The sequence below is a fragment of the Massilia polaris genome (assembly GCF_012927275.1).
GTDB classification, from domain to species: domain Bacteria; phylum Pseudomonadota; class Gammaproteobacteria; order Burkholderiales; family Burkholderiaceae_D; genus Telluria_A; species Telluria_A polaris.
Genome location: NZ_JABBGG010000002.1, coordinates 394820 through 452490, shown reverse-complemented (window position 1 = coordinate 452490; position 57671 = coordinate 394820). Strand labels below are relative to the sequence as shown.

50 protein-coding genes and 2 tRNA genes (2 of these 52 running past the window's edge) are annotated in these 57671 nt (G+C 63.5%); 6 read left to right on the top strand and 46 right to left on the bottom strand.

Annotated elements, in window-relative coordinates; translation table 11 throughout:
- Positions 1–379: the 5' portion of a DNA polymerase IV gene (gene dinB / locus HHL21_RS05900; RefSeq protein ID WP_206085598.1), read on the bottom strand. It extends 716 nt beyond the left edge of the window; 379 of the gene's 1095 nt are visible here — the first part of the coding sequence; its start codon is at positions 377–379; the stop codon falls past the left edge of the window.
- Positions 380–546: 167 nt separating this feature from the next.
- On the opposite strand from dinB, the gene HHL21_RS05895 reads away from it, so the two are divergent.
- Positions 547–1416, top strand: coding sequence for a transposase (locus HHL21_RS05895; protein WP_169464308.1), 870 nt, complete (start codon positions 547–549; stop codon positions 1414–1416).
- Between the two features lie 236 nt (positions 1417–1652).
- Here the strand turns inward: HHL21_RS05895 and HHL21_RS05890 are convergent, their stop codons facing one another.
- From HHL21_RS05890 to HHL21_RS05820, 15 genes are all read right to left on the bottom strand, one after another.
- Positions 1653–3464: a S8 family peptidase gene (locus HHL21_RS05890; RefSeq protein WP_169464307.1), complete on the bottom strand. Its 1812-nt coding sequence runs from the start codon at positions 3462–3464 to the stop codon at positions 1653–1655.
- Positions 3465–3924: 460 nt separating this feature from the next.
- Positions 3925–4001: transfer RNA gene (locus HHL21_RS05885), tRNA-Asp, on the bottom strand.
- Positions 4002–4050: 49 nt separating this feature from the next.
- A tRNA-Val gene (locus tag HHL21_RS05880) sits at positions 4051–4126 on the bottom strand.
- Positions 4127–4254: 128 nt separating this feature from the next.
- Positions 4255–5406: a GGDEF domain-containing protein gene (locus tag HHL21_RS05875; RefSeq protein ID WP_169464306.1), complete on the bottom strand. Its 1152-nt coding sequence runs from the start codon at positions 5404–5406 to the stop codon at positions 4255–4257.
- A gap of 192 nt (positions 5407–5598) precedes the next feature.
- A complete protein-coding gene (locus HHL21_RS05870; RefSeq protein ID WP_229496071.1) occupies positions 5599–8406 on the bottom strand; it encodes an EAL domain-containing protein in 2808 nt (935 codons plus the stop codon).
- A gap of 134 nt (positions 8407–8540) precedes the next feature.
- Positions 8541–10817, bottom strand: a complete 2277-nt coding sequence (locus HHL21_RS05865; RefSeq protein ID WP_169464305.1) for a YgiQ family radical SAM protein — start codon at positions 10815–10817, stop codon at positions 8541–8543.
- Between the two features lie 203 nt (positions 10818–11020).
- Positions 11021–11311 carry a DUF4404 family protein gene (locus tag HHL21_RS05860; RefSeq protein WP_169464304.1) on the bottom strand — a complete coding sequence of 97 codons (291 nt, stop codon included), beginning with the start codon at positions 11309–11311 and terminating at the stop codon, positions 11021–11023.
- Positions 11312–11323: 12 nt separating this feature from the next.
- Positions 11324–11536 carry a VF530 family protein gene (locus tag HHL21_RS05855; protein ID WP_169464303.1) on the bottom strand — a complete coding sequence of 71 codons (213 nt, stop codon included), beginning with the start codon at positions 11534–11536 and terminating at the stop codon, positions 11324–11326.
- 61 nt (positions 11537–11597) lie between these two features.
- On the bottom strand, positions 11598–11996 hold the full coding sequence (locus tag HHL21_RS05850; RefSeq protein ID WP_169464302.1) for a hypothetical protein: 399 nt from the start codon (positions 11994–11996) through the stop codon (positions 11598–11600).
- Positions 11997–12068: 72 nt separating this feature from the next.
- Entirely contained in the window at positions 12069–14180 is a 2112-nt protein-coding gene (locus HHL21_RS05845) for a M3 family metallopeptidase (RefSeq protein WP_169464419.1), read from the bottom strand.
- 39 nt (positions 14181–14219) lie between these two features.
- Complete coding sequence (locus HHL21_RS05840; RefSeq protein ID WP_229496066.1) at positions 14220–16358, bottom strand: M3 family metallopeptidase; 2139 nt, start codon at positions 16356–16358, stop codon at positions 14220–14222.
- Between the two features lie 145 nt (positions 16359–16503).
- Positions 16504–16707 carry a SlyX family protein gene (locus tag HHL21_RS05835; protein ID WP_169464301.1) on the bottom strand — a complete coding sequence of 68 codons (204 nt, stop codon included), beginning with the start codon at positions 16705–16707 and terminating at the stop codon, positions 16504–16506.
- A 63-nt stretch (positions 16708–16770) separates the two neighbouring features.
- Positions 16771–18903, bottom strand: a complete 2133-nt coding sequence (locus HHL21_RS05830) for a DUF4214 domain-containing protein (protein WP_169464300.1) — start codon at positions 18901–18903, stop codon at positions 16771–16773.
- A 105-nt stretch (positions 18904–19008) separates the two neighbouring features.
- Positions 19009–21069, bottom strand: a complete 2061-nt coding sequence (locus HHL21_RS05825; RefSeq protein WP_169464299.1) for a UvrD-helicase domain-containing protein — start codon at positions 21067–21069, stop codon at positions 19009–19011.
- A 149-nt stretch (positions 21070–21218) separates the two neighbouring features.
- On the bottom strand, positions 21219–21740 hold the full coding sequence (locus HHL21_RS05820) for a DUF1003 domain-containing protein (protein ID WP_169464298.1): 522 nt from the start codon (positions 21738–21740) through the stop codon (positions 21219–21221).
- Positions 21741–21886: 146 nt separating this feature from the next.
- On the opposite strand from HHL21_RS05820, the gene HHL21_RS05815 reads away from it, so the two are divergent.
- A complete protein-coding gene (locus tag HHL21_RS05815; RefSeq protein ID WP_169464297.1) occupies positions 21887–22372 on the top strand; it encodes an SRPBCC family protein in 486 nt (161 codons plus the stop codon).
- A gap of 6 nt (positions 22373–22378) precedes the next feature.
- On the opposite strand, the gene HHL21_RS05810 is transcribed toward HHL21_RS05815, so the two are convergent.
- From HHL21_RS05810 to hemE, 3 genes are all read right to left on the bottom strand, one after another.
- Positions 22379–23821, bottom strand: a complete 1443-nt coding sequence (locus HHL21_RS05810; RefSeq protein WP_169464296.1) for a dihydrolipoyl dehydrogenase — start codon at positions 23819–23821, stop codon at positions 22379–22381.
- A 73-nt stretch (positions 23822–23894) separates the two neighbouring features.
- Positions 23895–25916 carry a primosomal protein N' gene (locus HHL21_RS05805; protein ID WP_169464295.1) on the bottom strand — a complete coding sequence of 674 codons (2022 nt, stop codon included), beginning with the start codon at positions 25914–25916 and terminating at the stop codon, positions 23895–23897.
- A gap of 753 nt (positions 25917–26669) precedes the next feature.
- Positions 26670–27752, bottom strand: coding sequence for a uroporphyrinogen decarboxylase (gene hemE / locus HHL21_RS05800; protein ID WP_169464294.1), 1083 nt, complete (start codon positions 27750–27752; stop codon positions 26670–26672).
- A 136-nt stretch (positions 27753–27888) separates the two neighbouring features.
- Here hemE and HHL21_RS05795 point away from each other — a divergent pair, with 136 nt between their 5' ends.
- The 3 genes from HHL21_RS05795 to HHL21_RS05785 all read left to right on the top strand — a co-directional run bounded on the left by HHL21_RS05795 (position 27889) and on the right by HHL21_RS05785 (position 35908).
- On the top strand, positions 27889–29826 hold the full coding sequence (locus HHL21_RS05795) for a dipeptidyl-peptidase 5 (RefSeq protein ID WP_169464293.1): 1938 nt from the start codon (positions 27889–27891) through the stop codon (positions 29824–29826).
- Positions 29823–33926, top strand: coding sequence for a DEAD/DEAH box helicase (locus tag HHL21_RS05790; RefSeq protein ID WP_169464292.1), 4104 nt, complete (start codon positions 29823–29825; stop codon positions 33924–33926). Before HHL21_RS05795 ends, HHL21_RS05790 begins: the two co-directional genes overlap by 4 nt.
- Before the next feature lie 113 nt (positions 33927–34039).
- Positions 34040–35908 (top strand): DUF885 domain-containing protein, encoded by a 1869-nt coding sequence (locus tag HHL21_RS05785; RefSeq protein WP_169464291.1) that lies wholly within the window; start codon positions 34040–34042, stop codon positions 35906–35908.
- A gap of 6 nt (positions 35909–35914) precedes the next feature.
- On the opposite strand, the gene HHL21_RS05780 is transcribed toward HHL21_RS05785, so the two are convergent.
- Positions 35915–36445: a DinB family protein gene (locus HHL21_RS05780; protein ID WP_169464290.1), complete on the bottom strand. Its 531-nt coding sequence runs from the start codon at positions 36443–36445 to the stop codon at positions 35915–35917.
- 59 nt (positions 36446–36504) lie between these two features.
- On the opposite strand from HHL21_RS05780, the gene HHL21_RS05775 reads away from it, so the two are divergent.
- On the top strand, positions 36505–36726 hold the full coding sequence (locus HHL21_RS05775; RefSeq protein WP_169464289.1) for a hypothetical protein: 222 nt from the start codon (positions 36505–36507) through the stop codon (positions 36724–36726).
- Positions 36727–36785: 59 nt separating this feature from the next.
- On the opposite strand, the gene tatC is transcribed toward HHL21_RS05775, so the two are convergent.
- From tatC to HHL21_RS05645, 26 genes are all read right to left on the bottom strand, one after another.
- Positions 36786–37541, bottom strand: a complete 756-nt coding sequence (gene tatC, locus HHL21_RS05770) for a twin-arginine translocase subunit TatC (protein ID WP_169464288.1) — start codon at positions 37539–37541, stop codon at positions 36786–36788.
- The gene (gene tatB / locus HHL21_RS05765) at positions 37542–38027 is read right to left on the bottom strand and encodes a Sec-independent protein translocase protein TatB (protein ID WP_169464287.1); all 486 of its coding nucleotides are present in this window, start codon (positions 38025–38027) and stop codon (positions 37542–37544) included. It abuts the gene before it with no gap.
- Positions 38028–38077: 50 nt separating this feature from the next.
- Positions 38078–38305, bottom strand: coding sequence for a Sec-independent protein translocase subunit TatA (tatA, locus tag HHL21_RS05760; RefSeq protein ID WP_169464286.1), 228 nt, complete (start codon positions 38303–38305; stop codon positions 38078–38080).
- A gap of 80 nt (positions 38306–38385) precedes the next feature.
- Positions 38386–38757, bottom strand: a complete 372-nt coding sequence (locus HHL21_RS05755) for a histidine triad nucleotide-binding protein (RefSeq protein WP_169464285.1) — start codon at positions 38755–38757, stop codon at positions 38386–38388.
- Between the two features lie 18 nt (positions 38758–38775).
- Positions 38776–39114, bottom strand: coding sequence for a phosphoribosyl-ATP diphosphatase (locus HHL21_RS05750; RefSeq protein ID WP_169464284.1), 339 nt, complete (start codon positions 39112–39114; stop codon positions 38776–38778).
- Positions 39111–39551 carry a phosphoribosyl-AMP cyclohydrolase gene (gene hisI, locus HHL21_RS05745; RefSeq protein WP_169464283.1) on the bottom strand — a complete coding sequence of 147 codons (441 nt, stop codon included), beginning with the start codon at positions 39549–39551 and terminating at the stop codon, positions 39111–39113. The genes HHL21_RS05750 and hisI overlap by 4 nt, the downstream gene beginning before the upstream one ends.
- A 29-nt stretch (positions 39552–39580) precedes the next feature.
- A complete protein-coding gene (gene hisF / locus HHL21_RS05740; RefSeq protein ID WP_169464282.1) occupies positions 39581–40342 on the bottom strand; it encodes an imidazole glycerol phosphate synthase subunit HisF in 762 nt (253 codons plus the stop codon).
- Between the two features lie 2 nt (positions 40343–40344).
- A complete protein-coding gene (hisA, locus tag HHL21_RS05735) occupies positions 40345–41136 on the bottom strand; it encodes a 1-(5-phosphoribosyl)-5-[(5-phosphoribosylamino)methylideneamino]imidazole-4-carboxamide isomerase (RefSeq protein ID WP_169464281.1) in 792 nt (263 codons plus the stop codon).
- 30 nt (positions 41137–41166) lie between these two features.
- The gene (hisH, locus tag HHL21_RS05730; RefSeq protein WP_169464280.1) at positions 41167–41805 is read right to left on the bottom strand and encodes an imidazole glycerol phosphate synthase subunit HisH; all 639 of its coding nucleotides are present in this window, start codon (positions 41803–41805) and stop codon (positions 41167–41169) included.
- 20 nt (positions 41806–41825) lie between these two features.
- Positions 41826–42416 carry an imidazoleglycerol-phosphate dehydratase HisB gene (gene hisB, locus HHL21_RS05725; protein WP_169464279.1) on the bottom strand — a complete coding sequence of 197 codons (591 nt, stop codon included), beginning with the start codon at positions 42414–42416 and terminating at the stop codon, positions 41826–41828.
- A gap of 48 nt (positions 42417–42464) precedes the next feature.
- Positions 42465–43556 carry a histidinol-phosphate transaminase gene (gene hisC / locus HHL21_RS05720; RefSeq protein ID WP_169464278.1) on the bottom strand — a complete coding sequence of 364 codons (1092 nt, stop codon included), beginning with the start codon at positions 43554–43556 and terminating at the stop codon, positions 42465–42467.
- 3 nt (positions 43557–43559) lie between these two features.
- Positions 43560–44381 (bottom strand): DNA-methyltransferase, encoded by an 822-nt coding sequence (locus HHL21_RS05715; RefSeq protein WP_169464277.1) that lies wholly within the window; start codon positions 44379–44381, stop codon positions 43560–43562.
- A complete protein-coding gene (gene hisD / locus HHL21_RS05710) occupies positions 44378–45694 on the bottom strand; it encodes a histidinol dehydrogenase (protein WP_169464276.1) in 1317 nt (438 codons plus the stop codon). The genes HHL21_RS05715 and hisD overlap by 4 nt, the downstream gene beginning before the upstream one ends.
- Before the next feature lie 6 nt (positions 45695–45700).
- The gene (gene hisG, locus HHL21_RS05705; protein WP_169464275.1) at positions 45701–46375 is read right to left on the bottom strand and encodes an ATP phosphoribosyltransferase; all 675 of its coding nucleotides are present in this window, start codon (positions 46373–46375) and stop codon (positions 45701–45703) included.
- Entirely contained in the window at positions 46375–47625 is a 1251-nt protein-coding gene (gene murA, locus HHL21_RS05700; protein WP_169464274.1) for a UDP-N-acetylglucosamine 1-carboxyvinyltransferase, read from the bottom strand. Before murA ends, hisG begins: the two co-directional genes overlap by 1 nt.
- Positions 47626–47629: 4 nt before the next feature.
- Complete coding sequence (locus tag HHL21_RS05695; RefSeq protein ID WP_169464273.1) at positions 47630–47866, bottom strand: BolA family protein; 237 nt, start codon at positions 47864–47866, stop codon at positions 47630–47632.
- Positions 47867–47883: 17 nt separating this feature from the next.
- Entirely contained in the window at positions 47884–48651 is a 768-nt protein-coding gene (locus HHL21_RS05690) for an ABC transporter permease (protein ID WP_169464272.1), read from the bottom strand.
- Entirely contained in the window at positions 48648–49559 is a 912-nt protein-coding gene (locus HHL21_RS05685) for an ABC transporter ATP-binding protein (protein ID WP_169464271.1), read from the bottom strand. Before HHL21_RS05685 ends, HHL21_RS05690 begins: the two co-directional genes overlap by 4 nt.
- 171 nt (positions 49560–49730) lie before the next feature.
- On the bottom strand, positions 49731–50009 hold the full coding sequence (locus tag HHL21_RS05680; protein WP_169464270.1) for an STAS domain-containing protein: 279 nt from the start codon (positions 50007–50009) through the stop codon (positions 49731–49733).
- A gap of 17 nt (positions 50010–50026) precedes the next feature.
- On the bottom strand, positions 50027–50656 hold the full coding sequence (locus HHL21_RS05675) for an MlaC/ttg2D family ABC transporter substrate-binding protein (RefSeq protein WP_169464269.1): 630 nt from the start codon (positions 50654–50656) through the stop codon (positions 50027–50029).
- Between the two features lie 81 nt (positions 50657–50737).
- Complete coding sequence (locus tag HHL21_RS05670; protein ID WP_169464268.1) at positions 50738–51568, bottom strand: MlaA family lipoprotein; 831 nt, start codon at positions 51566–51568, stop codon at positions 50738–50740.
- Positions 51565–52041, bottom strand: a complete 477-nt coding sequence (gene mlaD / locus HHL21_RS05665; RefSeq protein WP_169464267.1) for an outer membrane lipid asymmetry maintenance protein MlaD — start codon at positions 52039–52041, stop codon at positions 51565–51567. Before mlaD ends, HHL21_RS05670 begins: the two co-directional genes overlap by 4 nt.
- A gap of 52 nt (positions 52042–52093) precedes the next feature.
- On the bottom strand, positions 52094–52894 hold the full coding sequence (gene mlaE, locus HHL21_RS05660) for a lipid asymmetry maintenance ABC transporter permease subunit MlaE (protein ID WP_169464266.1): 801 nt from the start codon (positions 52892–52894) through the stop codon (positions 52094–52096).
- Entirely contained in the window at positions 52891–53694 is an 804-nt protein-coding gene (locus HHL21_RS05655) for an ABC transporter ATP-binding protein (protein WP_169464265.1), read from the bottom strand. The genes mlaE and HHL21_RS05655 overlap by 4 nt, the downstream gene beginning before the upstream one ends.
- 331 nt (positions 53695–54025) lie before the next feature.
- Positions 54026–55489, bottom strand: a complete 1464-nt coding sequence (locus HHL21_RS05650; RefSeq protein ID WP_169464264.1) for a glutamate synthase subunit beta — start codon at positions 55487–55489, stop codon at positions 54026–54028.
- Positions 55490–55513: 24 nt separating this feature from the next.
- Positions 55514–57671, bottom strand: partial view of a glutamate synthase-related protein gene (locus tag HHL21_RS05645; protein WP_169464263.1) — the 3' end only. Its footprint extends 2558 nt past the window's final position; 2158 of the gene's 4716 nt are visible here — the last part of the coding sequence; its start codon lies off the right edge, out of view; its stop codon occupies positions 55514–55516.

Here is a 57671-nt window from a genome sequence, read left to right as displayed (position 1 = left end):
AGTGAGGCGATTCGGACACGTCGAGGTAAGCCTCGTCCAGCGACAGCGGCTCGACCAGCTCGGTGTAGTTGTTATAGATGGCAAGGATCTGCCGCGACGCCACGCGGTATTTTTCCATGTTGGGCGGAATCACGACGAGGTCCGGGCAAAGCTTGAGCGCCTGGGCGGTCGCCATCGCCGAATGGATGCCATAGCGGCGCGCCTCGTAATTGCAGGTGGCGACGACGCCGCGCTGGTCCGGGCGGCCGCCGACGGCCAGCGGCACGTCGCGCAGCGCCGGATTGTCGCGCATCTCTACCGATGCATAGAAACAATCGCAATCGCAGTGGATGATTTTTCGGACCGGGGCGTTCACTCGTTGGCGTGCCCCATCGGGCAACTACTGCAATTCCATACAGTATTATGGGAAATCGCTTTCCTTGCAAGCTTTGGGTGGGGGTCAGGTCTGTCATTTGGACACAATCTCATCCATGAATTCGTTGCGCCCCTGCGGGCACACATGAGTTTAGTCATGTTCGGCGTGGCGGCGACGCTTACAGTCCTCTCATGAGCAGACCACTTCGACTCGAATTTCCAGGCGCGCTGTATCACGTGACGGCGCGCGGCAACCGGAAAAACCGCATCTATCATGATGACGTCGACCGTCGCGTATGGCTGAGGATCCTGCGACAGGTCTGTATGAGGTTCAATTTCTCCGTTCATGCATATTGTCAGATGACCAACCATTACCACCTCATGGTGGAAACAATAGACGGCGGCCTGGCGCGCGGGATGCGTCACCTGAACGGCGTTTATTCGCAGTATGTGAACCGGCGACATGAACTTGTGGGACATATGTTTCAAGGCCGCTACCATGCGGTCGTGGTCCAGAAGGAACGTCACCTTCTGGAACTAAGTCGTTACGTCGTCCTCAATCCGGTGCGCGCAGGCATCGTCGCCCGGCCGGAGGATTGGCAGTGGAGCAGTTACCGCTACATGGCCGGGGCGGCGCCGTCACCCCGATGGCTGGACAAAACGTGGACGCTTGAACAGTTTGGATCAGCGCGCACCAGTCCCGTTGAGGCGTACTGCACTTTTGTTGACGAGGGGCTGGGCGCGGCAAGCCCGCTCAAGCTAACAAGACATCAACTGATCTTAGGTGATGAAATGTTTTTGGGGCCACATTCGAAGCTCCATGATCCCGCGTGTGTCGCGGAAGTTCCGCGCATCCAACGCCGTAGCAGGGCTTTATCGCTGTCGGAATACGAGCGCTTGCACCCGTCGCGAGACGAGGCGATGGGAGATGCATATCGGTCGACGGCTTTTTCGATGGGCGACATTGCCCGGCACTTTGGCGTGTCGGTGAAAACAGTTAGCCGTGCAGTGGCGAGGTTGGTGGATGTGGAGGTCGCGCTACGCCGCGCGGCTGAAAACTAACGATTGCGCTTCAGCATCCTCCGAAGACTGACTCCGCGTCGTCTTCGCGGCGGTCGGACTCTCTCAAAACCGCTTGCACCTTGCGATCATTCGCGCAGCTGTTAGAGCGCGCAGAAGACCGTTTCTGGTCGAGCCCGTGTCCGAATGCCAGACCTGACCCCAAACGGGAAAGGGACGGGCAGCAAAAGCCACCCGTCCCTTCCTTACATTACGTCCAGCCTGTTACTGTCCAGGTATTACCAGGTCAGTTTCAGGGTGTATGTGCCGTTGGTTGCGCCAGTGCCGCCGCTGTAGTACGTAACGCGCACGTAACGGGCCAGCGTGCCGGTGCCGGTGTTGGTGACCGCGACCGTGTCGACGGCGCCGGCGCCGTTCTCGCTCGAACCGATCAGCGCGCCAGTGCTGTTGTACACGAACAGGTCATAGTCCTTGCCGGCGCCTGGGGTCAGGACCGACGTCAGCGTTTTTCCTGCTGGCAGCTGGACGAGGAAGTAGTCCGTGTCAGTCGTCGTACCCATGTTGGCGTTGACCGTCGTGCCGCTGACCGTGACCGCATCAGCCGTGGCGGTCGTGTTGTTCGCCTCGCTTTCGGCCAGCGTGGTTCCGCCGCCGCCGCCAATTGCCGCATCAACCGCAGCGTTAGCGTCGACGATGCCGCTGCCACAGCTGGTGCAGGTTGCCGGGAAAGCGCGCGCGCTCGACTTCAGCATGCTTTCGATCTGGTCAGGGGTCAACGCTGCGTTCTTCGACAGCATCAGCGCAGCGACGCCCGCAACGTGCGGGGTCGCCATCGAGGTGCCCTGGTAGAACGCGTAGTTGTCCGCACCAGGCGCGCCGGTGCCGGCGTTCAGGGTCGACAGGATGCCGTTGGCCGAAACGCTGGTGTCGCCGCCAGGGGCTGCAACATCAACCACGGTGCCGTAGTTCGAGTACCAGGCGCGGCCACCGGAACGGTTGGTCGCGGCGACAGTCACCACGCCGGCGCAGTTGGCCGGGTTGGAATTGCTGGCATTGGTGTTTTCGTTACCGGCCGCCACGATCACGACGGTGCCGCGCGAGCGGGCGCTGTTGATCGCGTTCTGGCTGGTGGTGTCGCATGCGCCGCCGCCGCCCAGCGACATATTGATGACCTTGGCCACGTTGGCGTTGGCCGGAACACCGCTGACAGTGCCGCCCGATGCCCAGATGATCGCGTCGGCAATGTCGGAAGTGTAGCCGCCGCACTTGCCCAGTACGCGTACCGGAACCACCTTGGCGTTGTAGGCCACGCCGGCGACGCCGGAACCGTTGTTGGTCGCCGCCGCGATGGTGCCGGCAACGTGGGTGCCGTGCCAGCTGGAGTTCTGGTTCTGGGTCGGCTGGCCGCCGCCGCATTCGCCGACGACGATATTGTCGCCCGGATCGCTGGCGTCGGAATCGCGGCCGTTGCCGTCGTTCGAGATGAAGGTGTCGGCGATGAAGTCGTAGCCGCCGACAATCTTGCCGCTCAGGTCAGCGTGCGGACGGTAGCCGGTATCGATGACGGCAACGTTGACGCCGGTGCCGGTGGCCTTGTCCCAGGCGGTGTTGACGCGCAGGCCGCCGGTTGCTTCGAAGTAGTGCCACTGTTCGTTGTAGCGCGTGTCGTTCGGGGTGAACAACTTTTGCATGATGCGGTCTGGTTCAGCGTATTCGACGTTCGGATCGCGTTCCATCAGGTCGCGCGCCAGCTTCTGCACTTCGGCCAGGTCCATGCGCTTGTTAAGCTTCATGACGTGCGCACCAGTGGCGATGCCGTGCGACAGCTTCATGGTCATGCCGAACTGCTGGCCGGCGCGGGTCAGGATCGCTTCGCGGTCCTTGCCGACAACCGCGAGCCTGGCGGCGGCCTTGCCGGCAGGCTTGGAGTCCTTGTACTTGACGATCATGCGGTCCGTTTGCATGGTTGGGGCAACCACCTGTGCCTGGAACTCCGGCACGGCGGCGTTGGCGGTCAGAGGCCCGCCGATGACTACTGCAGCTGCAAAAACTCCCAATACTGCTGGGTACGTCGAGTGCTTCAGCTTCATGTCAAATCCTTTTTTTCCGTAAGAACTTTATGGTGGCAGTCACGCGCCGGGGATCGGCCCGCGCTACCGTTTCTATTTTTTGCGCAATTGTCACGCAAACCCACTTTTGGGCGGGTTTTGCAGAGTACGACGAAACGGAAGTAAAGATTCGCAAATTCAAGCGAATTCAGCGTATTCACAACACTCGAACGGAATGTTTGATCAAAATCAAATGTTGTTCGGCATTGGCGGGTTATCGCCGTTTTATTGATTGTTTTTATTTGGACACTTCTGATGCTGATTGTTAAAAAATCGATGCCAAAATGATGTCACCGCAGTCGAAATTCGCGCGGATATTCATCGGCGCAAGGACGCCAGAAGAGAGCGAAGGTGGAAGATGGGGATGCGGCAGTGCCGGTCGAATGTTAGCGGAACGAAAATGGAAAAAGGGCCCGACAAGTCGGACCCTTTTTCTTTATGCTGGCGGAGCGGACGGGGCTCGAACCCGCGACCCCCGGCGTGACAGGCCGGTATTCTAACCAACTGAACTACCACTCCGTTTTTACTCTGATCGGTATTGCTGATCATGATGCAGGTCCCTGAGTCTTGGTGGGTGCTGAGAGGGTCGAACTCCCGACCTACGCCTTGTAAGGGCGCCGCTCTACCAACTGAGCTAAGCACCCATCTACGCTTAACTCAGAGACTTCCTGCATCCGACGCTTGTCATCGCGTCTGAAGAGGCCGAATCATAGCAAATACCGTTCGACCTGCGCAAGGGTTTTTCGAAAAATAGCGTAAAACCCTCGACAATTTATCCAAACTTCAGGATCGGCTCGCCGCTCTCGACCCGGTTGCGCCCGCCGCTCTTGGCCTGGTACAGCGCCTGGTCGGCGCGCGCCAGCGCACTGTTGATGTCCTCGTTCGGATCGATCAGCACCACGCCGATGCTGACCGTCATCGCGTAGCCGTGCTTGGGCAGGATCACCCGCTCGACCGCTTCGCGCAGGCGTTCGGCGGCCTGGAGGGCGCCGGCCAGGTCGGTGCCCGGCAGCGCCAGCGCGAATTCCTCGCCGCCGAGGCGGCCCATGATGTCGTGCTCGCGCAGCACGCCGCGCGAGGTGTCGGCGAACACGCACAGCGCCTCGTCGCCGCAGGCGTGGCCGAAGCGGTCGTTGAGCGCCTTGAAGTGGTCGATGTCGAGCATCATCAGCGAGATCGGCTTGCGCAGGCGCGCCGACAGCATGCGCGCGGCATCGGTGCGCTCGAAGAAGGCGCGCCGGTTCACCAGCCCCGTCAGGCTGTCGGTGGTGGCCAGCAGCGCCATTTCGCGGTCGTCCTTTTCCTTGCACAGCAGCAGGAAGCCGAAGCCGTTGACGATCACCAGCAGGTAGCCGGTGATGAAGGTAAACGCATGCGCCGCGTGTGGCGTCAGCAGGGTGAAGCTGTCCGGCATCAGGTCGCTCAGCGCGCGCGCGCTCATCGCCAGGAAAAATACGGCATCGTTGACGCCGATGATGCGGCGCAGGAGCGAACTCTCGCCGCCGGGACGCAGCAGCACGAACGCCATGGTGCCGATCATCACCGCGATCACGCTCGACATGAAAGCTGTCGCGTGCGGCAGCGGCGCGCCGGAGAGGCGGACCCCGACGTAGACCAGGATCGACAGTCCGCCGAGCGGGTACAGCACCCGCTTCCAATGGATGAATCCGAAGAAGGTGCAATACGCCGCCACCTCCAGCGTGATGCCGAGCATAACCAGGGTGTTGGCGGAAATGCTGTGCCAAGGCGACGGCGCCGGCCCCTGGAGCCAGCCCAGCAGGTAGGCGAAGCCGACCACCAGCTTGGACCAGCTCCAGATGCGCATGGCCGGGTGGCGCTGCGACCGTGCATAGCCCGCCATCAGCATTGCAAGGCCGATGTTGCCGATGGCTAGCACCAGCATGAATGTTTTAATATCGATCACTGCAGTTCCTCGTCAGGGCCACTACCGGCGGCGCCGCAGGGGTGGCCTGCGGCCCGTTCAATTTCGTTCAGCTACATGCCGTCTGTTGACAGGCAGAGTGTAATAAAATTGTAACATGTGTTTCCCAAATGAACTATATTACACGCAATTCGTCATAGAAAGGTGTCCGCACGCGTTGTTAGTGTGCGCCGTCTAGCGGCGTGCGCCGTCGAGCAGCACCAGCGGCGAGCGCAGCATCGCGTCGAAGTCCTCGGCCGGCAGCGGCGGCGAGAATAAATAGCCCTGGCCGTAGTCGCAGCCAGCCCTCAGCAGCAGGGCGCACTGCTCGGCCGTTTCGACCCCTTCGGCCACCACCCGCAGCCCCAGCTTGTGGGCCATCACGATGATCGCTTCCGACAAGGCCATGTCGCTCGACTGCGGCGCCAGGTTGCGGATGAACGAGCGGTCGATCTTCAGGTAGTCGATATCGAACTTGTTCAGATAGGACAAGGACGAATAGCCGGTGCCGAAATCGTCCAGCGCGACCTGCACGCCGGCGTCGCGCAATTGCAACAGCTTGTCGGTTACTCCGCTGCTGGCGTCGAGCAGCAGGCCTTCGGTTATTTCGACCACCATCGCCGATCCCTCCAGCCCGATATCGCGCAGGTGCGCGAACCAGTGCTCGTAGCCCTGCCCTTCGCGCTGGAACTCGAGCGGCGACTGGTTGACGCTGACCTGGAACTCCGGATGGTGCTCGCCGCGCCATTGCCGCGCCCAGCGCGCCGATTCCTTGAACACCCATTCGCCGATCTCGACGATCAGGCCGCTCGACTCGGCCAGCGGGATGAATTCGAGCGGACTGACCAGGCCGCGCTGCGGATGCTGCCAGCGCACCAGCGCCTCGGCCTTGTGGATGCGGCCGGTGCCCAGGTGGACGATCGGCTGGAAGTACACGCGCAGCTGCTGGCCCTTGATCGCGCCGCGCAGGTCGTTGGTCAGGCGCATGCGGTTCAGCGCGGCCACCTGCAGCGCCGGCGTGAAGTAGCTGAAGCGGTTGCGGCCCGCGCCCTTGGCCGCGTACATGGCCTGGTCGGCATGCTTGAGCAGGCTGTCGACGTCGTCGGCGTCGTCGGGAAACAAGGTGATACCGATGCTGGCCGACACGAACGCCTGCTCCTGGCCGAGCGCGAACGGCGCCTGCATCGCGTCGAGGATCTTCTGCGCGATCACGTCGCTGCGCGCGGTCTCGTCGAGCCCCGACAGGATCACCGTGAATTCATCGCCGCCCAGCCGCGCTACCGTGTCGGTGGCGCGCACGCAGGCGCGGATGCGCTCGGACGCCTCGACCAGCAGCAGGTCGCCCTGGTGGTGGCCCAGCGTGTCGTTGATTTCCTTGAAATGATCGAGGTCGATGAACAGGATGGCGATGCGCAGCCCGTCGCGGCGGCTCTTGGCGATTTCGAATTCGACGCGGTCGTGGAACATGCGCCGGTTCGGCAGCTGGGTCAGCGTATCGAAATTGGCCTGCTGCCAGATCAGCGCCTCTGATTTCTTTTTCTCGGTGACGTCCTCGATCATGCACAGGTGGTGCGGGTGCACCTGCGACTCGGTTTCGATGGCCGCCAGCGACATGTCGATCCACACCACCGAGCCGTCCGGGCGCACCAGGCGCGCCGTGGTCTTCAGGCCGTACGCCCCGCCGGCGGTCAGCGCGCGCAGCGCGGGGGCATCGTCGGGATGGACGAAGTCGGCCCAGCCGGCGCGCATGACTTCCTCGAACGAGCGCCCGGTGATCTGCGCGTAGCGCGCGTTGATGTCCTTGAATTCGCCGGTGGCCGAATCGACCAGCGCGATGCCCATCGGGGCTTCTTCGAACATCGTGCGGAAGCGGCGTTCGCCCTTGCGGATCGTCTCGCGCACGCGTTTGCGCTCGCGCGCCAGCAGCGAAAAGTGGATCGCCGTGGCGCCGAGCAGCAGCACGCCTGCGGCCAGCGCAACGCGGAACAGCCAGGTCTGGTGCAGCGGTCTCCCGGCCCGGTACAGGAAGCCGTCGAAGTTGGCATTGCGGGGCAGCATTCCGAGCTCCGCATAAATATTTGCGATATGGCGCCAGCGGTCCGGATTGGTGTAGCCCAGCTCGACCAGCACCGGCTGCACCAGCGGCATCATTTGGCGCGCTTCGTACAGCAGGTGCTCGCGCGTGTGGCGGCGGGTGTATTTGGCGCGGATCAGGTCGGCAAGCTCCTCCGGATTGTTCATCGCGTACGCCCAGCCCTTCATACTGGCCTCGCGGAACGCTCGCACCCGCTCCGGATGCAGCGCGATCTCGTTCTCGCTGGTAAACAGGTTGTCGCCGTAGAAATCGATGCCGGCCGCGCGCGGGCTGTACAGGTCGTAGGCAAAGCCGGCGCGTTCCAGGAAAAACGGCTCGTTGGTGACGTATGCCGAGAAGGCCTCGACCTCGCCGCGCACCAGGTCGCCCGGATTGAAACTGTGCTCGACACGCACCAGGCTGGACATCGCGATGCCCTCTTTCGTCAGGTACGCGACCAGCTCGTCGGCCTGGGTCAGTTCATCGGTCAGCGAACCGATCATCACACGCTTGCCGACGATCGAACGCAGGTCGCGCACGCCTTCCCCGCGCGCCACCAGCAAGACGTTAGGCGAATGCTGGAAGATCGTGCCGAGCACGACGACAGGCTTGCCGGCCAGGCGCGCCAGCAGCAGGCTGCTGCTGCCTACGCCGAACTGGGCCTTGCCGGAAATGACGCTGCGCTCGGGCTCGTTGCCGTCTTTGCCTTCGAGAATGCGAACGTCCAGGCCGGCGTCGTGGTAATAGCCTTTTTCGAGCGCGGCGTAATAGCCGGCGAACTGGAACTGGTGGAGGTGCTTGAGCTGCAGCGTGACCTGCTCGCGCGCATAGGCCGGAAGCGCGGCTGCGAATGCGAGTGCCAGCACGGCAACCTTGCGCAGGTTGGCGCGGATGCTCATCGTCCGGTGGGCCAGGTGTATGAAAGTCATCTCAGGATTAGCGACCGAGGGAACGGTGCGCTAGAGCAATACATCTGAGAGAGATTGTACGTAAATTCGGTCCGGCTCGACGCAAGAATTGTAACAAGCTGGCCGCCCGCCACATTCCTGTGGCGCGGGCAGGCTTACTTGCGGCCCGGACGGGCCTTGGCGGCCGCGGCCGGCTTGGCCTTGGTCTTGATGGTCGACAGGATCGACGGCCGGACCTTGCTCTCCGGCGCCATGAACGGCGTCGATGTCGCCGCACGCGGCACCGCGCGCTTGCCCGGCGGGACAAACTTCTCCGGGCCGAAGCCCGGCGCCCTGCGCTTGCCGCGCTCGCCGCCGGCCGGGGCGCCGTCGCTGCCTTGCGCCGGGATCAGGTGCTTGTCGCTGTTGCCGATCAGGTCGCCACGTCCCATCTTGACCAAAGCCTCGCGCAGGATCGGCCAGTTTTCCGGATCCTGGTAGCGCAGGAAGGCCTTGTGGATCTTGCGGATCTTGCCGCTGCGCGCCGTTTCGACGATCTCGGAATCCTCGGTCACCTTGTGCAGCGGATTCTTGCGCGTGTGGTACATGGTCGTCGCCATCGCCATCGGCGTCGGCGTGAAGGTCTGCACCTGGTCGAGCTGGAAATTGTTCTTCTTCAGCCACAGGGCCAGGTTCAGCATGTCCTCGTCGGTCGTGCCCGGGTGGGCCGCGATGAAGTAGGGAATCAGGTACTGCTTCTTGCCCGCTTCCAGCGAGAACTTGTCGAACATGCGCTTGAATTCATCGTAAGCGCCGATGCCCGGCTTCATCATCTTGGTCAGCGTGTTCTCTTCGGTGTGCTCCGGCGCGATCTTCAGCAGGCCGCCCACGTGGTGGGTCACCAGTTCCTTGACGTACTCGGGCGAACGCACGGCCAGGTCATAGCGCAGGCCGGACGAGATCAGCACCTTCTTCACGCCGGGGATCGCGCGCGCCTTGCGGTACACCGAGATCAGCTTGCTGTGGTCGGTGCCGAGGTTGACGCAGATGCTCGGATACACGCACGACAGGCGGCGGCAGCTTTCCTCGATCTTCTTGTCCTTGCACTGCAGGCGGTACATGTTCGCGGTCGGGCCGCCGAGGTCGGAAATGGTGCCGGTGAAGCCCTTGGTCTTGTCGCGGATGTGCTCGATTTCGCGCAGGATCGACGGCTCCGAGCGGCTCTGGATGATGCGCCCTTCGTGCTCGGTAATCGAGCAGAAGGTGCAGCCGCCGAAGCAGCCGCGCATGATGTTGACCGAGAAGCGGATCATTTCCCACGCCGGAATGTGGGCGTTGCCGTAGCTCGGGTGCGGGGCGCGCGAATACGACAGGTCGAACACGCCGTCCATCTCGTCCATCTGCAATGGCAGCGGCGGCGGGTTCAGCCACACGTCGCGTTCGCCGTGCGCCTGCACCAGCGCACGCGCGTTGCCCGGGTTCGATTCAAGGTGGAACACACGCGAGGCGTGGGCGTACATCACCGGGTCGTCCTTGACCACGTCGTAGGCCGGCAGGCGCACCACGGTCCTGTCGTGCTTTTCTTTCGCCGCGGCGGCGCGCTCTTCGCGCGTCATGATGCGGATCGGCTTGACCACGTCCGCCTCTTTGGCGCCGGCATCGGTGGCGCAGGCGGTTTTATCTTCCGGCATCATCGCGTACGGGTCCGGATGGGCCTCGACTTTGCCGGGTACATCGATGCGGGTCGAATTGTGCACCGACCAGTCGTCGGCCGGCAGCCAGCCCGCCGGCGCCATGAAGCCGGTACCGCGCAGGTCGCGGATATCCTTGATGTTCTCGCCCGCGTTGAGGCGGTGCGCGAGGTCGACGATGGCGCGTTCGGCATTACCGAACAGCAGCAAGTCGGCCTTCGAGTCAGGCAATACCGAGCGGCGCACCTTGTCCGACCAGTAATCGTAATGGGCGATGCGGCGCAGCGAAGCCTCGATCGAACCGATAATGAGCGGCACGTCCGGATAGGCTTCGCGCGCGCGCTGGGCGTACACGGTGACGGTGCGGTCAGGACGCTTGTTGGGTGCGCCGTGGGCCGTGTACGCGTCATCGGAGCGGATCTTGCGGTCCGCGGTGTAGCGGTTGATCATCGAATCCATGTTGCCGGCGGTGATGCCGAAGAACAGGCGTGGCTTGCCGAGCGCGCGGAACGGGTCGGCCGAATGCCAGTCGGGCTGGCTGATGATACCGACGCGGAAACCTTGCGCTTCCAGCACGCGACCGATCAGCGCCATGCCGAAGCTCGGGTGGTCGATGTAAGCGTCGCCGGTGACGACGATGACGTCACACTGGTCCCAGCCGAGCTTATCCATCTCCGCACGGGTCATGGGGAGGAAGGGCGCGGCAGAAGCGCGGCTAGACCGCTTCGGGACGGTCGCAAACAGGTTCGATGGGGAGCTCATTGGCCGGTATTGTACCGGAAAACGATATGCAAAGCCGATGGGCGGCCGTTTTGCATTGACGGCTGAGCTAGAAAAATGTCTTAAGTATCAATAACTTGTGTCGGGATTGCGACAGCCGCCCGTCGTTCCCGCGGAAGCGGGAGCCCATGCCGGGCCAATATCCCACGCGCCCTGTGGCTTCCGGTTCGCACGGGAATGGAGTGCTAGATGCCCATATTCTGCAGAATCCTGCCCAGCTCACGCAGCGTAGGCTCGAGCGTCGGATGCTCCACCGCGAACCTTGCCGTAATCTCCTGGGTCCGCTCGGCCAGCCCGTACGGCCCGCCTTCTTCATCCAGCTCCTCCTCGGCGCCCTTGTCGAGCAGGTTCTTGATGTCGCCGTCCAGCTGACGCAGCAATTCCTGCAGCTCGTCATCGACATGTTCCGTCTGTTCGAGGTTCGCGTGCAGGCTCTTCAGGTGTGCCTTCAGGTTCGATGCATCGTCATTCAACATGTCAGGCTCGCTTTAGTTGGTGAAACGGGTGTTCAGGTACAAGTCCTCGACTTCCTTGCGCGCCCACGGCGTCTTGCGCAGGAACTTCAGGCTCGACTTGATGCTCGGGTCACTGAGGAAACAGTTAATCACGATCCGCTTGCCCAGCTGGTCCCAACCGTAATGGTCGACCAGGCGGGTCAATATCGCTTCAAGGGTAATACCGTGTAATTCCTGGACACTCATTGCTGCTGCGCTTCCGGTTGCGTTGTTGAGATAAAGTATATACCGATCCGGTACAGGCAGCTCACACGGGCAGCGGCTGCAGGTCGGGCGCGACGAAGCGCTCGCGCGCGTCCTGGCTGTCGAGGCACTGGCTCGAATAATGGCGCCCCAGGATGGCGCGCGCATTATGCACCAGGTCCTGGTTGGCGGTGACGAACTGGTACCAGCTGACATCGCGGTCGGCGGCGCCGGCGGCGCGCAGCAGGTGCATCAGCGCGACCGTGATGGTGGTGTGGAACTTCGTCGCCGCGCCCAGGTGGGTCGCATAGGCGCGGATGCCGCGGCAGGTGCCGTCGACGGCCTGGTCGAAGTCGTGGCGCTGCAGCTGGATCCAGGCGAGGCGGATGTGGCCCGCGTGGCTGAATTGTTCGGGCGGCAGGGTGCAGGCCGCGAAGCTGGTGAGGAATTCGTCGTCGGTCATCGTGGTTTTGTTCCCATAAAAGAAGGGCGGATACGCAACAGCGCATCCGCCCCCCCCGTATTACCGGATTGCTTAGTTCGCGGTCAGTCCGCGGCGGTCCAGCAACGGCTCGATCTTCGCATCACGGCCGCGGAACTGGCGGTACATGTCCATCGCGTCCATGGTGCCGCCTTTCGACAGCAGCATCTTGCGGAAGTAGTCGCCGTTCTTGCGCGACAGGCCGCCGTTTTCCTTGAACCATTCGACCGTGTCGGCGTCCAGCTTTTCGCTCCACAGGTAGCCGTAGTAGCCGGCCGAGTAACCGCCCGCGAACACGTGCGAGAAGTAGGTGGTGCGGTAGCGCGTCGGTACCGGCGAGAAGTCGACGCCGGCCGCCTTCATCGCGTCGGCTTCAAAGCCCAGCACGTCGGTCGGGATCTGGTTCGCGCCCAGCTGGTGCCAGCGCTGGTCGAGCATCGACGCAGCCAGGTACTCGGTGGTGCGGAAGCCTTCGTTGAACTTCTTCGATGCGATCACCTTGTCCAGCAGGGCCTTCGGCATCGGCTCGCCGGTCTTGTAGTGCCTGGCGTAGTTGGCCAGCACTTCAGGGTAGACCGCCCACATCTCGTTGACCTGCGACGGGAATTCGACGAAGTCGCGCGGCACGCGGGTGCCTGCGAAGCGCGGGTACTTCACGTCCGAGAACATGCCGTGCAGCGCGTGGCCGAATTCGTGGAACAGCGTGCGCAGCTCGTCGTACGTGAGCAGCGTCGCTTCGCCGGCAGGCGGCTTCGGAATGTTCAGGTGGTTGGCGATGACCGGCTTGGTGCCCATCAGCTTCGATTGCGACACGTAGGCATTCATCCATGCGCCGCCACGCTTGTTACCGCGTGCGTAGAAGTCGGCCAGGAAGATCGCCAGCGGCTTGCCATTGGCGTCGGTCACGTCGAACACGCGCACGTCCGGGTCGTACACCGGCAGGTCCTTGCGTTCCTTGAACGTCAGGCCGTACACCTTGCCAGCGGCGAAGAAGACGCCGTTGGTCAGCACGTTATTCAGCTCGAAATACGGCTTGAGCTGGTTCTGGTCGAACGCGAAACGCTCGGCGCGCACCTTGTCGCTGTAGTACGACCAGTCATGCGCGGCCAGGCCGAAGCCGCCTTTTTCGGCGTCGATCATCTTCTGGATCTCTTCCGCTTCCTTCTTCGCGTTGGCCACCGCCGGCTTGGCGAATTCGGCCAGCAGCTTGTTGACCGATTCGGTGTTCTTCGCGGTCTGGTCTTCCAGCGCGTAGGCGGCGTGGCTTGGATAGCCGAGCAGCGCGGCGCGTTCGGCGCGCAGCCTGGCGATCTTGACGACGACGTCGCGGTTGTCGAATTCGCCGCCGCGGCTGCCGCGGCCCATCGAGGCTTCGATCAGGCGCTGGCGGGTAACGCGGTTGGTCAGCACTGCCAGCGGCGCCTGGCCGGTGGTGTTGGTAACCGGTATGACGAACTTGCCGTCCATGCCGCGCGCCTTGGCGGTGGCCGCTGCGGCGTCGATCGCCGCGTCGGACATGCCGGCCAGTTCTTCGCGCGTATCGACCACCAGCGCTGCTGCATTGGCTTCCTTCAGCACGTTCTGCGCGAAGGTGGTTTGCAGGGTCGCGAGCTGGCCGTTGTAGGCCTTGAGTTTTTCCTTGTCGGCGGCGGACAGTTTGGCGCCGGCGCGCACGAAGTCGGTGTGGTAGCGCTCGAGCAGGAATTTCGATTCGGCGTCGAGCTTCAGCTTGTCGCGCTTGTCGTACAGGCCCTTGATGCGCGCGTACAGTTTTTCATTCAGGCGGATCGCATCGCTGTGGGCCGCCAGTTTTGGCGACAGGCTGCGCTGGATCGACTGCATGGTGTCGTTGGTGTTGGCGCCCGACAGGTTGCCGAACACGCTGCTGACGCGGTCGAGCAGCTGGCCCGAGCGCTCCATCGCGACGATGGTGTTCTCGAAGGTGGCCGGCTTCGGGTTGTTGGCGATGGCTTCGACTTCCAGCATTTCCTGGCGCATGCCTTCGGCGTAGGCCGGCTCGAAGTGTTCGTTCTTGATCTTGTCGAAGGCCGGGTAGTTCAGCGGCAGCTTGCTGGCGCGGGCGAACGGGTTGGACGCTTCCAGCATCGACGCAGGCGCGGCGTAAGCGGCATTGGCCACCGCCAGGCTGGCGGCGATGATCAGCATTTGTGGACGATTCATGTGGTTCTCTTTCGGGTGGTGTTTTTAGTTGCCGGTCAGGCCGCGGCGCTCGAGCAGCGCTTCGATCCTGGCGTCGCGCCCGCGGAAGTTGCGGAACAGGTCCATCGCATCGGCGGTGCCGCCGCGCGACAGCAGCGTCTTGCGGAAATGGTCGCCGTTCTTGCGCTGCAGGCCGCCGTTTTCCTTGAACCATTCGACGGTGTCGGCATCCAGCTTTTCGCTCCACAGGTAGGCGTAGTAGCCGGCCGAGTAGCCGCCCGAGAAGGCGTGCGAGAAGTAGGTGGTGCGGTAGCGCGGCGGCACCGGGGTGAAGTCGACGCCGGCCTCCTTCAGCGCGGCCGCTTCGAATCCGAGTACGTCGGTTGGAACCTGGCTGGCCGCCAGCTGGTGCCAGCGCTGGTCGACCAGCGATGCGGCCAGGTATTCGGTGGTGATGAAACCCTGGTTGAACTTCTTCGACGCGACCACCTTGTCCAGCAGTTCTTTCGGCATCGGCTCGCCGGTCTTGTAGTGCTTGGCGTAGTTGGCCAGCACTTCAGGCCAGATCATCCACATCTCGTTGACCTGCGATGGATACTCGACGAAGTCGCGCGGCACGTTGGTGCCAGAGAAGCGCGGGTACTTCACGTTCGAGAAGATGCCGTGCAGCGCGTGGCCGAACTCGTGGAAGGTGGTCTTCACTTCGTCGTAGGTCAGCAAGGTCGGCTCGCCGGCAGGCGGCTTCGGGATGTTGAGGTGGTTGGCGACCACCGATTTGGTGCCCATCAGCGCGGACTGCGAGACGTATTCGTTCATCCATGCGCCGCCCTGCTTGTTACCACGCGCGTACATGTCGGCCAGGAAGATCGCGATCTGCTTGCCGTTGGCGTCGAACACGTCGAACACGCGCACGTCCGGGTTATACACCGGCAGGTCCTTGCGCTCCTTGAACGACAGGCCGTACAGCTTGTTGGCCGCGTAGAACACGCCCTTGACCAGCACGTTGTCCAGCTCGAAATATGGCTTGAGCTGGTTCTCGTCGAAGCTGTAGCGCTCCGCGCGCACCTTGTCGGTGTAGTAGGCCCAGTCATGCGCGGCGACCTTGAAGCCGCCTTTTTCGGCATCGATCACCTTCTGGATCTCGGCCGCTTCCTTGCGTGCGTTGTTCACGGCAGGCGTGGCAAGTTCCGACAGCAGCTTGTTGACGGCGGCAGGATCCTTGGCGGTTTCGTTTTCGAGCGAGTAGGCGGCGTAGTTCGGATAGCCGAGCAGCGCGGCGCGTTCGGCGCGCAGCCTGGCCAGCTTGACCACTTCGTCGCGGTTATCGAAATCGCCGCCGTGGCTGCCGCGCGCCATCGATGCGGCCTGCAGGCGCTCGCGGGTGCTGCGGTTGGTCAGCACGGCCAGCGGCGCCTGGCCGGTGGTGTTGATCAAGGCGACCACGTACTTTCCTTCGAGGCCGCGCTCCTTGGCGGCGGCTGCCGCGGCTTCGATGGCGGCGTCCGACATGCCGGCCAGTTCGGCGCGGGTGTCGACCACCAGCGCCGATGCATTGGTTTCCTTCAGCACGTTCTGGGTGAAGTCGGTCTGCAGCACGGCGATCTGGCCGTTCAGCGACTTCAGCTTCTCTTTGTCGGCGGCCGACAGTTTGGCGCCGGCGCGCACGAAGTCCTTGTTGTAGCGGTCCAGCAGGTGGGCCGACTCGGCGTCGAGGCCCAGTTTGGCGCGCTTGTCGTTCAGCGTCTTCAGGCGCTGGAACAGCTTCTCGTTCAGGAACACCGCGTCGAAGTGGGCCGCCATTTTCGGCGACATCTCGCGGTCGATCGCGTCCAGCTTGTCGTTGGTGTTGGCGCCCTGCAGGTTGGCGAAGGTGGCCGCCACGCGCGTCAGCAGCTGGCCGGAACGTTCCATCGCCACGATGGTGTTCTCGAAGGTCGGCGCCTTCGAATTGTTGGCGATGGCGTTAATCTCGCGCAGGTGTGCGCGCATGCCGGCCGCGTAGGCAGGCAGGAAGTGCTCGTCCTTGATCTTGTCGAACGCCGGGTAATGGAACGGCAGCGTGCTGAGTTTCGCAAACGGGTTCGATGCTTCCAGCACCGCGGCGGCGGGTGCGCCTGGGGCTGCGTGGGAAACATTCACCAGCGCGAGGCTGGCGGCAAGGATAAGCATGTGTGGACGGTTCATGGCATCTTTCACGAGCGCTAAAATAAAGCTGCCCGCGGGTAATAGGCAGCGCATGAGCGCTCGATCATAGCAGCAAGAAACTCAACCGTCACGGCCCGGTTTGTATGCATATGTACAGTGTATGCACACGTGACCGGGGGATCGATTAGTAGTGAGGCGGCGGCTCGTTGAGCGGCATGCCGCCCGACTGGGCGCTGGTGCGGATGTGCTCGGCCAGGCCGGCGACCATCGCTTCGAGCTGGTCGATGCGGCGGCTTTGCTGGTACACCATCTGGTTCAGCGTTTCCACCAGGTCCTCCTGGTGCGCCAGCTTGATCTCGATATCGACAAAACGGTCTTCGTTACTCACGGCATAATCCTTGCGGCAAAGCCGCCATTATGACAGTGCGCCCGCGAAGACCGCTGCAGGCCATCAGCCTTCCCACGGAATGTAGATGATGCCGTTTTGAATGGTGCCAATCACCTGTGCGTGGTTTTCGTTGCTCTCGCTGAATGCCGCCAGGATCTCGGAGCGCGGCGCGCCTTGCTGGTCGATCGCGGCGACCCAGAAGTCGAAGCCGGCCTGGTCGAGTGGGCGATGCAGCACGTTCTCGTACAGTTTTTCCACATACGCCTGGGTGGAAAGGTTGGCGCCGAAACGGTCGAGGAATTCCGGGCTGGTAAGGAACCCGGTTGCCACGTCATCGAGCGAGATGCCCTCGTCCAGCGCGTTGATCCAGTACCCGACACCAGCGAGGTCCGGATCGCGCGCAAAGATCGCTGTGTAAAGGCGGTAGGCCATGCCTCCATTGCCCTCGATATCCAGCGCCAGCGCGCCATCGGAAAACTGGATACGTTCGACGCCGAGCAGGGAATCGCGGCCATCGGTGGCGGACGAGATGGTAAAGCCATTGCTTGACGGCGCCACCGTATACGTGCCGCGCGCGCCGGCGTACACGGCGGTATCGATGCCTGCCATGCCGGTGAGTGCATCGTTGCCTGATGTACCGGAAAGCATGTCGTTTCCGGCGCTGCCGGTACGGTTCAGCGTACTGTTAATCGTGAAGCCCACCGACGTGGCGGCGGACGTGACGTTGTCCGCAGCATCGAACGACCGCACGCTGACGCTGTAGTTGCCGTTCCCGAGCGGATTGGGTGAAATGGCCCATTTGCCCCCGCTGTCGACCTGGGTCTGGCCGATGATTTCGCCGCCGGTATTGACCAGCTTGATCGTCGTACCAATCTCCCCCGTTCCGCTGAAAACCGGCTGGTTTCCATTTGTACTGGCAGGCTGGAATGCGACGGTCGGCGCGGTGGGCGGCGTTGCGTCGACCTTGAAAGTCAGGCTGGTGGCAGCCGACCGGTTACCGGCCGCATCCGTCGCTGTCGCTGTGAACGTGTAGCTGCCATTGCCGATGCTCGAGACGGGGATGGCGAACAAGCCATTGATATCGGCTTTTCCCGTGGCGACGGCGTTAGTGCCGTTGAGGATGGTGATGGTCGAATTGGCCTCGGCCGTGCCGAAAACGACTGGCGTATTGCCGGCAATGTAGCCGTTGACGTTTTTCGACACGCTGGCGAGCGGCGCAACCGGTGCCGTCGTATCGACGATCTGGCTGCGCATGAAGGTACCGTCGGCAAACTGGAACAGTTCGATCGACGCCAGCGTGTCGCTGCCGTCGGCGCCGCTGACCACCAGCGTGTCGCCCGCCACGTTGAATGCATACGACGCGCGAAGACCGCTGAAGACCGCGGTATCGGTACCTTCTCCTCCGTTCAACATATCGTTTCCTCTATCGCCTCGCAGCGTATCGTTAAATTGTGTTCCGGTAATGGCTTCGCTAAACATAGTACCTGAAAGATATCTTGCCCCGGTGGCAGAGTTAATGCCGAGGCCGCCACCAAGGCCGTCGCGGCCATAGAGCCAGTCAAGCGCGGCGACATCCAGGCTGTTGAAGCTGGCGTAAGGGCCGCCAAGATGTTCGTAGGACATCAGGGTGTTGGCTGTGTTGTTTTGTGCGGGCGAAAGCTGGATCTGGTCCTCATGCGGGTGCTTCAGGCCAAGCATGTGGCCCAGCTCGTGCAGCAGCGTCTCGTAACCGGTGCTGCCCGGATTCAGGCTGGCATTGATGGCGGCGAACTCGCGGTTGTCGAGGTAGACGTAGGCCTCCGCCGCGTAGCTGACCAGGTCGCCCGTCACCGAATTCGAACGGTAAGAGACGCTCCAGCTGCACAGGCCGACGGTGGTCGCGCTGGCGATGTCGATGTTGGCCAGGTGGACGTGCGCGCTGGCGCCGTCGCTGGTTTCCTGGAACACGATGCCGGTCAGGCTGGAAATGTAATCCATCGCGCCGCGCGCGTTCATCTGCTGCGAAATCGAGAACGCCTGCTGCCCGGTCACGGGCGTGCCGCTGCGCACCTCGTTGCCCGAGGCGACCGAGAAGGTGTACAGGATCGTGTTGCTTCCAGGCGTCAGGAAGTTCCAGTCCGGCCCCTCGTCCAGCAAGGCGTTAATGTGGACAAGCGGGGACAGGGGGGTGTTTTCGATGTCGGAGAGTTTAGGCATGCTGGCGCGGCAGTTGGTCGATAAATGATGGGCAAAGTATTTCCTGCCGGACCGTTTGTGTCAAACGGCGAATTCAACCGTGCGCGCTTGTTTTAGTTGCTTTTTTTACACTTTTGGTGTCGCGAGCAAAGCTTTCAGGCTGGCTAGCCGGTCTTTCGGCGACAGCGTCTCGGCCTCGGTCGGGACGGCGTCGCCGACGTCGAGCGCCATCTCCTTGATGAAGCGCGACACGTCGCAATGGACCTGCTCGCCCGCGCGCTTGCGCTTTTTGCACCAGGTGATTTGCAAGGTACGCTGCGCACGCGTGATGCCTACGTACATCAGGCGGCGCTCCTCCTCGACGCGGGCGGCGATGGTCTCCACCGGCGCATCCGGATCGCCCTTGTGCGGCAGGATGCCTTCCTCCACGCCGACCAGGAACACGTGCGGGTACTCCAGGCCTTTCGACGCATGCAGGGTGGACATGCGGACCGCGTCCTGCTCCTCATCCTGGCCTTCCAGCATCGACATCAGCGCCACCATCTGGGTCAGCTCCAGCAGGTTTTTTTCCTCGCCGGACTTGTCTCTTCCGCCGCAGCCACGTTCTTTCAGCCAGTTGGTAAATTCCAACACATTCTGCATCTTGCTTTGCGCGGCGCGTTCCTCGAAGGTGTCGTACAGATAACCTTCGTAGTTAATTTCCTTCATCATGTCGTCCAGCACCGAGGCAGCGTTCTCGCCGCTGCCGGACGGTCCCGGACGGCTGGCGCGCGCTTCGAGCTGGTTGATGAAGTTGCAGAAGGAACGCAGCGGCAGCAACTGGCGGTCGGGCAGCTTGGCTTCGAGGCCGCCCTTGAAGACCGCTTCGAACAGCGAACAGTTCCACTGCTTGGAAAATTCGCCCAGCACCTCGAGGGTCGCCATGCCGACGCCGCGCTTGGGCGTGGTGACGGCGCGGATGAAGGCCGGGTCGTCACCCTCGTTGGCGATCAGGCGCAGGTAGCTGATGACGTCCTTGATTTCGGCCTTGTCGAAGAAGCTCTGGCCGCCCGAGATCGTGTACGGGATGCGCTCCTTGCGCAGGCACTGCTCGATGATGCGGGCCTGGTGGTTGCCGCGGTACAAAATCGCGTAGTCGGACCACTTGTTCTTGCGCTGGAAATGGTCGGCCGAAATCATGATCGCCACCTGTTCGGCTTCCTGCTCGTCGGTCTGCATGCCGAGCACCTTGATCGGCTCGCCCAGTCCATGCTCGGACCACAGCGACTTCTCGAACAGTTTCGGGTTGTTCGCAATGACCGCGTTGGCGGCCTGCAGGATGCGGGTGGTGGAACGGTAATTCTGTTCGAGCTTGATCACCTTGAGGTCGGGGAAATCATCGCCCAGCGTCTTCAGGTTCTCGACCGAGGCGCCGCGCCACGCGTAGATGGCCTGGTCGTCGTCGCCCACTGCGGTGAACATCGGCTTCTTGCCGATGCCGGTGACCAGCAGCTTGACCAGCTCGTACTGGCAGGTATTGGTGTCCTGGTACTCATCCATCAGCAGGTAGCGCAGGCGGCGCTGCCACTTGTCGCGGATCGGGTCGTTGTTGCGGAACAGCTCGACCGGCAGGCGGATCAGGTCGTCGAAATCCACCGCCTGGTAAGCGGCCAGCGTGGCGACGTAGCTGCGATAGATGCGCGCGGCCTGGGCCTCGTCCTCGTCCTTGGCGCCCTTGATGGCCAGCTCCGGGTCGACCAGGCCATTCTTCCACAGAGAAATTGAATTCTGGATCCGGCGCACCAGTTGCTTGTCGGTCGTGATCGCCAGGTCGGACACCAGCGCGAAGCAATCGTCGCTGTCCATGATCGAAAAGCGGTCCTTCAGCCCGACCCCGTTCGCCTCCTGGCGCAGGATCTTCACGCCCAGCGAGTGGAAGGTCGACACGGTCAGCTGCTTGGCCTGGCGCGGCTGCTTGAGCAGCTTGGCGATACGCTCCTGCATCTCCAGCGCCGCCTTGTTGGTGAAGGTCAACGCCGCGATCGTGCGCGGATCGTAGCCGCGGTCCTCGATCAGGTGGGCGATTTTCTGCGTGATCACGCGCGTCTTGCCCGAACCGGCGCCCGCCAGCACCAGGCAAGGGCCGTCGAGATACATCACGGCTTCGCTCTGGGGAACGTTCAGGCCAAACTTGGGAGCAGAGGACATCGGGAGGGACTTCTTTGGAAGAAACAGCCGCCCATTGTAGCGCAAGCGCCGCCGTCACCGGGGTCTGTCCCCGGGGACGGACCCCGATTTTTAGGCGGAGGCGGTCGTTGCCGTGAGCTGCTGGTGTCCCCGGGGACGGACCCCGATTTTTAGGCGGAGGCGGTCGTTGCCGTGAGCTGCTGGAGCAGCCGTAGCTGTTCCTTGTGCTGCTCGGCGAGGGCGTCGACTTTTTCGTGCAGCGCCATGATCTCGAGCTCGGCCTTGAGGTTCACTTCGTAGTCGTTCTGCACGTTCTCGCGGTCGATCGTCGATTGCCGGTTCTGCGACATCAAGATCAGCGGCGCTTGCACCGAGGCGAGCATCGACAGGAACAGGTTGAGCAGGATGTACGGGTAGGGGTCGAAGGCTTTGTGGCCGTTCTTGGCCAGCAGGAAGGAGTTAGTGCCGACCCAGGCCGCCAGCACCAGCCCGAACACGATGATGAAGGTCCAGGAACCGCCAAACGTCGCCACCGCGTCCGCCGCGCGCTCGCCGACCGTGGATTCGTCCGGCTCTTCCATCTGGCTGCGCGTGATCGAGCTGCGCTTGGCAATCGATTGGGTGACCAGGTCGATACTCTGCCGCTGGCTTGCCTGGAGCTGGGCCATGTACTTGGCGCGCCTGTACTTCATTTCGCTCTCCGTCGATTCTTTAGAAAGGTATATCTGATGCGCAATAGTCTATGCGCAAGGGTGGTTTTTGGCGCGCACGAATGACGTTCTGCGTGCCAATCCGCCCATTGCGTTACCATCACGCCTTAACTTACATGGCGTGCCTTATGATATTTGAACACCTGATTGAAATTAACGACCTGCTCAACCCGCTGATGGATACGATCACGCGCGCGCAGTTGTGGCGCGGCCTGGTGCTGCGCGCCGAGGCGCCGATGCTGTTCGTGCCCCAGCTCGACGAGGCGACCATCGACCAGAAGACGGAAGCGGGCTTCCGCCGCCGCCTGCGCTACGGCCAGCTGGTGGTGCTTGACCATGTGCGCCTGACGCCGATGGAAACCGTGCGCTACGAGGTGCCGGCACAGGGCGAGATCGTCGCTTCCAGCCTGGTGATGGCGATCGAGGCGCCTGCCGAAGGCCGCCTGTTCGTGCGCTTCACCTACGACGACGGCCACGCGGCGTCGTCCGACCCGGCCAGCGAGATGTACGACGATATCAAGCGCTCGCACTACCAGGCGGCCGACATCGATACGATCAAAATCCTGCGCGAGATGGCGGCGTCGGGACGCCTGGACGGCGATTACATCAACTGACGCAGGCTAAACGCCCGGCGTGCAGTCGGGCGCTTTGCTCTGCGCGGGCGCGCCCTTTTCTAGTTCGGCGGCCAGGTCGCGCAATGCCGTACGCATGCCTTCTTCGATCACCGGGTGATAGAACGGCATCTCCAGCATCTGCGGCACCGTCATGCGCATCTGGCACGCCCAGGCCAGCGTGTGCGACAGGTGTTCGGCGCGCGGCCCGATCATCTCGGCGCCGAGGAACAGGCAGCTTCCGTATTCGCCATACACGCGCAGCACGCCGTGGTTCTGCAGCATGACGCGGCTGCGTCCCTGGTTTTCAAACGATACCTTCCCTACCGCGAATTTGTGGCGTCCACCGGCGCACAGCTCGCGGTATGAGGCACCCAGCGTCGCTACCTGCGGCTCGGTGAAGGCGATCGCCAGCGGCGCGCGGCGCAGCCCCGGATGCACGCCGGGATAGCGGCCGGCATTGTCCCCGGCGATCTTGCCGTGGTCGGCCGCCTCGGGCAGCAAGGGCCGTTCGTTGTTGGCGTCGCCGGCGATGAAGATGGCGCTGGTCCCGCACTGCATCGTCAGCGGATCGAACAGCGGAATACCCTTGGCGTCCAGTTCCAGCCCGGTGGTCTCGATGCCGATGTTGTCGACGTTCGGCGCGCGGCCTGCGGCCGCCAGCACGTACTGGAACCGTTCGATGCGCTCGGCGCCGGCGCCGTCGCGGGTCGTCAACAGCACGTCGGCGCCGTCCTGGCGCGCGCTCACTATCTTGTGCTGGAAGCGCAGGTCGAGTTCCGCACCAAGCACCTTCGCCGCGACGTGCAGCACTTCAGGATCGCTGATCTGGGCGACGCTGCCGCCGCGCGCGAAGATCGACACACGCACGCCGAGCCGGTGCAGCGCCTGCCCCAGCTCGAGCCCGATCACGCCGGTGCCGATGACAGCCACCGATTCGGGCAGGTCGGTCCAGTCGAACACCTGGTCGCTGACGATCACGCCCGGACCCACGTCGCGCAGTTCTGCCGGCAGGAAGGGTCGTGAGCCAGTGGCGATGACGACGCGCGACACCTCAATGCTGGTGTGGTCATCGACCTGCAGCGAGTGCGGGCCGGTGAAACGCGCGTGGCCCAGCAGCTTGTCTTCGGCGGGGATGTTGTCGACGCCTTCGAGCACGAAGCCGACAAAGCGGTCGCGTTCGCGCCGCACCCGGCCCATGACTTCCTGTCCATCGATGCGCACCTGGCCGGCATGCACGCCGAAGCCGGCGGCCGCCTGCAGCATGTGGGCCGCTTCGCTGGCGGCGATCAGGAGCTTGCTCGGCATGCAGCCGACGCGGGCGCAGGTGGTGCCGTATGGCCCGCTTTCGATCAGTACGGTGCGCTTGCCCTGCGCGCGGGCGGCGCGATATGCCGACAGGCCCGCGGTTCCGGTCCCGATCACCGCTACGTCCACTGTCAACTTGTTCATCGCTGTCCCCGCTCTGGTAGGTGGATCAAGGCTTGATTCTATTGAAATCCGCCGCATGGCGCTTGCGGCGCGGTCAGATGTCGAGCGGGTCGACCTCGAGCGACCACTTGACCCGGCTCTTCATCTCGCGCAGCGACACGATCCACTCCTTCAAAAAGGCCTGCAGCGCGGGCCGCGAGGGCGACTCCACCAGCAGTTGCGCGCGGTCGACGTTGTGCACGCGCGTCATCGTCATCGGGATCGGGTCGTTGATCGTGATGCCTTCGACCGCGCCGACGTCGCGCGCCGCTTCGAGGAATTCGATGGCGATGGCCAGCTCGCGCGCTTCGGCGCGCAGCAGCGCCTGGTACATGTAGGGCGGCAGTGCGGCGCCGCGCCGTTCGTCGAGCAGCGAGTCGGCGAAACGGTCGTAGTCGTGCTTCACCAGCGCGCCGTACAGCGGATGCGAGGCGTAGCGGGTCTGCACCAGCACTTCGCTGGTGCTGCCGCCTTCGTTGCGCGCGGCCCTGCCGGCGCGCCCGGCCACTTGCATCAGCTGCGCGAACAGGCGTTCGCTGGCGCGGTAGTCCTGCGAGAACAAGGCCGTATCCGGATTCAGGATGCCGACCAGCGTGAGCTTTTTGAAGTCGTGGCCCTTGGCCACCATCTGGGTGCCGATCAGGATGTCGACTTCGCCGCGGTGCACGGTGTCGAACGCCGCCTGGGCGCTGCCCTTGCGGCGGGTCGAGTCGGCGTCGATGCGCAGGATGCGCGCGTCGGGGAACATCTGCTGCAGCCCTTCCTCGACACGCTGGGTGCCGCGCCCGAGCGGCTGCAGGTCGACGTTGCCGCAGGTCGGGCAGTGGCGCGGGATGCGCATCTCGAGGCTGCAGTGGTGGCAGCGCAGCCGATGTTCGGGCTTGTGCAGCACCATGTGGGAGGTGCAGCGGGTGCATTCGCTGATCCAGCCGCAGGCGTCGCACGAGATCACCGGGGCGTAGCCGCGCCGGTTCAGGAACAGCAGCGATTGTTCGCCGCGCTCCATGCGCTGGCGCAGCGCCGCGATCAGGTGCGAAGTCAGCCCGTCTTTCGGCTTGTCGCGTTCCATGTCGAGCAGGCGCACGCGCGGCAGCACGGCATCCTTGACGGCGCGCTCACGCAGCTCCAGCTTGCGGTAGCGGCCCGACCCGGCGTGGTGCCAGCTTTCCAGCGACGGCGTGGCCGATCCGAGCACGATCGGTATGGCGAGCTGACGCGCGCGCCACACCGCCAGGTCGCGCGCCGAGTAGCGCAGGCCTTCCTGCTGCTTGTACGAGGGATCGTGCTCCTCGTCGATGACGATCAGTTTCAGCTGCGGCAGCGAGGCCAGGATCGACAGGCGCGTGCCGAGGATGATGCGCGCGCGTCCCTGGTGCGCGGCCAGCCAGTGCAGCATGCGCTCGCCCTCGGACAGGCTGCTGTGCAGGGTCGCCAGCATCACGCCCGGGAAGCGCGCGCGGATATTCCCTTCCAGCTGGGGCGTCAGGTTGATTTCGGGGACCAGGATCAGGATCTGGGCGTCGGCTTCGCGCTCGAGCACCTGTGAGCAGGCCTGCAGGTAGACCTCGGTCTTGCCGCTGCCGGTGACGCCATACAGCAGGATCGGCGTGAAGCCGCTTGCGCCGCCGATCGCGTCGGCGGCCTGCTGCTGGGCGTCGTTCAGCACCGGCACCGAGATCGGAGTGGCGTCGTGCACCGCGTCGAGCTTGTCCATCTTCTTGAGCGCGCGGTCCAGGTTGACCGTGGTCGGCACGCGCAGGTTCTTGGGCAGCCCGGGGAGGGCCACTTCGCCGAGCGGACGCTGGTAGTAGTCGGCGGCGAAGGCGGCCAGCGCCAGCCACTGCAAGGACAAAGGCGGCAACTGGCTGCGGACGGCCAGCGCACTCTTCAGCTTCCCAGGCGGCACGTCGGTTTCGTGTCCGACCCCGACAATGAGCCCGACTACTTCGCGCGGGCCAAAACTGACCAGCGCCAGCTGGCCCACCGCCGGCTCGGCCCCGGGCTCGCACGGCCAGCGGTAGTCGAAGCAGCTGTCGAGGGGGGTGTCGAGCGCGACGCGGAGGATGCAATAGCTCATCAAGACGGGGTCCGGTCAGCGTTTTCCACCGTCGGATCGACCGAAAAGTCGCTCGTGCGCGGGATGCCTGCGCTGTGCACGAAGTTGTGGACAACTTTGTGAACAAACTCTGGATTCAGGGCAAAAAATTTGTGCTTTGCACAAGACATGCAGGGCTCCGCAAAAAATCAAATAAATTTTTTCTTTTAAATTCAATCACTTGCGAACTGTACTTATACACAGTGTTTTTTGGTAGCGCTTCACGCCCATTGTGCATAACTAATCGTTCAAACGAAGTTTTTGTAGTCGCTTTATTGCTCGATTGCAGCTTGCTGGACCGGCACGCCTTTTTTGAAGGTCGGCCAGAGATATTTACTTTAAGCGTAAGCTTGTGCAATAAATACGTGACAAAAATATCATGCGGCGCAACAAGTACCTCACCCGATGCATGAGCTTTTCGCGTAAGTCCCGGTAAACGCAGGACATTTTTTGTTTATCCACACTGCCTGTTGATAACTTTGTGGATAATGATCAAAAACTGCCATTTTCACAGGGAGAATGCCTAATTTATGAACAGTTTGGTTTGGTCGCTGAAAATAAAAATCTGTTTATTATCAAGCACTTGAAAATTCTCTTCCACGGCAACAACGGCTGAGCATCGAATTTAATGCAATAAATGCAATATGTGAATAAGTGTGATTTTCGCCGCGCGTCTTGATGCTAGGAAAGAGCTGGCCAGGGTCGATGGCCAGCCCGATTTGTAGTCGAACTACATCAAACGCCCCGCTGTTTGCGGCTGAAAGTATGTACCGCGTCGACCATCGCCGTCACCGACTCAGGCGGCGTGAACTGCGAGATGCCATGGCCCAGGTTGAAGACGTGGCCGTGGCCAGCCGACGGCGTGCCGTAGGCGGTCAGCGAGCGCTCCACTTCGGCGCGGATCTGGTCCGGGTTGGCGAACAGGATCGCCGGGTCGAGGTTGCCCTGCAGCGCCACCTTGTCGCCGACCAGCGCGCGTGCGCGGCCGAGGTTCACGGTCCAGTCCAGCCCGACGGCGTCGGCGCCGATGCCGGCGATCTGGTCGAGCCACAGGCCGCCGCCCTTGGTGAACACGACCGCAGGAATGCGCACGCCGTCTTTTTCGCGCTTCAGGCGGTTCAGGACTTCCTGCATGTAGTTCAGCGAGAACTCCTGGTAGGCGCCGTCGGCCAGCGCGCCGCCCCACGAGTCGAAGATCATCACGGCCTGCGCGCCCGCATCGATCTGCGCATTCAGGTAATCGGCCACCGCCGCCGCGTTGATCTTCAGGATGTGGTGCATCAGGTCCGGGCGACTGTACAGCATCTTTTTGATGATGTGCCATTCCTTGGAGCCGCCGCCTTCGACCATGTAGCAGGCCAGCGTCCACGGGCTGCCGGAGAAGCCGATCAGCGGCACGCGGCCGTTCAGCGCGGTGCGGATCTGGGTGACGGCGTTGAAGACATAGTCGAGCGAGCCGAGGTCCGGCGCGCGCAGCGCCAGCACGTCGGCTTCGGTCCGCAGCGGACGCTCGAACTTCGGGCCTTCGCCGTCGGCGAAATACAGGCCGAGGCCCATCGCGTCCGGCACGGTCAGGATGTCCGAGAACAGGATCGACGCATCCAGCGGGTAGCGGTCGATCGGCTGCAGCGTCACTTCGGTGGCGTAGTCGGGATTCTTGGCCAGGCCCAGGAAGGAACCGGCGCGCGCGCGCGTGGCGCGGTATTCAGGAAGGTAGCGCCCCGCCTGGCGCATCAGCCACACCGGGGTGTAGTCGGTCGGTTGGCGCAGGAGCGCGCGCAGGAAGGTGTCGTTCTGGAGCGGGGCGAATTGTGGCATGGCTGACAATAAGGCTTGGGGAAAGGCGCTATTATCGCACTCCCGGACCTGGCAAAGCGCATGCAGCGGGCGCGATTGCAGCGCCGCGGTGTATTCTTTATCATGCTGCCTTGCCCCCAACCTGCGCGAATCCCCCATGACCTCACCTGAACAAACCGCCCCATTCGGCGCCTGGCCGTCCCCGATCAGCGCCAGCATGGTGGCCGCCGGCGCCGCGCCGCTGTCCCAGGTCGCGCTGGACGGCGCCGACTGCTACTGGCTGGTCGGCCGCGCCAGCGAGGCGGGGCGCACCACCCTGATGCGCCAGCGCGGCGGCACGGTGACTGAAATCACGCCGGCGCCATTCAATGTGCGTTCGCGCGTGCATGAATACGGCGGCGGCGCGAGCCTGGTCGCCAACGGCGTCGCCTACTTCTCGCATTTCGCCGACAACCGCCTGTATATGGCGGCCGACGGCGAAGCGCCAGTTGCGCTGACTGCGGCGGGCGCCAACCGCTACGCCGATTTCGTGGTCGACAGCGCGCGTGCCCGCCTGGTGTCGGTTCGCGAAGACCACGGCGCAGGCGGCGCCTACCCGGTCAACACGCTGTGCGCGGTCGGCTTCGACGGCAGCGAGACGGTGCTGGTGCAGGGCGCGGACTTCTACGCGGCGCCGCGGCTGTCCCCGGACGGCCGTTCACTCGCGTGGCTAAGCTGGGACCACCCGCGCATGCCGTGGCAGGGAACCGAGCTGTGGCTGGCCGACCTCGATGAAACCGGCGCCGTGTCGAATGCGCGCCTGGTCGCGGGCGGCCCTGAGGAATCGATCTGCCAGCCCGAATGGTCGCCGGCCGGCGTGCTGCACTTCGTGTCGGACCGCAGCGGCTGGTGGAACCTGTACCGGCTCGCCGGCGGCGCGGTGCAGCCACTGTGCAAGCGGACCGCCGAATTCGGCGGCCCGCACTGGAGCTTCGGCGCTTCGATGTACGCTTTCCGCTCGGACGCCGAGATCATCTGCACTTTCATCGAAAACGGCGTCAGCCGGCTGGCGCGGCTTGCGACAGGCAGCGGCAAGCTTGAACCGATCGCCAATACGTACCAGGAGATCCGCGAGCTGCGCGTGTCCGGCGACACCATCGCGCTGCTGGGCGGCGCCCCGGCCATTCCGCTCGAACTCGCGCGCATCGACCTGGCAAGCGGCTTGCGCGATGTACTCGCGCACTCGATCACCGAACTGCCGCCGGCCGGCTACCTGTCTGTCCCGGAGAGCATCAGCTATACCAGCACAGGCGGGCGCACCGCGCATGCCTTCTACTACCCACCATGCAACGCGGACGTTCATCCGGGAACCGGCAGCAAGCCGCCGCTGATCGTCATCGGCCACGGCGGCCCGACCGGGATGGCGACCAGCACCCTGAAGCTGGCGACCCAGTACTGGACCAGCCGCGGCTTCGCGGTGCTCGACGTGAACTACGGCGGCAGCACCGGCTTCGGGCGCGACTACCGCGACTCGCTCAAAGGCCAGTGGGGCATTGTCGATGTCGAGGACTGCGTCTGCGGCGCGCGCTACCTCGCCATGCGCGGCCTCGCCGACCCCGAGCGCCTGGTCATCCGCGGCTCCAGCGCGGGCGGCCTGACCACGCTATGCGCACTCACCTTCCATGACGTGTTCAAGGCCGGCGCGAGCTACTACGGCGTATCCGACCTCGCGGGACTGGACGCCGACTCGCACAAGTTCGAATCGCACTACAACGAATACCTGATCGCGCCGAAACCGGAATCGGATGCGTTGTACCTGCTGCGCTCCCCGATCAACCACACCGCCCAGCTGAAGCGCCCGATGATCTTCTTCCAGGGACTCGACGACAAGGTGGTGCCGCCGCAGCAGTCGTCGATGATGGTCGACGCCCTGCGCGCCAGCGGCGTGCCTGTGGCCTACATGACGCTCGAAGGCGAAGGCCACGGCTTCCGCAAGGCCGACAGCATCGTGCGCACCCTCGAAGCGGAACTGTACTTCTACCAGCGCATCTTCGGCCTGGCGGCGCCCGGCGCCCCTGCTCCAGTGGAGATTGAAAACATGCCGGGAACTGAATGACCGCTTTCGATTCACTCAAGGCAGAAGACAAGCTGGTACTGGCCCTGTTGGCGCTCGCGGGCGAACCGATGGGCGCCGTCCGTATCAAGGAACATATGGCTGCGGCGGGCCTGCCGGCCTTTGACGCCGACGCAAGCATTGCGCGCCTGCGCAAGGCAGACCTGGCCAGCACCATTACAGGACGCGGATACGCCGTTGCACCGCATGCGGCATGGCCGGCCATCAAACATGCGGTCGACAGCCGTATCCTGCTTCCGCTGCGGCAGGCGTACGAAGAGTGCACGCCGCTGCGCAAGGACTGGCAAGGTTCTTTCATCCTGCGCAGCTACCGCCAGGGGATTGCGCTGCTACGCATGGCGCTGTTCGGCAGGGACGACCCGCGCCATATCGCCACGCTGCTCGCCGCCTGCCTGGAGTGCCATGAGGCGGCCTACCTGCACCCGCTGGTCGACATCTGCGCACGCCCGTTCGACCCCGATCTGATCGACTACATTCATCCGCAGCTGGTGGACGAGGTGCTGACGGTCGTGGTCTGCCACGTCCAGCGCGACCCCGCCAGCGCTGCCGCTGTGCGCGCGTACGCCGAACGCCATGTGGCGAAACATGCTGCGTCGATGAGCCTGCGCATTGTGCTGGCCGAGCACCTGATCCTGTGCGGCCGGCTGGACGACGCGTCGGAGCTGCTGTCCGACCTCGACGCCTCGCTGGCGCTGTTCTTCCGCAGCGTGATCGAGCTGCTGCGCGACGGGCACGCCTCCGCACTGGCCAGCTTCGACCAGGCCCTCAAGTTGCTGCGGCGCGAGACCGGCAAGCGCAAGATGTGCTTCTCCGGCATCGGCGGCCACCTTTACGTGCTTGCGTTGATCCGTTCGTCCGATGCGAAGGGCGACAAGCTGGCCGAAACCTACCTCGATACAGCCACCCGCGCCGTGCAGAGCCACGACACGCCGGTGTATGAACAATTGAGCATGCTGCGGCGGATCCGCGGCGGCACCGTCGATGTCGACGTGCTGCCATCGCGGAATTGGGAAACGGCGCTGCAGCCCTTTATGTTCCGCGCGCTGATGCACTACTGGCTCTCGCTCCCCCAACTGGCGGGACGCCGCGCCGAACTCGAACAGATGCTCGAGCAATCCGAGCTGGCCGGCTTCGATTTCATTTCGGCGCAACTGGCCGGACTGCTCGGCCATCTGGGCAGCATCGTGCACGAACAGCGCGCCATCGAACTGCGCCAGCGCCACCGGCTGCCTGACATGACCATGTGGTTCGAGCGCGAGGAAGCATGGCAGCGCCAGCTCAATGCGCTGATCAACCTGCAGCCGGCCACCAGCACCGAGGTGGTCAAGGAAGGCCGCCTGGTATGGCTGATCGACTACGACGCCAATTACGGCGTGCGCGACGTCGAGCCGCTGGAACAGCGCCGCGACGCGCGCGGCGGCTGGAGCAAGGGCCGGCCGGTCAGCCTGAAACGGCTGCACAACGAGGCGAAGGAGCTGGACTTCGTCAGCGCCCATGACCTGGCGGCGATCGCACTGATTGAAACGCACCGCTACTATGCAGGCAACCAGTTCGTGCTTGACGCGGGCAAGGCCGTCCTCGAATTGGTCGGCCATCCCCTGCTTTTCTGGAAAAACTCTCCTGGTACCCGTGTCGAGGTGCTGCCGGGCGAACCGGAACTGCTGGTCCGTGCGCACCGCGATACCGTCACGATCACAATGCAGCCGCCCATCTGCGCCAGCGACGACGACGTGTGCGTCACGCGCGAAACGCCGACACGCCTGCGCGTGGTGCGCGTCAGGCCGGAACACCGTAGCGTCGGGGCCATCATTGGCGAAGGGCTGGTGGTGCCGCTGCACGCGGAAAAGCAGGTGCTCAAGGCGATCAGCGCGATTTCGTCGATCGTCACCGTACAGTCGGACATCGGCAGCAGCGCGGCGGACATCGCCCAGGTCGCAGCGGACGGCCGCATGCACGTCCACCTGCTGCCCTACCAGCACGGACTCAGGATGCAGGTGCTGGTGCGCCCCTTGCCAGGCACTGGCGCGTACTACCCGCCAGGCAGCGGCGCCGAGAGCGTGATTGCCGACGTCGAAGGCGTGCGCACCGAAGCGAAGCGTGACCTGAACGCCGAACGCGAAGCCGAGCGCCAGCTGGTTGGCGCCTGTATCGCCCTTGAAGAGGCGGAATCGGATCACGGCGAATGGCTGCTCGGCCAGCCGGTTGCCTGCCTCGAACTGCTCGCGCAGTTACAGGAGCAGGATCCGGCGAAGGTGACGGTCGCCTGGCCGGAAGGCCAGTCGTTCCGGGTGACGCGCAAGGTCGATTCGAAATCGGTGCGCATCTCCATCAAGCGCGACAAGGACTGGTTCGCGGCGGACGGCGAAGTGCAGGTCGACGAAGACAAGGTGCTCGACCTGCGCACGCTGCTCGAGATGCTCAAGTCCAGCAAAGGACGCTTCGTCGAACTGGGCGACAACCAGTTCGTGGCCCTGAGTTCGGAGCTGCACCGGCGCCTGATGGAGCTAGCCTCGTTCGGCGAACAGCACGGCGACGGCGTGCGCGTGCATCCGCTGGCCAGCTTCGCGCTGCAGGAACTGGCCGCGGACGCCGGCGGCGTCAAGGCCGACAAACTGTGGAAGGAACACCTCAAGCGGATCGACGCCAGTGCGGCCTTCTCTCCGCAACTTCCGTCGACCTTGCAGGCCGAGCTGCGCGACTACCAGGTTGAAGGCTTCGAGTGGCTGGCGCGGCTGGCCCACTGGGGCGTCGGCGCCTGCCTGGCCGATGACATGGGACTCGGCAAAACCCTGCAGGCGCTGGCGCTGATCCTGTCGCGCGCCCCGCAAGGCCCGACGCTGGTGGTTGCCCCAACTTCTGTGTGCATGAACTGGATGAGCGAGGCAGCCCGCTTTGCGCCGACCCTGAACGTCAAGCTGTTCGGCGCGGGCGACCGCGGCGCGATGCTCGACGATGTACAGCCGTTCGACCTCGTGATCGCAAGCTACGGCCTGCTGCAGCTGGAAGCGGACATGTTCGCCAAGGTAAAGTGGCACACCATCGTGCTCGATGAAGCGCAGGCAATCAAGAACACCGCCACCAAGCGCTCGCACGCGGTGATGGCGCTGCAAGGCGACTTCCGCATGGTGGCCACCGGTACGCCGCTGGAAAACCACCTCGGTGAGCTGTGGAACCTGTTCCGCTTTATTAATCCGGGACTGCTCGGCACCAGCGACCAGTTCAACCTGAAGTTCGCCGGCCCGATCGAACGCGCACAGGACAAGCGAGCGGCCGCCGGGGCACGCGCGCGCCTCAAGCGCCTGATCCAGCCGTTCATCCTGCGCCGCACCAAGGCGCAGGTGCTGTCCGAGCTGCCGCCGCGCACCGAGATCGTCCTGCCGGTCGACCTGACCGAAGACGAAGCCGCGCTGTACGAATCGTTGCGGCGCGATGCGCTGGCCAAGCTGGCCTCGATGGAGGGGCCGGAGAGCCAGAAGTCAATCCAGATCCTCGCCGAGATGATGAAGCTGCGCCGCGCCTGCTGCAACCCGCAGCTGGTCGCGCCCGAGTTGGGACTCCAGAGCAGCAAGCTGACCGTCTTTGGCCGCCTGCTTGACGACCTGCTGGACAACAAGCACAAGGTGCTGGTATTCAGCCAGTTCGTCGACCATCTGACCCTAATCCGCCAGCACCTCGATGCGCGCGGCATCAGCTACCAGTACCTCGACGGGGCCACGTCGATGCAGGCGCGGAAGGACCGCGTCGACGCCTTCCAGGCCGGCGAGGGCGACGTCTTCCTCATCAGCCTGAAGGCGGGCGGGGTCGGTATCAACCTGACCGCCGCCGACTACGTGATCCACATGGACCCGTGGTGGAATCCGGCGGTGGAAGACCAGGCCTCCGACCGCGCCCACCGCATGGGGCAGCAGCGCCCTGTGACGATTTACCGCCTGGTCGCGAAGAACACCATCGAGGAAGGCATCGTCGACCTGCACAAGCACAAACGCGACTTGGCCGACAGCCTGCTCGATGGCAGCGACGCGGCGGCCCGCATGTCCCCCACCGACATGCTGCGCATGCTTCAGGAAGGGTTGGGACACTGACGTCCGGCTGATGTTACAAAACGGGCTCCGCTTTGGCGATTAATGCTAATCTGGCGGCCCGTCGCGCGTGTGCCCATCACGCTTCACGCCCAAGTATTTACGAGGCCACCACAATGATTAAAACGAAAATAGCCCTGGCTGTCCTGCTTACGTCCTTCGCCCTGGCGCCAGTCGGCGCGGCCAAGCCGAAGAAGCAGGGCAAGGCCAAGGTCACCAAAGCCATCAAGGGCAAAGCCGCCAAGGCCAAAGCCCCGGTCGCGAAGAAGGCCGTCATGGCCGCCGCGCCGGTAGCAGCCGCCGCCAGCAACGACAAGGCGCAGGACCGCACGTTCAATACGCGCAGCATGCAGTTCCTGGTAGCGCTGTGGAAGATCAACCCGGAAGGCGCGATCGCCGTCGGCAAATACGAGGGCGCCTCCAACCTGACCATCCCGAGTACGGCCACGCGCGCGCAGCAGCTGGCCTTCGCCAACGAGTGGCTGGAAAAATTCGGCAAGCTCGATCCGAACAAGCTCTCGGACAAGCAGCGCACCGACCTCGCCCTGCTGGTCGGCAAACTGGAAGCGGACCGCTGGTACCTGACCACGTTCAAGGAATACGAGTGGAACCCGGCGCTGTACAACATCGCCCAGCCGATCGACGTGGTCCTGAACACGCCCTACGCCTCGAAGCCGCAGCGCCTGCGCACCCTGCTCAAGCGGATCACCCACGTACCGGCCTACTATGCGGCGGCGCAGTCGAGCATCAAGAATCCGACGCATGAACACCTGCAGCTGGCACTGACACAGGCGCCCGGCACCTTCGCGGTGCTGGCCGAACTTGGCAAGGCGGCTCAGGAATCGATCCTGACGACGGCCGAGAAGAACCTGTTCGCATCGCGCATCGCCAACGCAGGCACTGCGCTGCTTGGCTACGTCGACTTCCTGATCGCGCTGGACAAGCAGCAGCAGGCAGCTGGCAATGCGCGCTCGTTCCGCATCGGCAAAGCGCTGTACGAACCGAAGTTCGGGTACGACATCCAGTCCGCTAATTCGGCTGAACAGACTTACCGCAAGGCGCAGGCCGCACGCGAGCAGCTGCACGCGCGCATGGATGTCCTGTCCGACGAACTGTGGCCGAAGGTGATGGGCTCCACGCCGAAGCCCACCGACCGCATCAGGAAAATCGGCATGGTGATCGACCGCCTGTCGGCAAACCACGTGCCTCGCGAACAGTTCTTCGCCGAGATCCGCCGCCAGATCCCGCAGCTGCAGCAATGGGTGACCAGTAAAAACCTGCTGACGCTCGACCCCGACAAGCCGCTGGAAGTACGCGAAACGCCGATGTACCAGCGTGGCGTGGCCGGCGCGAGTATCGAGGCGCCCGGTCCATACCGCCCGCAGGACCGCACCTTCTACAACGTCACGCCGCTCGATGGCATGACGGCGGAGCAGGCCGAAAGCAGCCTGCGCGAATATAACCACTGGATTTTGCAGATCCTGAATATCCACGAAGCGATCCCGGGCCACTACGCGCAGCTGGTGTACGCGAACAAATCGCCGTCGCTGGTCAAGTCCCTGTTCGGCAACGGCGCGATGGTGGAAGGCTGGGCGGTGTACGGCGAGCGCATGATGCTCGAATCGGGCTATGGCGACAACACGCCCGAGATGTGGCTGATGTGGTCGAAGTGGAACCTGCGCGTGGTGACCAACACGCTCCTCGACTACAGCGTGCACGTGCTGGGCACGAGCGAAGCCGAAGCGATGGACATGCTGGTGCGCCAGGCTTTCCAGACCCGCAGCGAGGCCACCGAAAAATGGCACCGCGCGAAAGTCAGTTCGGTGCAGCTGACCAGCTACTTCAGCGGCTACAGCGACATCATGGACCTGCGCGAGGAACGCCGCCAGGCGCTCGGCCCGCGCTTCGACCTGAAGGCCTTCCACGAACAGTTCCTCAGCTTCGGCAGCGCCCCGGTGCGCATGATCCGCGAGCTGATGAAGTAGGGCGGGTCAGGCCTCCGGCACCAGCATCAGCAGGTCGGTCGTGCCCATGTCGACGCCGGCCTGCGACAGCAAGGCAGTGGCCTGCCCGCGGTGATGCGTCTGGTGGTTGAAGAAGTGCGTCACCAGGCCGGAAAACGGGCGCGAAAACGGCATGCCCTTGACGTTGTTGTACTTCAGCACGTGGCCGAAGTCAGCCTGGGCCAGTTCCGCCGCCCATTCCCCGATGATCTTGTCCAGCGCGATGCGCCGTTCGCGCAGCGCCTCCAGATTCCCCTCGCGCTCGTCATAGCTGGCCGGCGCCGCCATGGCGCGCACCGGGTCCAGCGAGGCATGCGCGGCCGGGTGCATGGAGAAGCGCTTGAGCCAGATGGTGTCGCCCAGCACGATGTGGCTCAGCGTGCCGTACAGCGAGCCGAAGAAAGCGCCCTTGTCGGCCAACACCGCGTCCGCCGGCAGGGTCAGCGCCGCGCCGTACAGCCTCGTATTCATCCATTCGTTGTACTGCGCCATCAACCTGGCGTGTTCGCACATGCTCATGGGAATCCCTCGTTATCCATTAGAAACCGCATTGTAGGTCAGCAGCGTGCGCGTGTGCAATGCGTGCGCCGCCCGCAGTCCTGCCGCCGTCCGGGCTGGCCGTCGGGACGCGCACTGCCAGCTCGATCGCGCTGTCGTGGAGCGCCGCGTCCGGTGCGACCGGCTACAACGTCTACCGTAACGGCGTGAAGGTCAACGCGTCGCCGGTCGCTGCCACGGCCGACACCGACACCGCTTCTACACGAACGCGCTGGCGCAGACTTCGGCCGGGTATTACGTGATCGGTAACTGTCCGTAAGGAAAGGGAGCCCTGCGCGCGGAACCGTGCGCAGGGTTTGACTCAGACCGGCTCTTCAGGCGCCTGGGTGGCGCGCACGAACACCGGCGCCAGCAACAGGCCCAGCTCGTAGAGCAGGCACATCGGGATGGCCAGCGCCAGCTGGCTGACCACGTCCGGAGGAGTGACGATGGCGGCAATGACGAAAGCGCCAACGATCACGTAGGAGCGGATTTCCTTGAGCTTGGCGACCGTGACGATGCCCATGCGCACCAGGATCACGACCACCACCGGTACTTCAAAGGTCACGCCGAACGCCAGGCACATCGACATCACGAAATCGAGATAGTTCTCGATGTCCGGCGTTACCGCGATCGACTGCGGCGAGAACCCGGCAATGAAGGCGAACACACGCCCGAACACGAAGAAGTAACAGAACGCGACACCGCCGATGAACAGCAGCGACGACGAGAACACCAGCGGCAGCACCAGCTTTTTCTCGTGCGCGTACAGTCCCGGCGCGATGAAGGCCCACACCTGGTAGAACACCCAGGGCAGCGCCAGCATGAAGGCGATGACCAGCGTCACCTTCATCGGCACCAGGAAAGGCGCGATGACGCCGGTGGCGATCATTTTCGATCCGACCGGCAGCGCGGCGATCATCGGCGCGGCCAGGATGTCGTAGATGGCGGCGGGGCCGGGCCACAGCGCCAGCAGGCCGAACATCAGGGCAATGCCGATCGAGGCCTTGACCAGGCGGTCACGCAGTTCGATCAGGTGGGAGATAAAGGTCTCTTCGCCCGCAGCTTTTTCAGTCATTTAGAAGAACGAAGATTTGGATTGGACGGCGGGGCGGAACTTGCGTACGCGGGCCGCGCCCGACATGATGTGGGTCTTGCCGCCATGGCGCTTCTTGTACCAGCCGGGAACGGCTGAATTGCGCACCAGTTTCTTGCGCCGGAAATCGCGCGCCTTGCGTTCGAGGTCGTCCATCGTGGCCGTCACGCCGGGCGACGAATCATGGCCGCGCCAGGCTGCCTCGACATCGTCGCGGCTCTCGGCCAGGCTGTGCTCGACGTTTTCCTTGATCGACTGTGCGGTTTCCTGCACTTCCTTCTGCAGGCTGCGCAGCTCGTCGAGCTCGATTTCGCGGCTGACTTCGGATTTGATGTCGTGCAGGTAGCGCTGGGCACGCCCGTACAAAGTCCCGGCCATCCGCGCCACTTTGGGCAGCTTTTCGGGGCCGATGACTATCAGTGCCACCACGCCGATAATGGCGAGTTTGGAGAGTCCGAGATCGATCATTGAGGGTGAAACCTTGGCTGGCAGGCGTGCACAAGGCACGCCGGGCCGGCTTACAGCTTCGTCTTCTCTTTCGTGTCGACGTCGATCGTGGTCTTGTCAGCGACATGCTGGGTTGCAGCAGGCGTGGCCGGCTTGTCTTCCTCGCCCTTGACGCCGTCCTTGAAACCCTTGACTGCCTTGCCGATATCGCCGCCCATGTTGCCGAGCTTCTTGGTGCCGAACACCAGCAGAATTACGACCAGCACGATCAGCCAGTGCCAAATACTCATTGAACCCATCATTTTCTCCTTGCGGGCAACAACGGCCCATATCCATGAAACCTGCGGTATTTTACGCGATGCGCCTGGCTACGTCAGAATTAGCGCTGGCCCTTCCACGGGCGCGGACCGCCGTACATGTGCAAGTGCAAATGGTACACCTCCTGGCCGCCATCCGGGCCACTGTTAATCATCGTCTTGTATCCGCCGCTCGGCTGGCCATCGCCATCGTAGCTGACGGCGCAACCATGTTCAGCGGCAAGCTTCGGCACCAGCGCCATCATACGGCCCAGCATCGCGGCATCGCCGTCCTTGCATTCGGACAGCGTGGCGACGTGCTGCTTGGGAATCACCAGCAGGTGCACGGGCGCCGCAGGGTTGATGTCCTTGAATGCCAGCAACTCGTCGTCTTCGTAGACGACATCCGATGGAATCTGTTTTGCAGCGATCTTGCAGAAAATGCAGTTGGTCATGTTGGCTTCCAGGGTCGATTATTCTTTGCGGGACGCTTTTTCTTCGATGCCGGACAGGCCTTCGCGCCGCGCCAGCTCGTCGAGCACCTGCTGCGGGCTGAGGTCGAAGCGGGCTAGCAGTATCATCGAATGAAACCACAGGTCGGCGCATTCGTACAAGACCTTCGAGCGGTCGGCGCCGGCGCGCACGTCCTTGGCGGCCATCACCAGCTCGGTCGCTTCCTCGCCGATCTTTTTGAGGATGGCGTCGTCGCCCTTCGACATCAGCCTGGCGACATACGAGGTCGCGGCATCGCCGCCGTTTTCAGGTTTGCGCGCTTCGATGGTTTCGGCCACGCGGGCTAAGGTCTGGCTCATTTTTTCTTCTTCGGTTTGGTATAGATGGTGGCGGGGTCCTTCAGCACCGGATCGACGGCCTCCCAGTCGCCGCTGATGACGTCGCCGTCGAACTTCTGGAAGAAGCACGAATGGCGTCCGGTATGGCAGGCGATGCCGCCGGCCTGTTCGATCTTCAGCAGCACCACGTCCTCGTCGCAATCGAGGCGGATCTCGAGCACCTTCTGCACGTGGCCCGATTCGTCGCCCTTGTGCCACAACTTCTTGCGCGACCGGCTCCAGTACACCGCCTCGCCCAGCTCCACCGTTTTGCACAGGGCGTCGCGGTTCATCCAGGCGAACATCAGCACGTCGCCGCTGCCCGCCTCCTGCGCGATCACCGGCACCAGGCCGTGCTCGTCCCACTTGACCTTTTTGAGCCATTTGGCGTTCGGCGCCGTACTCGCTACTGTAACCATACGCTGTTCCTGTTGTCCTTGGGAGCCGGTCAGGCGAGGCGCATCGGAATGCCCTGCCCGGCCATGAAGCGCTTGGCTTCACCGACCGTGTGCTGCCCGTAGTGGAAGATGCTGGCCGCCAGAACCGCATCGGCGTGGCCCTGCTTGATGCCGTCGGCCAGGTCCTGCAGGCCGCCGACGCCGCCCGAGGCGATCACCGGAATGCCGATGGCGTCCGATACCGCGCGCGTCAGCCCCAGGTCGAAGCCCGACTTGGTGCCGTCGCGGTCCATGCTGGTCAGCAGGATCTCGCCGGCGCCCAGGCTTTCCAGCTTGCGCGCCCATTCGACCGCGTCCAGGCCGGTGGCGTTGCGGCCGCCGTGGGTGAACACTTCCCATTTGCCGGGCGCGACCTGCTTGGCATCGATCGCCACCACGATGCACTGCGAACCGTGCTTCTGCGAGGCGTCGAATACCAGCTGCGGATTGGTGACGGCCGAGGTGTTCATGCTGACCTTGTCCGCACCCGCATTGAGCAGGCGCCGCACGTCCTCGACCTTGCGCACGCCGCCGCCGACCGTCAGCGGGATGAATACCGACGACGCCACCTGCTCGATGATGTGCAAAATAAGGTCGCGGCCATCGCTTGACGCGGTGATGTCGAGGAAGGTGATTTCGTCGGCGCCCTGCCGGTCGTAGCGGCGCGCGATCTCCACCGGGTCGCCGGCGTCGCGCAGCTCGGTGAAGTTGACGCCCTTGACGACGCGGCCGTCGGTCACGTCAAGGCAGGGGATGATTCGTTTGGCGAGCATATTTAGGCCGGGCCGCGATCGGCCAGGTCGCTTTCGGTCAGTTCGTCGGCACGGGCCTGTGCTTCTTCCAGGTTGATCGTACCTTCGTAGATCGAACGGCCGCAGATCACGCCTTCGATGCCTTCGTCCTGCACCGCGCACAGCGCTTCGATGTCGGCCAGGTCGTGCAGGCCGCCCGATGCGATAACCGGGATCTTCACGGCCTGCGCCAGCTTGACGGTCGCCTCGATGTTCACGCCGCCCATCATGCCGTCGCGGCCAATGTCGGTGTAGATGATCGATTCGACGCCGTAGGCTTCGAACTTCCTGGCCAGGTCGATCACTTCGTGGCCGGACATCTTGCTCCAGCCGTCGGTTGCGACCTTGCCGTCCCTGGCGTCGAGGCCGACGATGATGTGGCCGGGGAAGGCTCCGCAGGCGTCGTGCAGGAAGCCCGGGTTCTTGACCGCGGCGGTTCCGACGATGATGTAGCTGATGCCGGCGTCGAGGTAGCGCTCGATGGTGTCGAGGTCGCGGATACCGCCGCCCAGCTGGACAGGGATCTCGTCGATGTCGTTTTCAACCGCGAAGTCCTGCACCGCCTTCAGGATGGCCTTCACCGCCGCCTCGTTCTTCGGCTTGCCGGCGAAGGCGCCGTTCAGGTCGACGAGGTGCAGGCGGCGCGCGCCCTGCTTCAGCCAGTGCAGCGCCATCTCGGCGGGATCTTCGGAAAATACGGTGGCAAGTTCCATGTCGCCTTGTTTCAGGCGGACGCAGTGACCGTCCTTGAGGTCGATGGCAGGAATGAGCAGCATGGCGATATTCTTGGTTGGTGAGTGGTTAAGTCAGGGATTCCAGTGGACGAAATTCTTGTACAGCGTGAGTCCTGCGGCTGCACTTTTCTCCGGGTGGAACTGGGTGGCGACGATGTTGTCTCGCGCGACCGCGCAGCAGAAATCGCCGCCGTAATCGGTCTCGCCGATCACGTCCGACGCCTGCTCCGGCTGCGCATAATAGCTATGCACAAAATAGAAGTAGCTGTTGTCCTCGATGCCGTTCCACAGCGGGTGCGGCGCCGACTGGCGCACGCGGTTCCAGCCCATCTGCGGCACCTTGAAGCGCGAGCCGTCGTCCTGCAGGCGGCCTTCGAGCTGGAAACGCACCACCTTGCCGGGCAAAAGCCCGAGGCCCGGCGTGTCGCCTTCTTCGCTGACGTCGAACAGCATCTGCTCGCCCACGCACACACCCATCATCGGACGGTTTTTGGCGGCGCGCAGCAGCGCTTCCTGGACGCCCGATTCGCGCAGGCTGCGCATGCAGTCGCGCATCGCGCCCTGGCCCGGCAGCACGATACGGTCGGCACTGTCGATATCAAGCACCTCGCCGGAAATCAGCACGTTTGCTTCCGGCGCCACCGCGCGCAGCGCCTGCGCGACGGAGCGCAGGTTGCCCATGCCGTAATCGACTACAACAATTTTATTCATGAGGGTCGGCAGTCGGTTGGTTACAGGCTGCCTTTGGTCGACGGGATGGTGCCAAGCGCGCGGTCGTCCAGCTCGGCGGCCATGCGCAGCGCGCGGCCGAAAGCCTTGAACACGGTCTCGCACTGGTGGTGGGCGTTCTCGCCGCGCAGGTTATCGATGTGCAGCGACACCAGCGCGTGGTTGACGAAACCCTGGAAGAATTCGTGCGCCAGGTCGACGTCGAAATTGCCGATCATCGCGCGCTTCCACGGCACGTGCATTTCGAGGCCGGGACGGCCCGAGAAATCGATCACCACGCGCGACAGCGCTTCGTCCAGCGGCACGTAGGCGTGGCCGTAGCGGCGGATGCCCTTCTTGTCGCCGATCGCCTGGGCCACCGCCATGCCGAGCGTGATGCCGGTGTCTTCGACCGAGTGGTGGGCGTCGATGTGCAGGTCGCCGATGCATTCGATATCGAGGTCGATCAGGCCATGGCGCGCGATCTGGTCGAGCATGTGGTCCAGGAAGGGCACGCCGGTGTTCAGCTTTTGCTGGCCGGTGCCGTCAAGGTTGATCGCGACGCGGATTTTCGTCTCGTTGGTGTTGCGCGTAATTTCTGCGGTGCGGGTCATGAAAATGGCTCGGTTAAGACGACATCAATGCAAACTCGTTGAAGGAAATCAGCGCGTTTCGAGCGCGCCCCGCAGGGCTTCGACGAAGGCGGAATTTTCTTCTGGAGTACTCACGGTAACACGGATGCAATTCGCCAGCAGTCCGTGCATTTTACTCATATTTTTGATCATGATCTTGTCCGCTAAAAGTTGCGCGCAAGCATGATCGGCATCGGGTACGCGTACCAGCAGGAAGTTGGCGCGTGAAGGGAAAACGGTCACGCCGGGCAGCGTGGCGAGGCTCGCAGCCAGCTCGCCGCGGGCGGCATTGAGCGCGTCGGCCTGGGCGTTCAGCACCGCGATATGATCGAGCGCAAATTCGGCCGCAACCTGCGTCAGCACATTGACGTTGTACGGCGGGCGCACCTTGTCGAGCTGTTCGAGCAAGGCCGGGCTGGCGGCCAGGTAGCCGAGGCGGATGCCGGCCAGGCCGAGTTTCGACAAGGTGCGCATCACGACCAGGTTCGGATAGCGCGGCAGCCGGTCCATGAAGCTGGCCTGGGCGAACGGGCCGTAGGCTTCGTCGACGACGGCGATACCGGTGTCGCCCAGCGCCTCGATGATCGCCTCCATGTCCGCTTCGTCGAACAGGTTGCCGGTCGGGTTGTTCGGGTAGGCCAGGAACAGCGCCGCCGGCTTGTGCTGGGCAATCGCGGCAAGCATCGCTTCGCGGTCGAGCGAGAAGTCGGCCCCGAGCGGCACGCCGACGAAGTCGCAGCCGGCCATCTGGGCCGAGCGCGCGAACATCACGAAGGCCGGCACCGGCGCCATGATGACGGCGCGGCGGTCGCTGCGCGCCACCGCGGTCGCAACGATGCTGATGATTTCATCGGAGCCGTTGCCGAGGATGACGTCGAAGCCTTCCGGCACACCCAGGTTGGCGCGAATCTTCTGCTTCAGGGTGCCGTAGGTGGGGATCGGATAGCGGTTCAGCACCGCGTCGGCCAGGCGCATCGCCAGTTCGGTACGCAGGCGGTCAGGCAGCGGATACGGGTTTTCCATCGCGTCGAGCTTGATGTAGCCGCTCGCGTCGGGCACATGGTATGAGGCCAGTGCGCGCACGTCCGGACGAATGGTGTTTTCGATGAGCTTACTGGTCATGCTTTACTCCTGGTTGACCGCCGCGACTGCGACGGACTTGCGCTTTGCGGCTGCCTTGCGGGTCGGCTCCGGCGCGGGACCGGCCAGGCGGCTTTCGACGATCGCGCAGTAGTCGGGATTAAGCTCGAAGCCGACGAAGTTGCGCTCGCAGCGCTGGGCCGCCAGCGCGGTGGTGCCGCTGCCCATGAACGGGTCGAGCACGACGCCGCCCGGCGGGCACGAGGCCTTGACCATGCGCTCGATGATCTCGAGCGGCTTCTGGGTCGGATGGTCGGCGCGCTCCGGATGCTCGCGGTGCAGGCGCGACACGCTCCACAGGTCCTTCGGGTTGTAGCCCACTTCGAGCCATTTGGCACCCACGAAGATCGAGCGCGAACGCGCCTTCTTGGTGGCGGCGTCGTACGGGATGCGCACGGCGTCGAGGTCGAAGTAGTAGTCCTTGCGGTTGACGAAAAAGCCGACGGTGTCGTGCACCGACGAGTAGCTGCGTACGCTGCCGCCCATCGACGGCACCCGGCGGTCCCAGATAATCTCGTTCATCATCGTCATGCGCTTTTTCAGCATCACGAAGATCTCCGGCGAGAAGCGCCAGGTCAGGAAGATGTACAGGCTGCCGTTCGGCTTGAGCTTCGGCAGGGCGCAATCGATCCACTGCTCGGTCCAGGCCAGGTAGGCGTCGACGCTTTGCTGGTCGGACGCGTTGCCGTAGTCCTTGCCGAGGTTATAGGGCGGGTCGGTCAGGATCAGGTCGATCGATCCGTCCGGGATGCGCGCAAGGCCGCTCAAAGCGTCCTCGCAGAACACCCGGTTGACCCAGGCGGTCATGGCTGGGGCTTCAAGCGCAGTTCGGCGCTGCGGGCGTGCGCCTGCAAGCCTTCGCCGTAGGCCAGTTCGGCCGCGACCTTGCCGAGCGTCTGGGCGCCGGCTTCGCTGACGCACAGGATCGACGAGCGCTTCTGGAAATCGTACACGCCCAGCGGCGACGAGAAGCGCGCCGTGCGCGAGGTCGGCAGCACGTGGTTCGGGCCGCAGCAGTAGTCGCCCAGCGACTCGGACGAGAAGCGGCCGAGGAACATGGCGCCGGCATGGCGGATCTTGTCGGCCCACTGCTGCGGGTTCTCGGCGGAGATCTCGAGGTGCTCGGCCGCGATCGCGTTGGCGATCTCGCAGGCTTCCTCCATGTCGCGCACCTTGACCAGCGCGCCGCGGTCCGTCATCGAGGTGCGGATGGTGTCCTGGCGCGGCATCGTCGGCAGCAGCTTGTGGATGCTGGCTTCGACCTGCGCGATGTATCCGGCGTCGGGGCACAGCATGATGGCCTGCGCCAGTTCGTCGTGCTCGGCCTGCGAAAACAGGTCCATCGCGACCCAGTCGGGATCGGTAGTGCCGTCGCACAGCACCAGGATCTCGGACGGTCCGGCGATCATGTCGATGCCGACGGTGCCGAACACGCGGCGCTTGGCAGCGGCCACGTAGGCGTTGCCGGGGCCGACGATCTTGTCTACCGCGGCGATCGTATCGGTGCCGTAGGCCAGCGCGCCGACCGCCTGCGCGCCGCCGATGGTGATGACGCGGGTGACGCCGGCAATCGCGGCGGCGGCCAGCACCATCTGGTTCTTCACGCCGTCCGGGGTCGGCACCACCATGATGATCTCGGCGACGCCAGCCACCTTGGCGGGAATCGCGTTCATCAGCACCGACGACGGGTATGCCGCTTTGCCGCCCGGGACGTAGATGCCGACCCGGTCCAGCGGCGTGATGCGCTGGCCCAGCACCGTGCCGTCAGGCTCGGTGTAGCTGAAGCCCTTCAATTCCTGCTTCTGGCGTTCGTGGAACACGCGGATGCGGTCGGCCGCCACCTGCAGCGCTTCGCGCTGTGCGTGCGGGAGGCTTTCCAGCGCGGCCTGCAATTCGTCCTGGCCGATATCGAAGGCGGCCATGCCGGTTGCTCTGACGCGGTCGAAGCGGTTGGTGTATTCCAGTACGGCGGCGTCGCCGCGCGCTTTCACATCCTGCAAAATCGTCGCGACCGCGCTTTCGATGGCGTCGTCGGTGGACGCCTCGAATGCCAGCAGGGTATCGAGCTGCTGTTTGAAACCTGCGCTGGTGGAGTCGAGGCTGCGGATCTTGATCGTCATGTCGGGTTACTTTGCGATTCTGGAGGCGCGTTCGAACGCGGCCAGGATAGGTTGCAGGCGCTCGCGCTTGAGTTTGAGCGCGGCCTGGTTGACCACGAGGCGCGACGAGATATCCATGATCTTCTCGACTTCCACCAGGTTGTTGGCGCGCAGCGTGCTGCCGGTCGACACCACGTCGACGATGGCGTCCGACAGGCCGACCAGCGGGGCCAGCTCCATCGAGCCATACAGCTTGATCAGGTCGACGTGCACACCCTTGGCGGCAAAGTGCTCGCGCGCGGTCTGCACGAATTTGGTGGCCACGCGCAGGCGCGCGCCCTGGCGCACCGCGGTCTCGTAATCGAAGCCGGCGTGCACCGCGACCGACATGCGGCAGGCCGCGATCTTCAGGTCGATCGGCTGGTACAGGCCTTCGCCGCCGTGCTCGAGCAGCACGTCCTTGCCGGCCACGCCGAAGTCGGCCGCGCCGTACTGCACGTAGGTCGGCACGTCGCTGGCGCGCACGATAATCACGCGCACGTCAGGGTCGCTGGTGTCGAGGATCAGCTTGCGCGAGGTCTCCGGGTTTTCGGTGACCGTGATGCCGGCCGCTTCCAGCAGCGGCAGCGTATCCTCGAAGATGCGGCCTTTCGACAGCGCCAGGATCAGCTGGCGCTTGGCCGGAACGATTATTTCATTCATCACTTGATCCGGATGACGTCGGCGCCAACCGCCGACAGCTTCGCTTCCATGCGGTCGTAGCCGCGGTCGAGGTGATAGATGCGGTCGATCACGGTGGTGCCTTCGGCCGCCATCGCAGCGATCACCAGCGAGGCCGATGCGCGCAGGTCGGTTGCCATCACCGGCGCGCCGACCAGGCGGTCGACACCCTTGATGAAGGCGGTGTTGCCTTCGGTCTGGATGTTGGCGCCCAGGCGGTTCATTTCCTGCACGTGCATGAAGCGGTTTTCAAAAATGGTCTCGGTCACGCGGCTGCTGCCGCCGGCGATGATGTTCACCGCCATGAACTGCGCCTGCATGTCGGTCGGGAAGCCCGGATATTCGGTGGTGCGCACCGATACCGGATGCGGGCGGCTGTCCATTTGCGCGCGGATCGAATTCTCGCCGATCGTCATGTGCAGGCCCAGCTCGCGCAGCTTGTCGAGCGCGACGTCGAAAATGTCGGTGCGGGTGTTGGTGATGGTGATGTCGCCGCCGGTGGCAGCCACCGCGCACAGGAAAGTCGCCGCCTCGATGCGGTCGGAGATCACCGCGTGCTTCGCGCCGTGCAGTTCGGCCACGCCCTGGATCACCAGGCGGTCGGTGCCGATGCCGTCGATCTTCGCGCCCATTTTCACCAGCAGGTTGGCGAGGTCGGTCACTTCAGGCTCGCGCGCGGCGTTTTCCAGCACGGTCTCGCCTTCGGCCAGCGTCGCGGCCATCAGCAGGTTCTCGGTGCCGGTCACGGTGATCATCTCGGTGCGGATGCGCGCGCCCTTGAGCTTTTTGCACTTGGCGTAGATGTAGCCGCCTTCGATCGAGATCTCGGCGCCCAGCGCGCGCAGGCCCATGATGTGCTGGTCGACCGGACGCGAACCGATCGCGCAGCCGCCCGGCAGCGAGACCTTGGCTTCGCCGAAGCGCGCCAGCAATGGGCCGAGCACCAGGATCGATGCGCGCATGGTTTTCACCAGCTCGTACGGGGCTTCCAGCTTGTCGATGCCGCTGCCGTTCAGGGTCACGCGCTCGTCGTCCTGGTCGACCTTCAGGCCGGTCTGCTCGAGCAGCTCGAGCATGGTCTTGACGTCGTGCAGGCGCGGCACGTTCGACAGTTCGAGGTCGCCCGCGGTCAGCAGGCCGGCGCACAGGATCGGCAAGGCAGCGTTCTTGGCGCCGGAGATTTTGATGTCGCCGTTCAGGCGCTTGCCGCCGACAATCTGGAGCTTGTCCATATCTTTATCCTTGGTATTCAGCAGGGGTGAGGGTCTTCATCGACAGCGCGTGGATTTCTTCACGCATGCGGTCTCCGAGAGCAGCATATACCAGCTGGTGGCGCTGGATCGGGCGCTTGCCTTCGAAGGCGGGCGACACGATCAGGGCGGTGAAGTGGCGGCCGTCGCCATCCACTTCGAGGTGGGTGCAAACGAGACCGTTGCTGATATAGCTATGAATGAGTTCTGGCGTAGTTTCCACTTGAGGTCCTATCGAATTTAGTGGCGCAGCTTGTAGCCGCGCGAAAGCATGTTAATGGCGAACGCCGACAAGACCGCGAAGAACACCAGTGCGATGCCCAGGCTGGTCCATGGCGAGACGTCCGAAACGCCGAAGAAACCGTGGCGGAACCCGTCAATCATATAAAAGAACGGGTTGAAATGCGAGACTGCTTGCCAGAACGGCGGCAGCGAGTGGATCGAGTAGAACACGCCGGCCAGGAAAGTGGCCGGCACGATCAGGAAGTTCTGGAACGCGGCCAGCTGGTCGAACTTCTCGGCCCAGATACCGGCGATGACGCCCATGGTGCCGAGGATGGCCGCGCCGATCAGCGCGAACACGACGATCCAGACCGGCTGCGCGAAGTGCAGGTCGGCGAACCAGGCGGTGATGGCGAATACGCCCGCGCCGACCACCAAACCGCGCGTGACCGACGCCAGCACGTAAGCCGAGATGATTTCCCAGTGCGACAGCGGCGGCAGCAGGATGAACACGAGGTTGCCGGTGATTTTCGACTGGATCAGCGAGGACGAGGAATTGGCGAACGCATTCTGGAGGACGCTCATCATCACCAGGCCAGGCACCAGGAAGGCGGTGTAGTTCACGCCCGGATACACCTCGACCCTCCCTTCGAGCACATGGCCGAAGATCAGCAGGTACAGCATGGCGGTCAGGATCGGCGCGGCGATGGTCTGGGTGGCGACCTTCCAGAAGCGCAGCGTCTCTTTGTAGAGGAGGGTCTGGAAACCTACGGAAAACAAGTTCATACCGTGCCACGCTCCATGATTTGCAAAAAGATGTCTTCCAGGTCGGCCTGCTGCAGCTGCATGTCGTCGATGACGGCGCCCGATTCGCGCAGGCGCGCGAGGATGCCTTCGACTTCGCTGTATTCGTTCACGCGCAGGCTGTACTTGTTGCCGTCCAGGTGCTCGTCGTGCGAGACCAGGTGGCGCAGGCCTTCCGGCAGGTCGCCGCTGGCCAGGTGCACGTTCAGCTGCGAACCCGAAATGCGGCGCAGCAGGGCGGACATCTTTTCAAGCGCCACCACCTTGCCCGACTTGAGCATGGCGACGCGCTGGCACATGGCCTGCGCTTCTTCGAGGTAGTGGGTGGTCAGCACGATGGTGTGGCCCTCGCGGTTCAGGCGCGAGATGAACTTCCACAGGGTCTGGCGCAGTTCGACATCGACGCCGGCGGTCGGCTCGTCGAGCACGATGACCGGCGGCTTGTGCACCAGCGCCTGCGCGACCAGCACGCGGCGCTTCATGCCGCCCGACAGCGCGCGCATGTTGGCGTCGGCCTTGTTGGTCAGGTCGAGGTTTTCCATGACCTCGTCGATCCATTTGTCGTTGTTCTTCAGACCGAAGTAGCCCGACTGCAGGCGCAGCGTTTCGCGCACCGTGAAGAAGGGGTCGAACACGAGCTCCTGCGGCACCACGCCGAGCTTGCGGCGCGCGGCGCGGAAGTCCGTGGCGACGTCGTGGCCGTGGATGGACACGCTTCCTGCGTCGGGACGGATCAGGCCCGCGATGGTGGAAATCAGGGTGGTCTTGCCGGCGCCGTTGGGGCCGAGCAGTCCGAAGAATTCGCCCTGCTCGATGGTCAGCGAGACGCCGCCCAGCGCCTTGAGCGACTTGTAGCTTTTTTCGACCTTGCTTATCTGGATAGCACTCATGCTTTTCTTGTTTTAAGCCTGTATAGACAGCATGCCCTTTAACGACGGGCGCGCTTCGAAGTCCCGCTTGGGGAAACAGACAATTATAGGGGAAATCAGGGTCAGGCGAGTTGGGCGGCAATGGCAGCCCGGGGAACACGCCGGCACGGGGCCGGCGTTATGACAGCAAGGTCAATGGTGATGCAGGTCGGCAGGGCTGTCGACCAGGAAGTCGTCAACGCCGTAAAGCGAAGTCAGGCCCTTGAGGCTGACGGGCATATTGGTGAATGCCAGCGTGGTGCCATTCTTGCGCGCGGCGCGCTGCCACGCCAGCAGCACCGCCACGGCGGACGAGTCCGCCGACTGGATGCAGCCAAGGTCGAACACGGTCTGGCCGTCCTTGATGGCCGCCAGGCCGCGCTCGAGCGCAGCCGTGGCGTTTTCCACGGTCAGGGTTTCAAACGATTCCACAGTCGGTCTCCGCCTGCTTACTTGGCTGCTTTAAGCGGTTTGCTGGCGAGCTTCTTGTTGCGCTCTGCCAGTGCCTTGATCAGGCCGTCGATGCCCGACTTGTTGATCTCGGCAGCGAAAGTCCCCTTGTAGGTTTCGACCAGCCATGCGCCCAGCACGTTGATGTCGAAAATCTTCCAGCCGGCGCCGGACTTGGCCAGGCGGTAGTTCAGCTGGATCGGCTCGCCGCGGGTCACGTTGACCTGCGAACGCACTTCGACTTCCTGGTCGGCAGGGTCGGCGCGCATCGGCTTGAACTCGACGGTTTCGTTCTTGATCTGCGACAGCGCACCCGAGTAGGTGAAGATCAGCAGGGTCTTGAACTCGTTCGACAGCTGTTGCTGCTGCTCAGGCGTGGCCTGGCGCCAGAAACGGCCGGCGGCCAGTGCGGTCATGCGCTGGAAATCGACGTGCGGCAGGATCTTCGATTCGACCAGGTCCATCACGCGTTTCTGGTTGCCGGCCTGGATTTCCTTGTCGGCCTTGGCGGTGTCGATGACGTCGGTGCTGATGCGCTTGATCAGCGCGTCAGGCGCTTCGGCCGCCTGCGCGGCGGCGGCGGCGACGGCAAAAGTTGCTGCGGCGAATAGTTGATTAACGAGTTTCATGGGCTCTCTTCTTGAATAGGTTATGTACGTACCAGTCTAGCTGTCATCTGGCAATCTGCAGACGACAGTTACAATGGTTAACTACTTCGAGGGCTTTTCGGATGACACGGCAGGCGTCGCAGGCGCCTCGGTCGGGCCCGGATCGTCGGCGTAGGCGTCGCGGATGCCCTTGGCGTCCAGCGGGGCGGCGTCTGCCTTGGCCTTGCCGAGCGGCTTGCGCGAGGTTTCGCCGTCGAACACCTGGCTTTGGCGGCGCTGCAGGTAGCCGTCGCGGATGAATACGTAACGGTCGAGCGCGGCTTCTTCCACCAGGTTCGACGCGTCCAGGATCTCGGCGCGCTTGTCGACGATGCGCAGCGCGGTGCCCCAGTTGCGGGTCGCGGCCGGATCGACGTAGTTCCACGGGTCGGCGGCCATATCCAGCGGCAGGGCGGCGCTGTCACGCACCGTCGACGGTCCCAGAATCGGCAGCACGAAATACGGCCCGCTCGGCATGCCCCAGTAACCCAGGGTCTGGCCGAAGTCTTCGTTGTGCTTTTGCAAGCCGGCTTCCGACGCGATGTCCAGCAGGCCTACGAGCCCGAAGGTGCTGTTCAGGGTGAAGCGGGTGAAATCGCTCATGCCGGCTTCGCCCTTGCCTTGCATCAGGTTATTCGCAGCGTTCCAGACATCGCCCAGGTTGCCGAAGAAGTTGTTAACGCCGGTCTGCATGAAACGTGGCACCGCCTGCTTGTAGACGGTAGCGGCTGGCTTGAGCGCGGTGCGGTCGACTGCATCGTTGAACTTGAACATGGCGCGGTTGTACGACTCGAGCGGGTCGCCCGGCGTGGTGCTGGCGCAACCGGCCAGCAGCAGTGCTGCCGAGGCCAGCGCAACACTGCGCACTGCGAATTGATTGGTCTTCTTGGTCATTCTTTGCTTTCTTCTGTGCCTTCAGCAGCCTTGCTGTAGATAAACCTGTTGATCAGGTCTTCCAGCACGGTTGCCGATTGGGTGCGCGAGATACGGTCGCCATTGGCGAGGTTGTTCAAGTCGCCACCCGGTTCGATACCGATGTACTGCTCGCCCAGCAGGCCTGCAGTGAGGATCTTCAAGGAGCTATCTTTCGGGAATTTGTAGCCGGATTCGAGTTCCATGGTGACCAAAGCCTGGTAAGTCTTGTCGTCGAAGCCGATTGCACCCACGCGGCCAACCACCACGCCGGCGCTTTTCACCGGTGCTTGGGGCTTCAGGCCGCCGATATTGTCGAATTTGGCGCTGATAGCATAAGTTTTATCGAACGAAACTGTCGCCATGTTGCCGGCCTTCAAGGCCAGGAAGACGAGTGCGGCCAGTCCCAGCAGCACAAACAGGCCAACCCAGACGTCAATGGTTTTACGATGCATGATTAATTCCTAAGTCTTGTTATTCGCCGGCACAGCGCGGCCGGATTCAAAATCAGTTGTTGAACATCAGGGCGGTGAGCACGAAGTCGAGCCCCCAGACCATCAGTGAAGCGATGACGACGGTGCGCGTGGTGGCGCGCGAGACGTCTTCCGGCGTCGGCTGGGCGTGGTAGCCCTGGAACAGTGCCGTGAAGGTCACGGCGATGCCGAAGATGAAGCTCTTGAGCACACCGTTGAGGATGTCGTCCTGCACATCGACGTTGGCTTGCATCTGCGACCAGAATGCGCCCTCGTCGACGCCGATCAGCTGCACGCCGACCAGGTAACCGCCCATCACGCCGACGGCGCTGAAGATGGTGGCCAGCACCGGCATCGCGATAACGCCAGCCCAGAAGCGGGGCGCCAGCACGCGCTGGATCGGGTTAATCGCCATCATTTCCATGGCCGACAATTGCTCGCCCGCCTTCATCAGGCCGATCTGTGCGGTCAGCGAAGTGCCTGCGCGGCCGGCAAACAGCAGCGCGGTCACGACCGGGCCCAGTTCGCGCACCAGCGACAGCGCGACCACCTGGCCAAGCTTTTGTTCCGCGCCGTACGGGGTCAGCGTGATGTAGCCCTGCAGGCCCAGCACCATGCCGACGAACAGGCCGGACACGATGATGATCACCAGCGAATAGTTACCGATGAAGTGGATCTGCTCGGAAATCAGGGCCGGGCGGGCGAACGCGCCTGGCGACAGCCGCAGCAAGGTCAGGAAGGAACGCGTGGCGAAACCGATGTGCTCGATACTTTCGCGCACGAAGCGGCCGACCGACTCCAGGATGTTCAGGAAGAAATTGAAAACAGCGGTCATTTCAGCGCTCCAAGGCCGAGGTCGTCAGCAAAGGACTTGCCCGGATAGTGGAAAGGAACCGGGCCATCCGGAGCGGCGTTGACGAATTGCTTGACGTACGGGTCGTCCGATACGCGCAGCTCGGCAGGCGTGCCCTGGGCCACGATTTTTCCGGCGGACATAAAGTACACATAGTCGGCGATCGCGAAGCACTCGTGCACGTCGTGCGACACGAGGATCGAGGTCGAGCCGAGCACATCGTTCAGGCGGCGGATCAGGTTGGCGGTCACGCCCATCGAGATCGGGTCGAGGCCGGCGAACGGCTCGTCGTACATGATCAGTTCAGGGTCGAGCGCCACGGCACGGGCGACTGCGACGCGGCGCGCCATGCCGCCCGAGATCTCGGATGGCTTGAGCTTGGCGGCGTTACGCAGGCCGACAGCGTTCAGCTTGAGCAGCACCAGGTCGCGGATCAGTTCCTGCGGCAGGTCGGTGTGCTCGCGCAGCGGGAAGGCGACGTTGTCGAAGACTGTCAGGTCGGTAAACAGCGCGCCGAACTGGAACAGCATGCCCATCTTGCGGCGCATGCGGTACAGGCCGGCGGTATTGAGCTTGTGGACGACTTCGCCGTTGACGGACACCGTGCCGCGCTGCGGGCGCAGCTGGCCGCCGATCAGGCGCAGGACCGTGGTCTTGCCGCAGCCGGAGCCACCCATGACAGCCACAACCTTGCCACGCGGAAAGTCCATCTGGAGTTCAGAAAGGATGGAACGGGTTCCGTAGGCGAAGTGGAGATCGCGGATTTCAACTAGATTTGGCACGGCGGCTGTTCAGATTGGGGAATCCGGTATTGTAGTGCAGAAAGGTCAATCCCTGCTTGACGAGCCCCATTTCCGGGCCGGGCCGCGACGTGATAATACAACACTACTGAACGGCGAGTCAGATATTTCCGAACGTAAGTATTTGTTTTTGGTTAAGAAATATACAGACAAACACGTATGTATGCATACGTTCGACTGCGTAGTTTATGCGCTTGCTCAATGCATGCCGTAAAGCAACACAGCAGTACTGGTCCGGGTTTGGTGCGTTGCAGCACGTACAGGAACTGCGAAAACGGAGGATAAGCGCGGAGCGCGCATCCCCCGTTAAACTTTAGCGCGGCAGTACCGACGATCCCATCAGGAACTCGTCGACCGCGCGCGCAGCCTGGCGGCCTTCGCGGATCGCCCACACCACCAGCGACTGCCCACGGCGCATGTCACCCGCTGCAAATACATTCGGCGCCGAGGTCTTGTAGCAGCCATCGCCGTCCGTCGTGGCACGGGCGTTACCGCGCGCATCCTTCTCGACGCCGAAGGCCTCGAGAACCGAGGCCACCGGCGACACGAAACCCATCGCCAGCAGCACCAGGTCAGCCTTCATCTCGAATTCGGACCCCTCGACCTCAACCATCTTGCCGTCTTTCCACTCGACACGGCAAGCGATCAGCTTCTCGACCTTGCCGCCCTTGCCTTCGAGGCGCTTGGTCGCGACCGCGAAGTCACGCTCGCAGCCTTCCTCATGCGAGGACGAAGTGCGCAGCTTGATCGGCCAGTATGGCCACACCAGCGGCTTGTTCTCCTGCTCCGGCGGCATCGGCATCAGCTCGAACTGCGTGACCGAGGCTGCGCCATGGCGGTTCGAGGTGCCGACGCAGTCCGAGCCGGTATCGCCGCCGCCGATCACGACCACGTGCTTGCCGGTGGCCTTGATCTGGTCCTTGACCTTGTCGCCCGCGTTGATCTTGTTTTGCTGCGGCAGGAAGTCCATCGCAAAATGCACGCCCTTGAGCTCGCGCCCGGGCACTGGCAGGTCGCGCGGCTGTTCCGCGCCGCCGGCCAGGATCACTGCGTCGAAGTCCTTTTCCAGGTCTTCCGGGAAGATCGTTTCCTTGGCCCAGTTGTTGACGTTGGCCGGGAAGTCCTTGCCGATCAATACGCTGGTGCGGAAAGTGACGCCTTCGGCTTCCATTTGCTCGACACGGCGGTCAATGTGCGACTTCTCCATCTTGAAATCGGGAATGCCGTAGCGCAGCAGGCCGCCGATGCGGTCGCTCTTCTCGAACACCGTCACCTTGTAGCCGGCGCGCGCCAGCTGCTGCGCCGCCGCCAGGCCGGCAGGGCCGGAGCCGACCACCGCGACCGTCTTGCCGGTCAGGGTTTCCGGCGGCTGCGGCACCACCCAGCCGTGTTCCCAGCCGGCATCGATGATCTTGTGCTCGACCGACTTGATGCCGACCGGGGCCTCATTGATGCCAAGGGTGCAGGCGGACTCGCACGGCGCAGGACAGACGCGGCCGGTGAACTCGGGGAAGTTGTTGGTCGAGTGCAGGTTGTCGAGCGCGGCGCGGTAATGGCCGTGATAGACCAGGTCGTTCCAGTCGGGAATCAGGTTGTTGACCGGGCAGCCGCTGTGGCAGAACGGGATGCCGCAGTCCATGCAGCGCGCCGTTTGCAGCTTGGCCTGGCCGTCACTGAGGTGAACCACGAATTCCTTGTAGTTCTTGACCCGAATGGCAGGGTCGACATGCGCTTCTTCCTGGCGCTCAAATTCCATGAAACCGGTGATTTTACCCACGATAATCCTTCAATAATGTTCGTCTTAGGCGGCGATCTGCTCGGCGGCTTCTTCCATGCTGCTGTTGTGCATTTCTTCCAGCGCGCGCTTGTACTCGGTCGGGAAGACCTTGACGAACTTGCCGCGGCAGCTGGCCCAGTCGTCGAGCAGGTTGCGCGCGCGGGTGCTGCCGGTGTGCTTGAAGTGGCGCTCGATCAGGCGCTTCAGGATGGCTTCATCCGATTCGCGTTCGCCGTCGCGGGTCTGGCTGTGCCAGCCGGACATGTCCGACTGATCCTTACTGCTGAGCACAGGCTCGAGGTTGACCATCGCCGTGTTGCACTTCTTCTCGAAGTCGCCAAGCGGGTCGTAGACAAACGCCACGCCGCCCGACATGCCCGCCGCGAAGTTGCGCCCGGTGCCGCCAAGGACGACGACGGTGCCGCCGGTCATGTATTCGCAGCCGTGGTCGCCGCAGCCTTCGACCACCGCGGTGGCGCCGGAGTTACGCACTGCGAAACGCTCGCCCGCCACGCCGTTGAAGAAGGCTTCACCCGAAATCGCGCCGTACAGCACGGTGTTGCCGACGATGATGTTGTCCACCGCCCAGCCGCGGAACTCGGTGTTCGGACGCACGATGATGCGGCCGCCCGACAGGCCCTTGCCGACGTAGTCGTTGCCTTCGCCAACCAGGTCGATCGTGATGCCGGCTGCCAGGAACGCCGCGGCCGACTGGCCCGCCGTGCCCTGCAACTGAATGTGGATCGTGTCATCCGGCAGGCCTGCATGGCCGTAGCGCTTGGCCACTTCGCCCGACAGCATGGTGCCGACCGTGCGGTTGACGTTGCGTACCGGCGAGATGAACGAGACGCGCTCGCCCTTTTCCAGCGCGGCTTTAGCCTGCGTGATCAGCTTGTTATCCAGCGCCTTGACCAGTCCGTGGTCCTGGAACTCGTTGTGGTACAGCGCCAGGCCGATGTCGGTCTTCGGCTGGTAGAAGATCTTGGTGAAGTCGAGGCCACGCGCTTTCCAGTGGGTGACGGCCTTCGACTTGTCGAGCAGGTCGGCGCGGCCGATCAGTTCCTGGAAGGTGCGGATGCCCAGCTGCGCCATCAGCTGGCGCGCTTCTTCGGCAACGAAGAAGAAGTAGTTCACGACGTGCTCAGGCTTGCCCGAGAACTTGGCGCGCAGCACCGGGTCCTGCGTCGCAACGCCGACCGGGCAGGTGTTCAGGTGGCACTTGCGCATCATGATGCAGCCTTCGACCACCAGCGGCGCGGTCGCAAAACCGATCTCGTCGGCGCCGAGCATGGCGGCAATCACGACGTCGCGGCCGGTCTTCATCTGGCCGTCGGCCTGCACGCGGATGCGGCTGCGCAAGCCGTTCAGCACCAGCGTCTGCTGGGTTTCGGCCAGGCCGAGTTCCCACGGCGTGCCGGCATGCTTGACCGACGACAGCGGCGACGCGCCGGTGCCGCCGTCATGGCCGGCGACCACGACGTGATCGGCCTTGGCCTTGGTGACACCCGCGGCGACGGTGCCGATGCCGACTTCCGACACCAGCTTGACCGAGATCGAGGCGGCCGGATTGGCATTCTTCAGGTCGTGGATCAGCTGGGCCAGGTCTTCAATCGAATAAATGTCGTGGTGCGGCGGCGGAGAAATCAGTCCGACACCAGGCACGGAGAAGCGCAGGCTGGCGATGTACTCCGACACCTTGTGGCCAGGCAGCTGGCCGCCTTCGCCAGGCTTGGCGCCCTGGGCCATCTTGATCTGGATCTGGTCGGCCGAGTTCAGGTATTCGGCGGTGACGCCAAAGCGTCCCGACGCCACCTGCTTGATGCGCGAACGCAGCGAATCGCCTTCCTGCAGTGGGATGTCGACCATCACGCGGTTGGCCCCCAGTACCGACGCCATCGTTTCGCCCTGCTTGATCGGAATGCCTTTCAGCTCCTGCGTGTAGCGCGCCGGATCTTCGCCGCCTTCGCCGGTGTTCGACTTGCCGCCGATCCGGTTCATCGCGATGGCCAGCGTGGCGTGCGCCTCGGTGCTGATCGAGCCAAGCGACATCGCGCCGGTAGCGAAGCGCTTGACGATGTCCTTGGCAGGCTCGACTTCTTCCAGCGGAATTGCCTTGGTCGGGTCGAGCTTGAACTCGAACAAACCGCGCAAGGTCAGGTGGCGGCGGCTCTGGTCGTTGATC

Excerpts from the sequence above, each read along its gene's own strand:
- hisG (WP_169464275.1), bottom strand. The coding sequence starts at position 46,375 with ATGAATGAAATAATCGTTCCGGCCAAGCGCCAGCTGATCCTGGCGCTG.
- HHL21_RS05865 (WP_169464305.1), bottom strand. The coding sequence starts at position 10,817 with ATGAGCTCCCCATCGAACCTGTTTGCGACCGTCCCGAAGCGGTCTAGC.
- tatC (WP_169464288.1), bottom strand. The coding sequence starts at position 37,541 with ATGACTGAAAAAGCTGCGGGCGAAGAGACCTTTATCTCCCACCTGATC.
- HHL21_RS05820 (WP_169464298.1), bottom strand. The coding sequence starts at position 21,740 with ATGAAGTACAGGCGCGCCAAGTACATGGCCCAGCTCCAGGCAAGCCAG.
- HHL21_RS05855 (WP_169464303.1), bottom strand. The coding sequence starts at position 11,536 with ATGAGTGTCCAGGAATTACACGGTATTACCCTTGAAGCGATATTGACC.
- HHL21_RS05895 (WP_169464308.1), top strand. The coding sequence starts at position 547 with ATGAGCAGACCACTTCGACTCGAATTTCCAGGCGCGCTGTATCACGTG.
- HHL21_RS05815 (WP_169464297.1), top strand. The coding sequence starts at position 21,887 with ATGATATTTGAACACCTGATTGAAATTAACGACCTGCTCAACCCGCTG.
- HHL21_RS05860 (WP_169464304.1), bottom strand. The coding sequence starts at position 11,311 with ATGTTGAATGACGATGCATCGAACCTGAAGGCACACCTGAAGAGCCTG.
- HHL21_RS05840 (WP_229496066.1), bottom strand. The coding sequence starts at position 16,358 with ATGAACCGTCCACACATGCTTATCCTTGCCGCCAGCCTCGCGCTGGTG.
- tatA (WP_169464286.1), bottom strand. The coding sequence starts at position 38,305 with ATGGGTTCAATGAGTATTTGGCACTGGCTGATCGTGCTGGTCGTAATT.
- HHL21_RS05715 (WP_169464277.1), bottom strand. The coding sequence starts at position 44,381 with ATGACCGCCTGGGTCAACCGGGTGTTCTGCGAGGACGCTTTGAGCGGC.
- HHL21_RS05825 (WP_169464299.1), bottom strand. The coding sequence starts at position 21,069 with ATGTCCTCTGCTCCCAAGTTTGGCCTGAACGTTCCCCAGAGCGAAGCC.
- HHL21_RS05850 (WP_169464302.1), bottom strand. The coding sequence starts at position 11,996 with ATGACCGACGACGAATTCCTCACCAGCTTCGCGGCCTGCACCCTGCCG.
- hisF (WP_169464282.1), bottom strand. The coding sequence starts at position 40,342 with ATGCTCGCCAAACGAATCATCCCCTGCCTTGACGTGACCGACGGCCGC.
- HHL21_RS05670 (WP_169464268.1), bottom strand. The coding sequence starts at position 51,568 with ATGACCAAGAAGACCAATCAATTCGCAGTGCGCAGTGTTGCGCTGGCC.
- HHL21_RS05795 (WP_169464293.1), top strand. The coding sequence starts at position 27,889 with ATGACCTCACCTGAACAAACCGCCCCATTCGGCGCCTGGCCGTCCCCG.
- hisA (WP_169464281.1), bottom strand. The coding sequence starts at position 41,136 with ATGCTGCTCATTCCTGCCATCGACCTCAAGGACGGTCACTGCGTCCGC.
- HHL21_RS05755 (WP_169464285.1), bottom strand. The coding sequence starts at position 38,757 with ATGACCAACTGCATTTTCTGCAAGATCGCTGCAAAACAGATTCCATCG.
- HHL21_RS05890 (WP_169464307.1), bottom strand. The coding sequence starts at position 3,464 with ATGAAGCTGAAGCACTCGACGTACCCAGCAGTATTGGGAGTTTTTGCA.
- HHL21_RS05690 (WP_169464272.1), bottom strand. The coding sequence starts at position 48,651 with ATGAACTTGTTTTCCGTAGGTTTCCAGACCCTCCTCTACAAAGAGACG.
- mlaE (WP_169464266.1), bottom strand. The coding sequence starts at position 52,894 with ATGACCGCTGTTTTCAATTTCTTCCTGAACATCCTGGAGTCGGTCGGC.
- HHL21_RS05675 (WP_169464269.1), bottom strand. The coding sequence starts at position 50,656 with ATGAAACTCGTTAATCAACTATTCGCCGCAGCAACTTTTGCCGTCGCC.
- hemE (WP_169464294.1), bottom strand. The coding sequence starts at position 27,752 with ATGCCACAATTCGCCCCGCTCCAGAACGACACCTTCCTGCGCGCGCTC.
- HHL21_RS05785 (WP_169464291.1), top strand. The coding sequence starts at position 34,040 with ATGATTAAAACGAAAATAGCCCTGGCTGTCCTGCTTACGTCCTTCGCC.
- hisC (WP_169464278.1), bottom strand. The coding sequence starts at position 43,556 with ATGACCAGTAAGCTCATCGAAAACACCATTCGTCCGGACGTGCGCGCA.
- hisB (WP_169464279.1), bottom strand. The coding sequence starts at position 42,416 with ATGACCCGCACCGCAGAAATTACGCGCAACACCAACGAGACGAAAATC.
- HHL21_RS05870 (WP_229496071.1), bottom strand. The coding sequence starts at position 8,406 with ATGACTTTCATACACCTGGCCCACCGGACGATGAGCATCCGCGCCAAC.
- HHL21_RS05845 (WP_169464419.1), bottom strand. The coding sequence starts at position 14,180 with ATGCTGATCATCGCCGCCAGCCTGGCGGTGGCCAATGCCGCTTACGCC.
- HHL21_RS05775 (WP_169464289.1), top strand. The coding sequence starts at position 36,505 with ATGCGTGCGCCGCCCGCAGTCCTGCCGCCGTCCGGGCTGGCCGTCGGG.
- HHL21_RS05810 (WP_169464296.1), bottom strand. The coding sequence starts at position 23,821 with ATGAACAAGTTGACAGTGGACGTAGCGGTGATCGGGACCGGAACCGCG.
- HHL21_RS05805 (WP_169464295.1), bottom strand. The coding sequence starts at position 25,916 with ATGAGCTATTGCATCCTCCGCGTCGCGCTCGACACCCCCCTCGACAGC.
- HHL21_RS05750 (WP_169464284.1), bottom strand. The coding sequence starts at position 39,114 with ATGAGCCAGACCTTAGCCCGCGTGGCCGAAACCATCGAAGCGCGCAAA.
- tatB (WP_169464287.1), bottom strand. The coding sequence starts at position 38,027 with ATGATCGATCTCGGACTCTCCAAACTCGCCATTATCGGCGTGGTGGCA.
- hisH (WP_169464280.1), bottom strand. The coding sequence starts at position 41,805 with ATGAATAAAATTGTTGTAGTCGATTACGGCATGGGCAACCTGCGCTCC.
- HHL21_RS05685 (WP_169464271.1), bottom strand. The coding sequence starts at position 49,559 with ATGAGTGCTATCCAGATAAGCAAGGTCGAAAAAAGCTACAAGTCGCTC.
- HHL21_RS05780 (WP_169464290.1), bottom strand. The coding sequence starts at position 36,445 with ATGAGCATGTGCGAACACGCCAGGTTGATGGCGCAGTACAACGAATGG.
- hisI (WP_169464283.1), bottom strand. The coding sequence starts at position 39,551 with ATGGTTACAGTAGCGAGTACGGCGCCGAACGCCAAATGGCTCAAAAAG.
- murA (WP_169464274.1), bottom strand. The coding sequence starts at position 47,625 with ATGGACAAGCTCCAGATTGTCGGCGGCAAGCGCCTGAACGGCGACATC.
- HHL21_RS05830 (WP_169464300.1), bottom strand. The coding sequence starts at position 18,903 with ATGCCTAAACTCTCCGACATCGAAAACACCCCCCTGTCCCCGCTTGTC.
- mlaD (WP_169464267.1), bottom strand. The coding sequence starts at position 52,041 with ATGCATCGTAAAACCATTGACGTCTGGGTTGGCCTGTTTGTGCTGCTG.
- hisD (WP_169464276.1), bottom strand. The coding sequence starts at position 45,694 with ATGACGATCAAGATCCGCAGCCTCGACTCCACCAGCGCAGGTTTCAAA.
- HHL21_RS05790 (WP_169464292.1), top strand. The coding sequence starts at position 29,823 with ATGACCGCTTTCGATTCACTCAAGGCAGAAGACAAGCTGGTACTGGCC.